The 56,407-nt window shown below is 57.1% G+C and carries 56 protein-coding genes and 3 tRNA genes (2 of these 59 only partly in view); 22 read left to right on the forward strand and 37 right to left on the reverse strand.

Translation table 11 applies throughout. The annotated features are described in order from the left end of the window. A protein-coding gene (gene leuA, locus ETG88_RS06885; RefSeq protein WP_129035025.1) for a 2-isopropylmalate synthase crosses the window boundary here: on the forward strand, nucleotides 1-817 show its end. The gene continues 833 nt to the left of window position 1, outside the view; the window shows 817 of its 1,650 coding nt (coding positions 834-1,650); the start codon falls outside the window, past its left edge; its stop codon occupies nucleotides 815-817. Here the strand turns inward: leuA and ETG88_RS06890 are convergent. From ETG88_RS06890 to mltB, 17 genes are all read right to left on the reverse strand, one after another. Beyond that, nucleotides 814-1,578, reverse strand: coding sequence for an AraC family transcriptional regulator (locus ETG88_RS06890; protein WP_129035026.1), 765 nt, complete (start codon nucleotides 1,576-1,578; stop codon nucleotides 814-816). The genes leuA and ETG88_RS06890 overlap by 4 nt on opposite strands. 100 nt (nucleotides 1,579-1,678) lie before the next feature. Further along, nucleotides 1,679-2,194: an S-ribosylhomocysteine lyase gene (gene luxS / locus ETG88_RS06895; RefSeq protein ID WP_100779183.1), complete on the reverse strand. Its 516-nt coding sequence runs from the start codon at nucleotides 2,192-2,194 to the stop codon at nucleotides 1,679-1,681. Nucleotides 2,195-2,346: 152 nt separating this feature from the next. Then, nucleotides 2,347-3,891 carry a glutamate--cysteine ligase gene (gene gshA, locus ETG88_RS06900; RefSeq protein WP_100780830.1) on the reverse strand — a complete coding sequence of 515 codons (1,545 nt, stop codon included), beginning with the start codon at nucleotides 3,889-3,891 and terminating at the stop codon, nucleotides 2,347-2,349. A gap of 85 nt (nucleotides 3,892-3,976) precedes the next feature. Next, nucleotides 3,977-4,405 (reverse strand): YqaA family protein, encoded by a 429-nt coding sequence (locus tag ETG88_RS06905; protein WP_095283032.1) that lies wholly within the window; start codon nucleotides 4,403-4,405, stop codon nucleotides 3,977-3,979. Continuing rightward, nucleotides 4,402-4,968, reverse strand: coding sequence for a fructose-1-phosphate/6-phosphogluconate phosphatase (gene yqaB / locus ETG88_RS06910; protein WP_100779182.1), 567 nt, complete (start codon nucleotides 4,966-4,968; stop codon nucleotides 4,402-4,404). The genes ETG88_RS06905 and yqaB overlap by 4 nt, the downstream gene beginning before the upstream one ends. Nucleotides 4,969-5,226: 258 nt before the next feature. Beyond that, nucleotides 5,227-5,303: transfer RNA gene (locus ETG88_RS06915), tRNA-Arg, on the reverse strand. 65 nt (nucleotides 5,304-5,368) lie between these two features. Beyond that, nucleotides 5,369-5,445: transfer RNA gene (locus ETG88_RS06920), tRNA-Arg, on the reverse strand. A gap of 4 nt (nucleotides 5,446-5,449) precedes the next feature. Then, nucleotides 5,450-5,542: transfer RNA gene (locus ETG88_RS06925), tRNA-Ser, on the reverse strand. A gap of 342 nt (nucleotides 5,543-5,884) precedes the next feature. After that, a complete protein-coding gene (gene csrA, locus ETG88_RS06930; protein WP_000906486.1) occupies nucleotides 5,885-6,070 on the reverse strand; it encodes a carbon storage regulator CsrA in 186 nt (61 codons plus the stop codon). Between the two features lie 241 nt (nucleotides 6,071-6,311). Then, complete coding sequence (gene alaS / locus ETG88_RS06935) at nucleotides 6,312-8,939, reverse strand: alanine--tRNA ligase (protein ID WP_129035027.1); 2,628 nt, start codon at nucleotides 8,937-8,939, stop codon at nucleotides 6,312-6,314. A 131-nt stretch (nucleotides 8,940-9,070) separates the two neighbouring features. Further along, nucleotides 9,071-9,571, reverse strand: a complete 501-nt coding sequence (gene recX, locus ETG88_RS06940) for a recombination regulator RecX (RefSeq protein WP_129035028.1) — start codon at nucleotides 9,569-9,571, stop codon at nucleotides 9,071-9,073. A gap of 67 nt (nucleotides 9,572-9,638) precedes the next feature. Beyond that, entirely contained in the window at nucleotides 9,639-10,697 is a 1,059-nt protein-coding gene (gene recA / locus ETG88_RS06945) for a recombinase RecA (RefSeq protein ID WP_100779179.1), read from the reverse strand. An 83-nt stretch (nucleotides 10,698-10,780) separates the two neighbouring features. Then, on the reverse strand, nucleotides 10,781-11,278 hold the full coding sequence (gene pncC, locus ETG88_RS06950; RefSeq protein WP_100780829.1) for a nicotinamide-nucleotide amidase: 498 nt from the start codon (nucleotides 11,276-11,278) through the stop codon (nucleotides 10,781-10,783). 132 nt (nucleotides 11,279-11,410) lie between these two features. Continuing rightward, a complete protein-coding gene (locus ETG88_RS06955) occupies nucleotides 11,411-12,289 on the reverse strand; it encodes a metal ABC transporter substrate-binding protein (RefSeq protein WP_129035187.1) in 879 nt (292 codons plus the stop codon). A gap of 14 nt (nucleotides 12,290-12,303) precedes the next feature. Continuing rightward, nucleotides 12,304-13,152: a metal ABC transporter permease gene (locus ETG88_RS06960; protein WP_129035029.1), complete on the reverse strand. Its 849-nt coding sequence runs from the start codon at nucleotides 13,150-13,152 to the stop codon at nucleotides 12,304-12,306. Continuing rightward, nucleotides 13,149-13,802: a metal ABC transporter ATP-binding protein gene (locus ETG88_RS06965; RefSeq protein WP_129035030.1), complete on the reverse strand. Its 654-nt coding sequence runs from the start codon at nucleotides 13,800-13,802 to the stop codon at nucleotides 13,149-13,151. Before ETG88_RS06965 ends, ETG88_RS06960 begins: the two co-directional genes overlap by 4 nt. A 295-nt stretch (nucleotides 13,803-14,097) precedes the next feature. Further along, a complete protein-coding gene (gene mltB, locus ETG88_RS06970; RefSeq protein ID WP_187469886.1) occupies nucleotides 14,098-15,198 on the reverse strand; it encodes a lytic murein transglycosylase B in 1,101 nt (366 codons plus the stop codon). Between the two features lie 274 nt (nucleotides 15,199-15,472). Here mltB and srlA point away from each other — a divergent pair, with 274 nt between their 5' ends. From srlA to gutQ, 7 genes are all read left to right on the forward strand, one after another. After that, nucleotides 15,473-16,036, forward strand: coding sequence for a PTS glucitol/sorbitol transporter subunit IIC (gene srlA / locus ETG88_RS06975; RefSeq protein WP_023333189.1), 564 nt, complete (start codon nucleotides 15,473-15,475; stop codon nucleotides 16,034-16,036). Then, nucleotides 16,033-16,992, forward strand: coding sequence for a PTS glucitol/sorbitol transporter subunit IIB (gene srlE, locus ETG88_RS06980; RefSeq protein WP_100779174.1), 960 nt, complete (start codon nucleotides 16,033-16,035; stop codon nucleotides 16,990-16,992). Before srlA ends, srlE begins: the two co-directional genes overlap by 4 nt. A 12-nt stretch (nucleotides 16,993-17,004) precedes the next feature. Beyond that, complete coding sequence (gene srlB / locus ETG88_RS06985) at nucleotides 17,005-17,367, forward strand: PTS glucitol/sorbitol transporter subunit IIA (protein WP_100779173.1); 363 nt, start codon at nucleotides 17,005-17,007, stop codon at nucleotides 17,365-17,367. Nucleotides 17,368-17,382: 15 nt separating this feature from the next. Then, complete coding sequence (gene srlD / locus ETG88_RS06990) at nucleotides 17,383-18,162, forward strand: sorbitol-6-phosphate dehydrogenase (protein ID WP_100779172.1); 780 nt, start codon at nucleotides 17,383-17,385, stop codon at nucleotides 18,160-18,162. A 60-nt stretch (nucleotides 18,163-18,222) separates the two neighbouring features. Further along, a complete protein-coding gene (gene gutM / locus ETG88_RS06995; RefSeq protein WP_129035031.1) occupies nucleotides 18,223-18,582 on the forward strand; it encodes a transcriptional regulator GutM in 360 nt (119 codons plus the stop codon). 63 nt (nucleotides 18,583-18,645) lie between these two features. Continuing rightward, complete coding sequence (srlR, locus tag ETG88_RS07000) at nucleotides 18,646-19,419, forward strand: glucitol operon DNA-binding transcriptional repressor SrlR (protein WP_100779170.1); 774 nt, start codon at nucleotides 18,646-18,648, stop codon at nucleotides 19,417-19,419. Then, complete coding sequence (gutQ, locus tag ETG88_RS07005) at nucleotides 19,412-20,377, forward strand: arabinose-5-phosphate isomerase GutQ (protein WP_129035032.1); 966 nt, start codon at nucleotides 19,412-19,414, stop codon at nucleotides 20,375-20,377. Before srlR ends, gutQ begins: the two co-directional genes overlap by 8 nt. Here gutQ and norR read toward each other — a convergent pair. Beyond that, nucleotides 20,374-21,888 carry a nitric oxide reductase transcriptional regulator NorR gene (norR, locus tag ETG88_RS07010; RefSeq protein WP_129035033.1) on the reverse strand — a complete coding sequence of 505 codons (1,515 nt, stop codon included), beginning with the start codon at nucleotides 21,886-21,888 and terminating at the stop codon, nucleotides 20,374-20,376. The two genes, gutQ and norR, sit on opposite strands and share 4 nt — an antisense overlap. Before the next feature lie 186 nt (nucleotides 21,889-22,074). Here norR and norV point away from each other — a divergent pair, with 186 nt between their 5' ends. Together norV and norW are read left to right on the forward strand one after the other, a co-directional pair. Then, nucleotides 22,075-23,523, forward strand: a complete 1,449-nt coding sequence (gene norV, locus ETG88_RS07015) for an anaerobic nitric oxide reductase flavorubredoxin (RefSeq protein WP_129035034.1) — start codon at nucleotides 22,075-22,077, stop codon at nucleotides 23,521-23,523. Then, entirely contained in the window at nucleotides 23,520-24,653 is a 1,134-nt protein-coding gene (gene norW / locus ETG88_RS07020; RefSeq protein WP_129035035.1) for an NADH:flavorubredoxin reductase NorW, read from the forward strand. Before norV ends, norW begins: the two co-directional genes overlap by 4 nt. Nucleotides 24,654-24,942: 289 nt before the next feature. Here the strand turns inward: norW and ETG88_RS07025 are convergent, their stop codons facing one another. From ETG88_RS07025 to ETG88_RS07040, 4 genes are all read right to left on the reverse strand, one after another. Continuing rightward, complete coding sequence (locus ETG88_RS07025) at nucleotides 24,943-25,977, reverse strand: HoxN/HupN/NixA family nickel/cobalt transporter (protein ID WP_129035036.1); 1,035 nt, start codon at nucleotides 25,975-25,977, stop codon at nucleotides 24,943-24,945. A 1-nt stretch (nucleotide 25,978) separates the two neighbouring features. Then, the gene (hypF, locus tag ETG88_RS07030) at nucleotides 25,979-28,201 is read right to left on the reverse strand and encodes a carbamoyltransferase HypF (protein WP_129035037.1); all 2,223 of its coding nucleotides are present in this window, start codon (nucleotides 28,199-28,201) and stop codon (nucleotides 25,979-25,981) included. 6 nt (nucleotides 28,202-28,207) lie between these two features. Then, a complete protein-coding gene (hydN, locus tag ETG88_RS07035; RefSeq protein ID WP_129035038.1) occupies nucleotides 28,208-28,753 on the reverse strand; it encodes an electron transport protein HydN in 546 nt (181 codons plus the stop codon). Nucleotides 28,754-28,884: 131 nt separating this feature from the next. After that, nucleotides 28,885-29,898 carry a LacI family DNA-binding transcriptional regulator gene (locus tag ETG88_RS07040; RefSeq protein ID WP_129035039.1) on the reverse strand — a complete coding sequence of 338 codons (1,014 nt, stop codon included), beginning with the start codon at nucleotides 29,896-29,898 and terminating at the stop codon, nucleotides 28,885-28,887. A gap of 215 nt (nucleotides 29,899-30,113) precedes the next feature. Here ETG88_RS07040 and ascF point away from each other — a divergent pair, with 215 nt between their 5' ends. Further along, the gene (ascF, locus tag ETG88_RS07045; protein WP_102105428.1) at nucleotides 30,114-31,565 is read left to right on the forward strand and encodes a PTS cellobiose/arbutin/salicin transporter subunit IIBC; all 1,452 of its coding nucleotides are present in this window, start codon (nucleotides 30,114-30,116) and stop codon (nucleotides 31,563-31,565) included. A gap of 18 nt (nucleotides 31,566-31,583) precedes the next feature. Further along, the gene (locus tag ETG88_RS07050; protein ID WP_129035040.1) at nucleotides 31,584-33,008 is read left to right on the forward strand and encodes a 6-phospho-beta-glucosidase; all 1,425 of its coding nucleotides are present in this window, start codon (nucleotides 31,584-31,586) and stop codon (nucleotides 33,006-33,008) included. Between the two features lie 44 nt (nucleotides 33,009-33,052). Here ETG88_RS07050 and hycI read toward each other — a convergent pair whose 3' ends face one another. The 9 genes from hycI to hycA form a co-directional block, all read right to left on the reverse strand. Then, nucleotides 33,053-33,508: a hydrogenase maturation peptidase HycI gene (hycI, locus tag ETG88_RS07055; RefSeq protein WP_129035041.1), complete on the reverse strand. Its 456-nt coding sequence runs from the start codon at nucleotides 33,506-33,508 to the stop codon at nucleotides 33,053-33,055. Further along, the gene (locus ETG88_RS07060; RefSeq protein ID WP_100779160.1) at nucleotides 33,501-33,911 is read right to left on the reverse strand and encodes a formate hydrogenlyase maturation HycH family protein; all 411 of its coding nucleotides are present in this window, start codon (nucleotides 33,909-33,911) and stop codon (nucleotides 33,501-33,503) included. The genes hycI and ETG88_RS07060 overlap by 8 nt, the downstream gene beginning before the upstream one ends. Next, nucleotides 33,908-34,675 (reverse strand): NADH-quinone oxidoreductase subunit B family protein, encoded by a 768-nt coding sequence (locus tag ETG88_RS07065; RefSeq protein ID WP_100779159.1) that lies wholly within the window; start codon nucleotides 34,673-34,675, stop codon nucleotides 33,908-33,910. Before ETG88_RS07065 ends, ETG88_RS07060 begins: the two co-directional genes overlap by 4 nt. Then, entirely contained in the window at nucleotides 34,675-35,217 is a 543-nt protein-coding gene (locus ETG88_RS07070; RefSeq protein ID WP_129035042.1) for a formate hydrogenlyase complex iron-sulfur subunit, read from the reverse strand. Before ETG88_RS07070 ends, ETG88_RS07065 begins: the two co-directional genes overlap by 1 nt. 9 nt (nucleotides 35,218-35,226) lie before the next feature. Beyond that, on the reverse strand, nucleotides 35,227-36,936 hold the full coding sequence (locus tag ETG88_RS07075) for a hydrogenase large subunit (RefSeq protein ID WP_102105431.1): 1,710 nt from the start codon (nucleotides 36,934-36,936) through the stop codon (nucleotides 35,227-35,229). A gap of 17 nt (nucleotides 36,937-36,953) precedes the next feature. Further along, nucleotides 36,954-37,877 carry a respiratory chain complex I subunit 1 family protein gene (locus ETG88_RS07080; RefSeq protein ID WP_100779156.1) on the reverse strand — a complete coding sequence of 308 codons (924 nt, stop codon included), beginning with the start codon at nucleotides 37,875-37,877 and terminating at the stop codon, nucleotides 36,954-36,956. Between the two features lies 1 nt (nucleotide 37,878). After that, nucleotides 37,879-39,705, reverse strand: coding sequence for a formate hydrogenlyase subunit 3 (gene hycC / locus ETG88_RS07085; protein ID WP_129035043.1), 1,827 nt, complete (start codon nucleotides 39,703-39,705; stop codon nucleotides 37,879-37,881). After that, entirely contained in the window at nucleotides 39,702-40,310 is a 609-nt protein-coding gene (locus ETG88_RS07090) for a 4Fe-4S dicluster domain-containing protein (protein WP_100779154.1), read from the reverse strand. The genes hycC and ETG88_RS07090 overlap by 4 nt, the downstream gene beginning before the upstream one ends. A gap of 71 nt (nucleotides 40,311-40,381) precedes the next feature. Further along, nucleotides 40,382-40,837 carry a formate hydrogenlyase regulator HycA gene (gene hycA / locus ETG88_RS07095; RefSeq protein WP_100779153.1) on the reverse strand — a complete coding sequence of 152 codons (456 nt, stop codon included), beginning with the start codon at nucleotides 40,835-40,837 and terminating at the stop codon, nucleotides 40,382-40,384. Between the two features lie 210 nt (nucleotides 40,838-41,047). Between hycA and hypA the strand changes: the two genes are divergently transcribed. From hypA to flhA, 6 genes are read left to right on the forward strand one after another with little or no spacing between them, the layout of a single operon-like run. Then, nucleotides 41,048-41,398, forward strand: a complete 351-nt coding sequence (gene hypA, locus ETG88_RS07100) for a hydrogenase maturation nickel metallochaperone HypA (protein ID WP_129035044.1) — start codon at nucleotides 41,048-41,050, stop codon at nucleotides 41,396-41,398. 3 nt (nucleotides 41,399-41,401) lie between these two features. Continuing rightward, on the forward strand, nucleotides 41,402-42,265 hold the full coding sequence (hypB, locus tag ETG88_RS07105; protein WP_129035045.1) for a hydrogenase nickel incorporation protein HypB: 864 nt from the start codon (nucleotides 41,402-41,404) through the stop codon (nucleotides 42,263-42,265). Continuing rightward, on the forward strand, nucleotides 42,256-42,528 hold the full coding sequence (locus tag ETG88_RS07110; protein ID WP_129035046.1) for a HypC/HybG/HupF family hydrogenase formation chaperone: 273 nt from the start codon (nucleotides 42,256-42,258) through the stop codon (nucleotides 42,526-42,528). Before hypB ends, ETG88_RS07110 begins: the two co-directional genes overlap by 10 nt. Nucleotides 42,529-42,531: 3 nt before the next feature. Further along, the gene (gene hypD, locus ETG88_RS07115; RefSeq protein WP_129035047.1) at nucleotides 42,532-43,653 is read left to right on the forward strand and encodes a hydrogenase formation protein HypD; all 1,122 of its coding nucleotides are present in this window, start codon (nucleotides 42,532-42,534) and stop codon (nucleotides 43,651-43,653) included. Then, entirely contained in the window at nucleotides 43,650-44,660 is a 1,011-nt protein-coding gene (gene hypE / locus ETG88_RS07120; RefSeq protein WP_129035048.1) for a hydrogenase expression/formation protein HypE, read from the forward strand. The genes hypD and hypE overlap by 4 nt, the downstream gene beginning before the upstream one ends. A 60-nt stretch (nucleotides 44,661-44,720) precedes the next feature. Next, the gene (gene flhA, locus ETG88_RS07125) at nucleotides 44,721-46,793 is read left to right on the forward strand and encodes a formate hydrogenlyase transcriptional activator FlhA (RefSeq protein ID WP_102105438.1); all 2,073 of its coding nucleotides are present in this window, start codon (nucleotides 44,721-44,723) and stop codon (nucleotides 46,791-46,793) included. Nucleotides 46,794-46,820: 27 nt separating this feature from the next. On the opposite strand, the gene ETG88_RS07130 is transcribed toward flhA, so the two are convergent. Beyond that, nucleotides 46,821-47,165 carry a nitrous oxide-stimulated promoter family protein gene (locus tag ETG88_RS07130; RefSeq protein WP_100779146.1) on the reverse strand — a complete coding sequence of 115 codons (345 nt, stop codon included), beginning with the start codon at nucleotides 47,163-47,165 and terminating at the stop codon, nucleotides 46,821-46,823. Between the two features lie 187 nt (nucleotides 47,166-47,352). On the opposite strand from ETG88_RS07130, the gene ETG88_RS07135 reads away from it, so the two are divergent. Both ETG88_RS07135 and mutS read left to right on the forward strand, forming a co-directional pair. Then, a complete protein-coding gene (locus ETG88_RS07135) occupies nucleotides 47,353-47,583 on the forward strand; it encodes a SymE family type I addiction module toxin (protein ID WP_102105440.1) in 231 nt (76 codons plus the stop codon). A 113-nt stretch (nucleotides 47,584-47,696) separates the two neighbouring features. After that, nucleotides 47,697-50,258: a DNA mismatch repair protein MutS gene (mutS, locus tag ETG88_RS07140; protein ID WP_129035049.1), complete on the forward strand. Its 2,562-nt coding sequence runs from the start codon at nucleotides 47,697-47,699 to the stop codon at nucleotides 50,256-50,258. Nucleotides 50,259-50,274: 16 nt separating this feature from the next. Here the strand turns inward: mutS and ETG88_RS07145 are convergent, their stop codons facing one another. Beyond that, nucleotides 50,275-51,162 carry a LysR family transcriptional regulator gene (locus tag ETG88_RS07145; protein ID WP_129035050.1) on the reverse strand — a complete coding sequence of 296 codons (888 nt, stop codon included), beginning with the start codon at nucleotides 51,160-51,162 and terminating at the stop codon, nucleotides 50,275-50,277. Between the two features lie 109 nt (nucleotides 51,163-51,271). On the opposite strand from ETG88_RS07145, the gene ETG88_RS07150 reads away from it, so the two are divergent. Together ETG88_RS07150 and ETG88_RS07155 are read left to right on the forward strand one after the other, a co-directional pair. Beyond that, nucleotides 51,272-52,480 carry an MFS transporter gene (locus tag ETG88_RS07150; RefSeq protein WP_129035051.1) on the forward strand — a complete coding sequence of 403 codons (1,209 nt, stop codon included), beginning with the start codon at nucleotides 51,272-51,274 and terminating at the stop codon, nucleotides 52,478-52,480. Continuing rightward, nucleotides 52,477-52,854, forward strand: a complete 378-nt coding sequence (locus tag ETG88_RS07155) for a DUF4440 domain-containing protein (protein WP_129035052.1) — start codon at nucleotides 52,477-52,479, stop codon at nucleotides 52,852-52,854. The genes ETG88_RS07150 and ETG88_RS07155 overlap by 4 nt, the downstream gene beginning before the upstream one ends. A 49-nt stretch (nucleotides 52,855-52,903) precedes the next feature. Here the strand turns inward: ETG88_RS07155 and rpoS are convergent, their stop codons facing one another. The 4 genes from rpoS to surE all read right to left on the reverse strand — a co-directional run. Continuing rightward, nucleotides 52,904-53,896: an RNA polymerase sigma factor RpoS gene (gene rpoS, locus ETG88_RS07160; RefSeq protein ID WP_095283101.1), complete on the reverse strand. Its 993-nt coding sequence runs from the start codon at nucleotides 53,894-53,896 to the stop codon at nucleotides 52,904-52,906. A gap of 60 nt (nucleotides 53,897-53,956) precedes the next feature. Next, the gene (gene nlpD, locus ETG88_RS07165; protein WP_100779140.1) at nucleotides 53,957-55,081 is read right to left on the reverse strand and encodes a murein hydrolase activator NlpD; all 1,125 of its coding nucleotides are present in this window, start codon (nucleotides 55,079-55,081) and stop codon (nucleotides 53,957-53,959) included. A 116-nt stretch (nucleotides 55,082-55,197) separates the two neighbouring features. Continuing rightward, nucleotides 55,198-55,824, reverse strand: a complete 627-nt coding sequence (locus ETG88_RS07170; protein WP_100779139.1) for a protein-L-isoaspartate(D-aspartate) O-methyltransferase — start codon at nucleotides 55,822-55,824, stop codon at nucleotides 55,198-55,200. Then, nucleotides 55,818-56,407 carry the 3' portion of a 5'/3'-nucleotidase SurE gene (gene surE / locus ETG88_RS07175; RefSeq protein ID WP_100779138.1) on the reverse strand. It continues 172 nt past the right edge of the window, so 590 of the gene's 762 nt are visible here — the last part of the coding sequence; the start codon falls outside the window, past its right edge; it ends in the stop codon at nucleotides 55,818-55,820. The genes ETG88_RS07170 and surE overlap by 7 nt, the downstream gene beginning before the upstream one ends.

Here is a 56,407-nt window from a genome sequence, read left to right on the forward strand (position 1 = left end):
GGGGAATGTCTGTCTGGTCACGCTGGCGATGAATTTATATAGCCAGGGTGTTAGCCCTCACCTCGATTTCAGCAACATGACCCAGGTCGTCGAGGTGGTGGAGAGCTGCAATCAGCTGCCCGTTCATCCGCGCCATCCATGGGCCGGGCGTCTGGCGTATACCGCCTTTTCCGGCTCCCATCAGGATGCGATCAAAAAAGGCTTCGATGCCCGTAAACCGGATGAACGCTGGGAGATGCCCTATCTGCCGGTCGATCCGCAAGATATCGGCTGTTCCTATGAGGCGGTTATTCGCGTCAACAGCCAGTCGGGGAAAAGCGGCAGCGCATGGCTGATTGAGCAAAATCACGGACTCAAACTGCCCCGCGCCCTGCAGCAAGATTTCAGCCAGCACGTACAGCAGGAAACAGACAGCCACGGCAAAGAGATGACACAAAACGCGCTGTGGCAGCTTTTTCGGGCGCGTTACGGCCTGGTGGCAACGCCCCATTTTGCCCTGCAAAGCTACCGCAGTGAGAGTCAGCAGGACGGGCAGCTGCGCTTAACCGCCACTGTCGCCGTCGATGGCGGTACGCGCCAGCTTGAGGGCCAGGGCAACGGTCTGTTATCGGCGGCGGCCAGCGGGATGCGTCTCTGGCTGAGTACGCCGTTTGTGATTAAGGATTATCACGAACACTCGCTGGGCGAGCGCAGCGACAGCCGCTCGGTGGCCTATATTCGCTGTCTGTTTCAGGATGGAACTAGCCGCTGGGGTGTGGGCATCGATAACGACGTGGCGCGCGCTTCGCTTCAGGCGCTGTTAAACGCGGTCGGTTAAGCGTCTTTGAAATAGTCGCTGGGTGAGATCCCCATCACCCGGCGGAACATCGCCGTGAAGGCGCTGTGGCTGCCGTAGCCCAGATCGAGCGCCACGCGCAGCACCGGCTGGCCCTGCGCCAGACGCACCAGCGCTTCCAGCAGGCGCGCCCGCCGCGTCCATTCCCCATAGCTCAACCCGGTCTGCTGCTGAAAATGGCGGTTCAGGGTACGTTCGCTCATATTGGTGAGGCTGGCGGCCTGCGCGCTGCTCCAGTTATTCTCTGGCGCGCGGCGGATTTGCTGACAAAGCTGGCGCAGCGTGTCCGTCTCCGGTTCAGGCAAACAGAATGGCAGCACCGGCATCAGGCGGATTTCATCGAGGATCAGCTCATAAATGCGCTCGTCGCGGCTGCCGGGAGAATAAGATTCAGGCAGATCGAATGCGCTGACGATCAGTTCGCGCAGTAACGGGGAGATCTGTACGATCTGGCACGAGGCGGGGAGATCGGCGCGGGCCAGGGGATCGATAAACAGCGTGCGTGCCGCCACCTTGCCGGTGATACGAATGGCGTGCTGTGTTCCGGCGGGCAGCCAGACGCCACGCCCCGGCGGGACCACCCAGCAGCCTGCCTTGGTATCGACCCGCACAACCCCACTTAGGCTGTGCAACAGCTGGGCACAGTCGTGCTGATGCCACGGCTCGCTGTCGCCGTGCTGATAGTCATGGGCGAAAGGAACCAACGGGCGATGGGTAAAGGAGAAGGTTGAGGTTGTCGTCATAGGGTTTTGCCGGATGGCGGCTACGCCGTATCCGGCCTACCTGTCGATATTTCGGTAGGCCCGGTAGACGCAGCGCCACCGGGCATCTGCGGGCATCATGCTAGATGTGCAGTTCCTGCAGGGTTTCTTTCGGCAGCGCCAGCTCTTCATTGCTGTTCACGCGAACGTCACGATCGATGATGTGACGCGCGATTTCCTGCGCTTCTTCCAGAGAGTGCATCTGATAAGTGCCGCACTGGTAGATGTTCAGCTCAGGGATCTGGTTCTGCTCTTTCACTTTCAGCACGTCGGCCATTGCCGCTTTCCAGGCATCCGCCACGCGCGTTTCATCTGGCTGGCCAATCAGGCTCATGTAGAAACCGGTACGACAGCCCATTGGAGAGATGTCGATGATTTCCACGCCGTTGCCGTTCAGGTGATCGCGCATGAAACCGGCGAACAGGTGCTCCAGAGTGTGAATGCCTTTTTCTGGCATCACTTCTTTGTTCGGCACACAGAAACGCAGGTCGAATACGGTGATTGTGTCGCCGTGCGGGGTATGCATGGTTTTCGCAACACGTACTGCAGGTGCTTCCATACGGGTATGGTCGACAGTGAAGCTATCTAATAACGGCATACGTCACCTCCGATAGTGATTATTTTTAAAATAAAATGAACTCTTTCTTCCACTGCGCGTCTGAGTATATGAAAGACGCGCATTTGTTATCATCATCCCTGATTTCAGAGATGTATATTTTGGCCACAGCGATGTGGCCTTTTTCTTTTCTGTCAGGCGTTCTTCGCCAGAAACTCTTCAAACGACTCGGTATCCGCAGCTTCGATTTCACGCTGACGCACCACCGATGCCTCGCGCTCTGCCACGAAATCCTCTTCGCTTAAGACTTCCAGCGGCTCCTGCTGCAGCATGTCGCGATACTGTGCGGCAAGCGAACGGCCGGTTCCACCGATACCTTGATCAATCATAGAACGCAGAATGCGCGCTGAGAACGTCAGTTCCGGGTTATCAAACGATTCGACCAGCTGATCGCACACCTTTTGATACTCCTCGCCGCCGTAAACGCTGTCCATCGTCTGCGCTACACGTTTGAGATCGCGGAACAGATCTTTGCCGACTTTCGCCAGCGGGAACTGCGCCGTTTCACAGCCGATACCCAGCGTCAGGCCAGGCTTGCGCCCTTCCAGGATCACACGATTCCAGTTGGTGCGCGTACAGAGCAGTTCATCAGAACTCATCTCTGGCGCATCCGCCAGTACGCACCAGACCATAAACAGATCCAGGAAACGCACCTGCTGCTCGTCGACGCCAATTGGCGAGAACGGGTTGATGTCCAGCGAGCGCACTTCAATGTACTCAATGCCGCCGCGCTCCAGCGCATCTGACGGCGCTTCGCCGCTACGCGTAACGCGTTTCGGGCGGATCGGCGCGTACAGCTCGTTTTCAATCTGCAGCACGTTGCTGTTGATCTGCAGGCGCTTACCGTCTTTCTCAAGGCCGATTTTCTCGTACTCTTCCGACGGTGTTTTGATCGCTCGCTTCAAGCCTGCCACATATTCGTGCAATTCGTTAAACGTAATTCCGAGATTGCTTTGCGACTTATTGGTATAACCAAGGTCACTCAGGCGCAGAGAGGTGGCGTACGGCAGGTAATACATGCCGCAATCGGTCTTCTCAAACGGCAGTGTGGTCGGTTTGCCCTGCAGGAACGAGGAGCAAATCGCCGGTGAGGCACCGAACAGGTACGGAATCACCCAGCCAAAGCGGTAGTAGTTGCGGATCAGACGGAAATACCCCGCCGAGATCGCCTCTTTATCCGTTTCGCCGCACTTCGCCTGCCAGAACGCCATCGGCAGCGAGAAGTTGTAATGCACACCGGAGATGGTCTGCATTAACGCGCCGTAGCGGTTTTTGAGGCCTTCGCGATAGAGCGTTTTCAGGCGGCCAATGTTCGAGGTGCCGTATTGCGCCAGCTCAATATCCTGCCCCTGCTCGATATAACACGGCATGCTCAGCGGCCACATGCGCTCATCGCCCAATTGACGGGCAGTAAAGCGGTGAACGTCACGCATCAGAGTCAGCATGTGGTCAATGTCGCCATCGACGGGCGTAATGAACTCAAGCAGCGCTTCGGCGAAGTCGGTGGTGATCCATTTATGTGTCAGCGCAGAGCCTAGCTCTTTCGGATGGCCGGTTGTTGCCAGACTGCCATCTTCATTCACGCGCAGTGTTTCGCGCTCAAGCCCACGCTGAATCCCCTTCAGGGCCTGAGGGTGTTTTTCCAGCCAGGCCAGCGCCTGTGATACGTCCGGGATCAAATTGACCTCCCGCCTGTCAAAATAAGAGTTATCCAGCATAAATTGTAATGGTTGACGATTGAAGGTCGCTTTTTCATTCCACCAATTAGTGCCACCACGTCATGCCCTGCAGGGTTGCCAGTGCCACGAGGACATAGCGCAACGCCTTGCCAAGGCATAAAAAAAAGAGCACTGGTCCCCAGGAGATGCGCATCCATCCCGCCAGCAGACACAGTAAATCGCCTATAACAGGCATCCAGCTTAGTAAAAGCGTGGCAGCACCATAGCGTTTAAGCCAGCCTGCTGCCTTTTCCTGCCAGCGTGATGTTTTACGCAGCGGAAAGAAACGCCCAAGAATAACGTTAGTCAGCCCTCCAAGGCTATTACCCATTGTTGCTATTACTACCAACAGCCAGGGCTGACTCACACCAGATAACAGCATCGCGACCAGCACAACTTCCGAATTACCCGGTAAGAGTGTGGCACTTAAAAAACTGCTGGCAAATAAAGAGGCGAGTGACAGCAGGTCACTCACAGCAGGCGAACATCCACAGCGTCCATTCCGGCGTCACGCGCGGCCTGAATGCCAAAGTCTGCATCCTCAAACACCACGCACTTATGCGCCGGAACGCCCATCAGTTCCGCGCAAAGCAGAAAGGTGTCCGGAGCGGGTTTGTGGTTTTGAACATGATCGGCGGCGACAACCGCAGAGAAATAGTGACGCAAGCCCAGATGATTGAGCAGCGCTTCCGCAACAGCACTTTCACTTCCCGTGCCAACGGACATCGGACGACGCCCGTGCCACTCTTTAACAACGTCAATCAGCGGAAGCGGACGAACGGTGTCTAAAAGCATGGCTTTGACGGCATCGGTTTTTTCACGGGCCAGCAGATGAGGGTCGAGATCGGCGTGGTTTAGCTCAATCACGGCCTGAGCGATTCGCCAGGTGGGTGAGCCATTCAGCGCAACCATCGCCTGTAAGTCGAACGTCATGCCATAACGACCCAGAACGTCATTCCAGGCTTTACGGTGTGTGGGTTCGGTATCCAGGATGGTGCCATCCATGTCGAAGATCAGACCGTCATACTGTGCGTACATCGTGCTCTCGCCAAACGATTAACAAGACATTACTTTATCGTAAACGAGGATTTTTGTCGCTGATTCTGGTTGTAATACAAAGGGGATGGTGAGTAATTGAACTGTGGGGGAGATACTGAGGAGAAATGGTGCATCCGGGAGGTTTACTCGGCTGCGCCTCACCCGACGGGCCGTTGCTAAAGCAACGTTATCCTCCCTGGTACTCGCGAGCATCTCGCAGACCTTGAAACAACAGCGTGGCTGCTATCTCGGAGAATATGGTGCATCCGGGAGGATTCGAACCTCCGACCGCTCGGTTCGTAGCCGAGTACTCTATCCAGCTGAGCTACGGATGCATCGGGATTTACTATTTTACTGCTTAATACGTCATATCACTTCTAAAGCAATATGAAGTAATAGATGGTGCATCCGGGAGGATTCGAACCTCCGACCGCTCGGTTCGTAGCCGAGTACTCTATCCAGCTGAGCTACGGATGCAAAATGGCGGTGAGGCGGGGATTCGAACCCCGGATGCAGCTTTTGACCGCATACTCCCTTAGCAGGGGAGCGCCTTCAGCCTCTCGGCCACCTCACCACACAACGCCTCTTTCGAGTGCTTCGAGTAACTCGTTAAGAGCTTCTCGTCGCTGCGTGGCGCATATATTACTTTCTGGGACTTATAAGTCAAACAATTTTCCACAAGCTTTTATCGTTTGCACAAATCACACTCAATTCGCATGTAAAAGCCGCAAAGAGGGTGTTTTATAAACGGATTTTGCGGGCATCAGCACAGAAATCCTCGGGCAAAATTGCGGTCTTTGAGCGAGATAAGGGTTTGAGAGAGACAAAAAACGGAAGGAATGAAATCGAACGGTAACTTTATGCAGGAAGAATATCGAGAGCGTTGCGTCTCGCCGGGCGGCGAGACGCGATAATATCAGTAACTGGACTGCTGGGATTTTTCAGCCTGGATACGCTGGTAGATCTCTTCACGATGGACAGAGACTTCTTTAGGGGCGTTCACACCAATACGTACCTGGTTACCCTTCACCCCTAAAACTGTCACGGTGACCTCATCCCCAATCATGAGGGTCTCACCAACTCGACGAGTCAGAATCAGCATTCTTTGCTCCTTGAAAGATTAAAAGAGTCGGGTCTCTTGTATCCCGGCATTATCCATCATATAACGCCAAAAAGTAAGCGATGACAAACACGTAATGTGTAAGCAGTCACGGCATCACATTCTGTTAAACGTAAGTTTAGCCGATATACACAAACTCAACCTGACTTTATCGTTAGCGATAGCGTAGTGATAAAAACGCCATAACGGTGAGGTTATGGCGTCTTTTTACGCTTTGTAATTATTACAGTTTAGCGCTTACCCAGCTTTCAACGCTGGCCAATGCTGCTGGAAGTGCTGCCACATCCGTACCACCGGCTTGTGCCATGTCGGGACGACCACCACCTTTGCCACCCACTTGCTGAGCGACCATACCAATCAGTTCCCCTGCTTTCACGCGGTCAGTCACATCCTTAGAAACGCCCGCAATCAGAGAAACCTTACCTTCAGCCGCTGTCGCCAGAACGATAACCGTTGAACCGAGCTGGTTCTTGAGATCATCAACCATGGTACGAAGCATCTTAGGTTCAACGCCTGCCAGTTCGCTGACTAGCAGTTTAACACCTTTAATTTCAACCGCTTTGCTGGAGAGATTTGCGCTCTCCTGCACCGCAGCCTGCTCTTTCAGCTGCTGCAGCTCTTTTTCCAGCTGACGAGTACGTTCCAGCGCGCTACGTACTTTCTCTCCCAGATTGTGGCTGTCGCCTTTAAGCAGCTGAGCAATGTCGTGGAGCTGTTCGCTTTCAGCGTGCAGGCTGGCGATCGCACCTTCACCGGTCACGGCTTCGATACGACGTACGCCAGCGGCAGTGCCTGATTCAGACAGGATACGGAACAGGCCGATGTCACCCGTACGTGAGGCGTGAGTACCGCCGCACAGTTCGGTGGAGAAATCACCCATGCTCAGGACGCGAACGCGCTCGTCGTATTTCTCGCCGAACAGCGCCATCGCCCCTTTCGCTTTCGCTGCTTCGAGATCCATGATGTGGGTCTCGATTGGCAGGTTACGGCGAATCTGGGCGTTGACCATATCTTCCACCGCGCGGATTTCAGACGGTTTCATCGCTTCGAAATGCGAGAAGTCAAAGCGCAGCACTTTGTCGTTCACCAGAGAACCTTTCTGAGCAACGTGCGTACCCAGCACATCGCGCAGGGCGGCATGCATCAGGTGCGTTGCAGAGTGGTTCAGACGAATGCGCGCGCGGCGAGCTTCATCCACTTCGGCTTTCACGCCTGCGCCGACTTTCAGAGAACCTGAAGCCAGTTTACCGACGTGACCAATTGCCTGGCCGTATTTCTGGGTGTCAGTGACGGTGAAGGCAAAATCGCTACCTTTTAGCTCGCCTTTATCACCCACCTGGCCGCCAGACTCCGCGTAGAACGGCGTTTTATCCAGAACGACAACCGCATCCTGGCCTGCGCTGATGCTGTCCACGGCTTTGCCGTCAACAAACAGTGCGGTCACTTTACCGGTCAGTTCCAGATGGTCGTAGCCCTGGAATTCAGAAGCGCTATCGACGCGAATCATCGCGTTGTAGTCTGCGCCGAAACCGCTGGATTCACGCGCACGGCGGCGCTGCTCTTCCATTGCGGCCTCAAAGCCCGCTTCGTCGACTTTAATATTGCGCTCACGGCAGACGTCAGCAGTCAAGTCGACCGGGAAGCCGTAGGTGTCGTACAGACGGAATGCGGTGTCGCCATCCAGCGTATCGCCGGACAGTTTAGAGAGTTCTTCGTCCAGCAGCGCCAGACCGCGCTCAAGGGTACGTGCAAACTGCTCTTCTTCGGTTTTCAGCACCTGCTCAACCTGCGCCTGCTGGCGTTTCAGTTCGTCGCCCGCCGCACCCATGACGCCAATCAGTGGCCCCACCAGTTTATAGAAGAAGGTGTCCTTCGCGCCCAGCATGTTGCCGTGACGGATCGCACGACGAATGATACGACGCAGCACATAGCCACGGTTTTCATTCGACGGGATAACGCCGTCAGCAATCAGGAAGGCACAGGAACGAATGTGGTCTGCAATGACGCGCAGAGATTTGTTGCTCAGATCGGTCGCACCGGTCACTTCAGCCACGGATTTAATCAGGGTGCTGAACAGATCGATATCGTAGTTGGAGTTCACGTGCTGCAGAACCGCGGCAATACGCTCCAGCCCCATACCGGTATCTACGGATGGCTTCGGCAGTGGCTCCATGGTGCCGTCAACCTGACGGTTGAACTGCATGAAGACGATGTTCCAGATCTCAATGTAGCGATCGCCGTCTTCTTCTGCGGTGCCCGGAGGTCCACCCCAGATGTGGTCGCCGTGATCGTAGAAGATCTCGGTGCAAGGGCCGCATGGACCGGTGTCACCCATCTGCCAGAAGTTGTCAGACGCGTATGGCGCGCCCTTGTTATCGCCGATGCGAATAATGCGCTCACGCGGGATACCGACTTCTTTTTCCCAGATTTCGTAAGCTTCATCATCGGTTTCGTAGACGGTCACCCACAGACGCTCTTTCGGCAGGTTGAACCAGTTTTCACCGGTCAGCAGTTCCCACGCGTATTGAATGGCGTCGTGTTTAAAGTAGTCGCCGAAGCTGAAGTTACCCAGCATCTCGAAGAAAGTATGGTGACGTGCGGTGTAACCGACGTTTTCCAGATCGTTGTGTTTACCGCCCGCACGCACGCAACGCTGTGACGTTGTGGCGCGGGAATAATTACGCTTGTCGAGACCAAGGAAAACATCCTTGAACTGGTTCATCCCGGCGTTGGTAAACAGAAGAGTCGGGTCATTGTTCGGTACCAGGGAGCTGCTGGCAACAACCTGGTGTCCCTTACTATGGAAAAAGTCGAGAAACGCCTGACGGATCTCAGCGGTGCTCTTGCTCATAATTATCCTGAAATCAAGCTAACGAAATGTCGCAGCCAGCCTGTCTCTGTTGATGCCTGGACGGACTGACTACTGGAAAAAGTGGGAATAAGATAAGTTTTCTTGCAAGGGAAGTAAAATCCCGCATGCGCTCAATCGGCAAAATTACGCCATATATCCTGAATATCTTCCATCAGGAAGCCGCGGTACAACAAAAATCGCTGGATTTTAACTTTTTCTGAAAATTCACGCGGCAGGGGTTCACCGTATTTACGAATCGCCTGCTCGCGGGCCAGCTCACACCAGTCAATGTCGCACTCACGCATGGCCTCATCGATGGCCGCACGCGCGATACCTTTTTGGTTTAGCTCCTGACGGATCCTGGCCGGGCCATAGCCCTTGCGGCTCCGGCTGGCGATAAAGCGCGTCACAAAACGACTGTCATCGAGATAACGGTACTCGTAGCACCAGGCAATGACGCGATCATAATCTTCTGCCGTAGCGTCGATTGCTTCCGGGCCGTTTTTTCCCATCACGGGCGCGGAGAGTTTACGGCGCAGCTCTTGCTCGCTGTGATCGCGTACGGCAAGAATGCGTACAGCTCTATCCAGTAAACGGGCGTAGGCAGGGCGGCGCGAGGTGTTTTCACTCATAACAAACCAGCTGTTTTATAAATGCAAAAAGGGCCGCAATCGCAGCCCTTGTTTTTAGACGAAGAGATTAGAAATCTTCTTTGGTTTCTTCAGCATCAGCGCTATCGACAACGAAGTCAGGCTTAGAGTCCTGGTTGTTAAGAAGCAGTTCGCGCACTTTCTTCTCAATTTCTTTCGCTGCCGCCGGGTTTTCTTTCAGCCAGGAGATTGCGTTTGCTTTGCCCTGACCAATTTTGTCGCCGTTGTAGCTGTACCAGGCGCCCGCTTTTTCAATCAGCTTCTCTTTCACGCCCAGATCCACCAGCTCGCCGAAGAAGTTGATGCCTTCGCCGTAAAGGATCTGGAACTCAGCCTGCTTGAACGGCGCAGCGATTTTGTTCTTCACGACCTTCACGCGGGTTTCGCTACCAACGACGTTATCGCCCTCTTTCACCGCACCGATACGGCGGATATCCAGACGGACAGAGGCGTAGAACTTCAGCGCGTTACCACCGGTAGTGGTTTCCGGGTTACCGAACATGACGCCAATCTTCATACGGATCTGGTTGATGAAAATCAGAAGCGTATTGGATTGCTTCAGGTTACCAGCCAGTTTACGCATCGCCTGGCTCATCATACGTGCCGCGAGGCCCATGTGAGAGTCGCCGATTTCGCCTTCGATTTCCGCTTTTGGCGTCAGCGCGGCAACGGAGTCGACAACCAGTACATCTACAGCACCTGAACGCGCCAGGGCGTCACAGATTTCCAGTGCCTGCTCACCCGTATCTGGCTGAGAGCAGAGCAGGTTGTCGATATCAACGCCCAGTTTACGTGCATAGACTGGGTCCAGCGCGTGTTCGGCGTCGATGAACGCACAGGTTTTACCTTCGCGCTGTGCGGCTGCAATGACCTGCAGCGTCAGGGTCGTTTTACCTGAAGATTCCGGGCCGTAGATTTCTACGATACGGCCCATTGGCAGGCCGCCCGCACCCAGTGCGATATCCAGAGAAAGCGAACCGGTGGAGATGGTTTCCACGTCCATGGAACGGTCTTCACCCAGGCGCATGATGGAGCCTTTACCAAATTGTTTTTCAATCTGGCCGAGTGCTGCCGCCAACGCTTTCTGTTTGTTTTCGTCGATAGCCATTATTACTCCTGTCATGCCGGGGATGTGCGCCGGATAGTGAATTCTGTTCTGTTGGTGCAATTATACTGTATGGTCATACAGTATCAAGTGTTTTGTAGAAATTGTTGCCAGAGCATTTTTAACGCATATTCCGTCGCCTGTCGGCGCACGCTTTCACGATCACCGCTGAAGCATTCGCGGAAGGTGAGGCCCTGCCCCTGGGAAGTGGCAAAACCAAACCAGACGGTGCCCACGGGTTTGACATCACTGCCACCGTCCGGCCCGGCAATACCGCTGATGGCGATCGCGTAGTCCGCACGCGCCGCTTTGAGCGCGCCAATCGCCATTTCCACCACCACCGGTTCGCTGACAGCGCCATGCTGTTCCAGCGTCGATTCGCGCACGCCAATCATCTGCGCTTTGGCTTCGTTACTGTAGGTCACAAAACTGCGTTCGAACCAGGCGGAGCTTCCCGCAATATCCGTAATCACTTTTGCCACCCAGCCGCCGGTGCAGGATTCAGCCGTCGTCAGCGTCGCGCCGCGCTGCTTCAACGCCAGGCCCACAACTTCGCTCAGCTGCATCAATTCATGGTCAGTCATCATCGCTTTAGGCTCCTGAAAAACATGCAGCACAAGATAGCACTTTCTCATGGGATATGGGGATGAGGTTCCGGTTTTACGAGGAGGCTTCAGAAAAAAGCCGATGCGGCCGCATCGGCGTGGAAAGGCTGATTATTTCATGCTGTCGGCGAGGGTATTGACGTTGTGGCGAAACGCATTCACGTAAGTATCCGCCACGCCGCCTTTAGCGGAAAGCGCTTCGGGATAAAGCTCTCCACCCGGCTGCGCGCCCGTCGCGCTGGCAATCTGCTTCACCAGACGCGGATCGAGCTGGTTCTCCATAAACCAGGTTTTGACGCCATCGGCTTTAATCTGGTTGATGATCTCCGCCACCTGCGCGGCGCTGGCTTCGCTCTCAGAGGAAAGGCCTTGCGGCGCCATAAATGTCACGCCGTAGGCGCGGCTGAAATAGCCGAAGGCATCATGGCTGGTGAGGACTTTGCGCTTCTCCTGCGGGATCTGGCTGAAGCGCGATTTCGCCCATCCGTCGAGCTGTGTCAGCTGCGTAATATAAGGTTTGCCCGTGGCCTCCAGCGCCGCTTTCTCATCCGGATCGGCACTGACCAGCCCTGCCAGAATATTTTGTGCATACAGCGCGCCATTCGCAGCGCTATTCCAGGCATGCGGATCGGTCACGGTTTTGCCGTCCTCCTCCAGCGTATGGGTTTTCACCCCTTTTGATGCCACGACCAGCGTGCCTTTAAAACCTGACGCTTTAACCAGGCGATCCAGCCACCCTTCCAGCCCAAGCCCATTCACAACCACCACGTCGGCTTTGCTGAGCGCCGCGCTCTCTTTTGGCGACGGCTCGAAGGTGTGCGGATCGCCGTCCGGCCCCACCAGCGTCGTCACTTTTACATGGTCGCCGCCCACTTCTTGCGTGATGTCACCCAAAATAGAAAAACTGGTTACCACGTTCAGCGTTTTTGCCAGCGCGCCTTGCGACAACAGCCCCAGCGCAAGCGCCATCATTACCCCTGTCTTCTTCATCATTTCCCCTTGCGTTAAAAATGCGCACGCAGCCTGCTGCGCGAGCCACATAAAACCGAAATAAAGAACCAGCCGCTGGCCGTCAGCACAATGGAAGGCCCGGCGGGGAGACTCACTGCCCACGAGAGGCTCAATCCGAGCCAGGCGCAGAACACGCCGCTGACGCCTGCCATCAGCAGAAGCCCCGGTAAGGTGCGCATCCAGCAGCGAGCGGCAACAGCAGGCAGCATCATCAGCCCTACCGCCATCAGCGTGCCGAGGACCTGGAATCCGGCGACCAGATTCAGCACCAGCAGCGCCAGGAATAAACCGTGCAGTAGCGCGGGCAGCCAGCGTTTGTTGGCCTGCAGCCACGCGGTGTCAAACGCCTCGGTCACCAGCCCGCGGTAAAACAGGGCCAGCAGCATTAAGGTCAGGACGCAGACACCGGCGACAAACAGGGCCGCGCTGTTATCCACCGCCAGAATCGAGCCAAAAAGCAGATGCAACAGATCGACATTCGAACCGCGCAGCGAAACCAGGGTCACACCCAGCGCCAGTGAGCCCAGGTACAGCCCGGCGAAACTGGCATCCTCTTTCAGGGGCGTGCGTCGGCTGACTAAACCTGCCACCAGCGCTACGACGATCCCGGCGAGAAACCCGCCGATACTCATCGCCAGCAGAGACATTCCACTGACCAGATACCCCACCGCCACGCCCGGTAAAATGGCGTGCGACAGCGCATCGCCCATCAGGCTCATACGCCGCAGCAACAGAAAAACACCGAGCATTGTGGTGCTGACGGACAACGCCAGGCACACCACCAATGCGCGGCGCATAAAGCCGTATTCGATAAACGGCTGGAAGAAAATATGCCAGATCATGCGACTCTCACCCGCTCCGCGCCGCAGTGGGGTATCGCCGTATCCAGCCGCAATGTCTGCGGGAAATGGCGCGATACACGCTCGCTGTCATGCAGCACTGCCAGCACCGTTTGCCCGCTCAGATACATTTCCAGCATCAATTCCATCAGCACATTACAGGTGGCTTCATCGACCCCCGTGAACGGCTCATCCAGCATCACCAGCGGTGCCTGCTGCACCAGCACTCTGGCGAACAACATGCGCTGAAACTGGCCGCCCGATAGCTCGTCGATGGTGGCGGCTGCAAGATCCTGCAGGCCGACGCGCTCCAGGGCATGGGCGATTTTCAGCCGGGTTTCGCGTCGAAAAGCCGCCAGCAGCGAAATCTGTGGCCAGCAACCCATACTCACTACGTCCTGAACCGTCAGGGGGAACTGCGCCTCCAGCATATGACGCTGCGCCAGCCAGCCGATCGTCGGGCGTTTCTCGCGCCAGCGAAATCCCCCGCTGACCGGCGGAATAAATCCCGCCAGGGTTTTGAGGAGTGTCGATTTGCCGCAGCCGTTCGCGCCGACAATCGCCGTCATACTGCCGCGTTCGATCACGCCATTCAGCGTCTGTGTGACGGGTTGGCGGTCATACCCTGCCACCAGATTTTGCAGTTCAATCATGGGAGAACCACCGCCCAGCGCACCGCCAGGCCAATCAGCGCAATCAGAATCGCCGCGAGTAACAGGCGATTGAACGCAGAAAGAGAGAAGAGAGACATCGTTGCACCACCATTAAATGTTATAACATAACAATAATAAAATGCGATGCAGATGTAAACGCGAATAAAAAAGTGGGAGTGTGGCGAAATGTTTCTGTTGAAAGCGAGTGTTGCCCGGTGACGAATCGCTTACCGGGCAATACTCGTGGAGGGTGCGGGCCGGGTAAGACGAAACCGCCACCCGGCAAAACGTAAGATTATTGACTAAACGGTGAAGCCGCCGGTACGCGCGCCAGGGAAACCGCCTGGCCCAGCTGCCACACCGCCATCGCGTAGTGCGTGCTGTGGTTGTAGCGGGTAATGGTGTAGAAGTTCGGCAAACCGTACCAGTATTGGTAGCCAGTGCCGATATCCAGGCGCAGCAGGCTGGCCGTCTGATGATCACCCAACGACTGCATCGGCGTTAAACCCGCCGCTGCCAGCTGCGACACGCTGTATTTCGTTTTGAAACCATTCTCAAGCCCAGGTGCCTGGCCGTTCGCCTGCACCGCCACCGGATCGCCCTTCACCCAGCCGTGCGCTTTGAAGTAGTTCGCCACGCTGCCAATGGCGTCCACCGGATCCCACAGGTTGATATGCCCGTCGCCGTTAAAGTCGACGGCGTACTCTTTATAGGAGGACGGCATAAACTGGCCGTAGCCCATCGCCCCCGCAAAGGAACCTTTCAGATCGAGCGGATCGTCCTGCTCGTCACGCGCCATCAGCAGGAAGGTTTCCAGTTCAGACTGGAAGTATTCCGCACGACGTGGATAGTTGAAGGAGAGCGTCGCCAGCGCATCGAGAATACGGGTTTTGCCCATCACGCGGCCCCAGCGGGTTTCCACGCCGATAATCCCGACGATAATTTCCGGCGGCACGCCGTACACCTGCCACGCGCGCGTCAGCGCATCTTCGTATTGATTCCAGAACGCCACGCCGTTTTGCACGTTATCCGGGGTAATAAACTGTTTGCGATAGCGCAGCCACGCGCCGTTTGGCCCGGTCGGCACTTGCGCCGTCGGTGCCTGGCGGTCCATCAGACGCAGCACATAGTCCAGACGCTTCGCCTGAGACAGGATCTCGTGGAGTTGCTGTTTATTGAAACCATGCTTGTTCACCATCTTATCGATGAACTGTTCGGCGGCCGCGTTGTTGGCGAAATCCCCGCCCATCTGCATCATGTTGTGCTGCGGCTCAAGGAGAAAACCACCCGATGGGGCGCCCGCCGTCTGTTGAACTTCCTCTGTTTTCGGCTTACTGCTACAGGCAGCAAGCATAATCAGCGCGGGTAAGAGCGCTGCGTAACGACGCTTGACCATGAGACATCCATTTAACGAATTCGATAAGTGGCAAGTATGGTAAAGCATCCGCAATGCCTCAAGGAAGCGGTACTCACCTCCCCCGCAAAATCTTTACGCTCCCCCATGCAAATCGGTGCTTTTTTCATCTAAAAAGTCGTCACCCCATCAATTAACTTTCAAAATAATCCATTTTTCTTTCATTGTGAGATCTAATTAACACTTTAAAACCTTTCAAAGTGATTATTATTAGCCGCAGTCAGACAAAAACAAAAAAGCCCCACAGGAGAGAAGAATGATAGAAACCATCACCCACGGCGCCGAGTGGTTCATCGGGCTGTTTCAGAAAGGCGGAGAGGTGTTCACCGGTATGGTGACCGGCATCCTGCCCCTGCTGATAAGCCTCTTAGTCATCATGAATGCGTTGATTAACTTTATCGGCCAGCAGCGTATCGAACGCTTCGCTCAGCGCTGCGCCGGAAACCCGCTGTCCCGCTATCTTGTTCTGCCCTTCATCGGAACCTTTGTTTTCTGCAACCCGATGACCTTAAGCCTCGGCCGCTTTATGCCAGAAAAGTACAAGCCGAGTTATTACGCCGCCGCATCCTATAGCTGCCACTCCATGAACGGCCTGTTCCCGCACATCAACCCCGGCGAACTGTTTGTTTACCTCGGCATTGCCAGCGGCCTGACCACACTTGGCCTGCCGCTCGGCCCGCTGGCGGTGAGCTATCTGCTGGTTGGCCTGGTCACCAACTTCTTCCGCGGCTGGGTGACGGATCTCACCACCGCCATTTTTGAGAAAAAAATGGGCATCCAGCTTGAACAGAAAGTCCATCTTTCAGGAGCCACAGCATGAGCCGTATTCGTATCGAAAAAGGTGAAGGCGGCTGGGGCGGCCCGCTGGAGTTCGATGCCGTTGCAGGCAAGAAAATCGTCTACATCACCGCAGGCACGCGTCCGGCAATTGTCGACAAGCTGCGCGACCTAACCGGCTGGGAAGCGGTCGATGGCTTCAAGGAGGGCGAGCCGCCTGAAGCGGAAATTGGGGTAGCGGTGATCGATTGCGGCGGCACGTTGCGCTGCGGCATCTATCCGAAGCGCCGTATTCCGACAGTGAATATTCACGCAACCGGTAAGTCAGGCCCGCTGGCGCAGTACATCCTCGAAGATATTTACGTGTCCGGCGTCAGAGAAGAAAACATTCGCCTGGTTGATGGCTCCCCTGCTCAGCCAAAAGCCGCGCCGCGTGATTACGACACCAGTAAAAAAATCACCGAGCAGAGCGACGGCCTGCTGGCGAAAGTGGGTATGGGAATGGGGTCGGCCGTCGCGGTGCTGTTCCAGTCAGGGCGTGACACCATCGATACCGTTCTGAAAACCATTCTGCCGTTTATGGCGTTCGTTTCGGCGCTTATTGGCATCATCATGGCGTCCGGTCTGGGCGACTGGATTGCCCATGGCCTCGCCCCGCTCGCCAGTCATCCGCTTGGGCTGGTGACGCTGGCGCTGATCTGCTCCTTCCCGCTTCTGTCGCCGTTTCTCGGGCCGGGTGCAGTGATTGCACAGGTTATCGGCGTACTGATCGGCGTGCAAATTGGGCTGGGCAATATCCCTCCACACCTTGCCCTTCCGGCTCTGTTTGCGATTAACGCTCAGGCGGCGTGCGATTTCATTCCCGTTGGGCTGTCCCTTGCGGAAGCGCGTCAGGACACCGTGCGCGTGGGCGTGCCGTCCGTGCTGGTCAGCCGTTTCCTGACGGGCGCTCCGACAGTGCTGATTGCCTGGTTTGTCTCCGGCTTTATTTATCAATAAGAGGTTCCTGCGATGACCGTGATTTACCAAACCACCATTACCCGCATCGGCCAGAGCGCAGCCGATGCGTTGAGCGACCAGATGCTGATTACCTTCCGTGAAGGGGCGCCTGCGGATATCGAAGAGTTTTGCTTTATCCACTGCCACGGCGAGCTACAGGGCGAGCTGAAGGTCGGCAGCCAGTTGGAGCTGGGTGACGCGCGCTATGCCGTCACCGCCGTCGGCGACGTAGCCGAACAAAACCTGCGCGAGCTAGGGCACATCACGTTGCGTTTCGACGGCCAGCCGCAGGCGGAATACCCCGGCACGGTTCACGTGGATGGTCCGGTTCCGCAGGCTGTTACCACCGGCTGCACATTAAAATTTGTTGCGTAATTTAAGGAGAATCACATGAGTCAGGTTGCCGTTGTCATTGGTGGGGGCCAAACCTTAGGCGAGTTCCTCTGCCGTGGGCTTGCTGCAGAAGGGTACCGCGTAGCGGTTGTGGACATTCAGAGTGAAAAAGCCGCCCGCGTGGCGGACACCATTAACACCGAGTTTGGTGAAGGGATGGCATATGGTTTTGGTGCCGATGCCACCAGCGAGCAGAGCGTGATGGCGCTCGCCCAGGGCGTGGACGAGATTTTTGGCCGCGCCGACCTGCTGGTTTACAGCGCGGGAATAGCGAAAGCGGCCTTCATCAGCGACTTCGCGCTGGGGGATTTTGACCGTTCACTGCAGGTAAACCTGGTCGGCTATTTCCTCTGCGCACGCGAGTTTTCCCGCCTGATGATCCGCGACGGCATTCAGGGGCGCATCATTCAGATCAACTCAAAATCCGGCAAAGTGGGCAGCAAGCATAACTCCGGCTACAGCGCGGCGAAATTTGGCGGCGTCGGGCTGACCCAGTCTCTGGCGCTGGATCTGGCTGAATATGGGATTACCGTGCATTCACTGATGCTTGGCAACCTGCTGAAATCGCCAATGTTCCAGTCTCTGCTGCCGCAATACGCTACCAAGCTTGGCATTAACGCTGACGAGGTGGAGCAGTATTACATCGATAAAGTGCCTTTGAAGCGCGGCTGCGACTATCAGGACGTATTAAATATGCTGCTGTTTTATGCCAGCCCGAAGGCCTCTTATTGCACCGGGCAGTCAATTAACGTTACCGGCGGGCAGGTGATGTTCTGATTAAACAGGCTAACGTCACCCCTCTCCTCGTAAGGGAGGGGGAATACCAAAGGAGTTAAAATGGTTACCGCACTCATCACCGTCGCCGCCATCGCCTGGATCTGCCAGATGGCGTTTGGCGGCTGGCAAATTCACCAGTTTAACCGGGCGTTCGATGCCCTGTGTCAGAAAGGCCGCGTGGGCGTTGGGCGCTCAGGCGGACGCTTCAAACCCCGCGTGGTGGTGGCGATTGCGCTGGACGAAGACAACACCGTCTGCGATTCACTGATCATGCGCGGGATGACCGTATTTGCCCGACCGGCGAAAATCCAGGCAATCAACGGCATTTCATTGCAGGAATTACAGCCTGATGTGATCTTTCCCCATGATTCACTCTGTCAGAATGCACTATCATTAGCGCTTAATCTGAAACATGGATAATTTCGTTTTGAAAGCTATAGGCTTGCGAAATTATCATTTCGCAACGTAAGGAACGAAGCGCCTATGAAACCACGTCAGCGGCAGGCGGCCATTCTGGAGCATCTGCAAAAGCAGGGAAAATGCTCGGTAGAGGATTTGGCCCACTACTTTGACACCACCGGCACGACAATACGCAAGGACCTGGTATTGCTCGAAAACTCTGGCGCAGTCATTCGAACCTATGGCGGAGTGGTACTCAACAAAGACGAAGCCGATCCACCGATTGACCATAAAACCCTGATCAATACCCACCAGAAAGCGCTGATTGCCGAAGCCGCCGTCCAGTTTATTCACGACGGCGACTCTATCATTCTCGATGCGGGCAGCACTGTCCTGCAGATGATCCCGATGCTCAGCCGCTTTAATAACATCACGGTGATGACCAACAGCCTGCACATCGTCAATGCCCTGTCCGAGTTTGACAGCGAGCAGACCATCCTGATGCCCGGCGGCACCTTCCGTAAAAAATCGGCGTCTTTTCACGGCCAGTTGGCGGAGAACGCCTTCGACCATTTCAGCTTTGATAAACTCTTTATGGGCACGGACGGTATTGATCTGAACGCGGGCGTGACCACCTTCAACGAGGTGTTCAGCGTCAGCAAGGCCATGTGCAACGCCGCACGGGAAGTGATCCTGATGGCGGACTCGTCCAAGTTTGGCCGCAAAAGCCCCAATATTGTCTGCAGCCTTGAAAGCGTCGATACGCTGATTACCGACGCAGGCATCGACCCGGTGTTCAAAAAAGCGCTGGAAGAGAAAGGAATCGACGTGATCGTAACCGGAGAGAGAAATGAGTGATTTTCTGCTAAACACAGGCCGTCAGACGCTAATGCTGGAGCTTCAGGAAGCCAGCCATCTGCCGGAAAGGCTGGGCGACGATTTTGTGCGCGCGGCCAATACCATCATCCACTGCGAAGGCAAAGTGATTGTCGCGGGCATCGGGAAATCCGGTCATATCGGGAAGAAAATAGCCGCCACCCTCGCCAGCACCGGCACGCCCGCGTTTTTTGTTCATCCCGCCGAAGCGCTGCATGGCGATCTGGGGATGATTGAAAGCCGTGACGTGATGCTGTTTATCTCCTACTCCGGCTCAGCGAAAGAGCTGGATCTGATCATTCCGCGTCTGCAGGAAAAATCGGTCGCCCTGCTGGCAATGACCGGAAAATCGCGCTCGCCGCTGGCGCTGGCCGCCAAAGCCACGCTGGATATCTCCGTGGAACGCGAAGCCTGCCCGATGCACCTCGCGCCAACGTCCAGCACCGTCAACACCCTGATGATGGGCGATGCGCTGGCGATGGCAGTCATGCAGGCGCGCGGTTTTAACGAAGAAGATTTTGCCCGCTCACACCCGGCCGGCGCGCTGGGCGCACGTTTGCTGAATAAAGTGCATCATCTGATGCGTACGGACGACGCTATCCCGCAGGTCAAACTCACCACCAGCGTGATGGACGCAATGCTCGAACTAAGCCGCACCGGGCTGGGGCTGGTTGCCGTGTGTGATGACAACGGGCTGGTCAAAGGGGTCTTTACCGACGGCGACCTGCGTCGCTGGCTGGTCGGCGGCGGCAAGCTGGAAGCGGTCGTCAGCGATGCCATGACCACCGGCGGCCTGACGCTCAACGCCGAGAGCCGCGCGATCGAAGCCAAAGAAGTGCTGATGAAGCGCAAAATCACCGCCGCCCCGGTGGTCGATGACAGCGGCAAACTGTGCGGCGCCATCAACCTGCAGGACTTTTATCAGGCCGGGATTATCTAACCCTTCAGCCCAAGACGTTTCGCCAGCCGATGCAGGTTGGCGACGTCCATCTCTAACGCCCGCGCGCAGGCCGCCCAGCTACGATTGTTTTGCTCCAGCGCGCGGGTAATCATCTGACGTTGAAACGCTTCCGTGGCCTCACGCAGGTTAGCATTGCTCATCGCTGGCACGTCCGGCTGCGAGACAGGCACCGCTTCGTCATGCAACGCAAAATGCGCCGCGTGGATCACCACCTCATCGCCGATGCGCGTCGCGCGCGCCAGCACCACCGCACGATGGATCGCATGCTCCAGCTCGCGCACATTGCCCGGCCAGCCATAATTCAGCAGATGCCTGCGCGCTCCGGGGCTTAACACCACGCGCGACAGCCCCATTTTCAAGCGGCACTGCTCGCAGAAATAGCCCGCCAGCAGAACCACATCCTCGCCACGCTCGCGCAGCGGCGGCACGAAGAGCGGGAACACGCTTAAGCGATGGAACAGATCGGCGCGGAAATTGCCCGCCAGCACCTCTTCGCGCAGATCGCGGTTGGTCGCCGCCAGCACGCGCACATCCACCCGCAGGCTGCGGTCGTCACCCACGCGCTGAATATCGCCGTACTGCAACACGCGCAGCAGTTTGGCCTGCAACGCCAGCGACAGCTCACCAATTTCATCGAGGAACAGCGTGCCGTTGTCGGCCATTTCAAACTTACCGCTGCGGTTGCTGATGGCCCCGGTAAACGCCCCTTTCACGTGACCGAACAGCTCGCTCTCCGCCACGCTTTCCGGCAGCGCGGCGCAGTTCAGATACACCAGCGGATTGACCGCGCGCGGCGAGCCTTCGTGGATCGCCTTCGCCACCAGCTCTTTCCCGGTGCCGGTCTCCCCGCTGATTAAGACGTTCAGATCCGACGCCGCGACAATCTCGATCTCTTTTTTCAGCTGCGCCATACCCGGCGACAGGCCAATCATTTCCGTGTGCGCGACCTGCTCAAACACCGCCGGACTGCCCGGCAATATGTTCTGGCTCTCCAGCTGCTCAATCAGCAGCGCGTTATTAAGCGCCCCGGCGGCCAGCGCGGCAATCAGCCGCAGCTCTTCGTCGCTGAAGGTATCGAACTGATCCGGCTGCAGGCCGTCGAGGGTCAGCGCGCCAATCAGATTCTGCCCGGCAAACAGCGGCAAACCGATACAGGCGTGGACCTTCAGGCTCTCCTGGCCGGGAATCAGGCCGTCATAGGGATCGGGCAGATCGCTGTCCGCCGGGAAACGCACCACGTCCCCCGCGCGGGCGATGGTCTCCAGACGCGGATGGCCCTCGAGGGTAAAGCGCCGCCCCAGCACGTCCTGCGCCAGCCCGTCGATCGCCAGAGGAATAAACTGTCGCCCTTCGTAGCGCAGCAGCGCCGAGGCATCACACTCCAGCACATGACGCAGGGTTGAAATTAACCGCTGGAAACGATCCTGATGGCCGATACCGGTCTGTAATTCAATGGCGATCTTCGCCAGCACATCTACGGAAAAGCTCATTTGCGCCTCGCTGTCATTTTGACAATGCATACTGTCATATTGACCATAAAACAGATAGTCATTCTGACTACCCCTTGCGAGTGATATTCTTAAAAAGCGTTAAATATCAACAATTTTAAAAACTGGCACGCAACTTGATATATGCACATCAACTTATCGAAACACACTGTATTTATTGAGGTTGCTATGTCTATTCTGGTTAAAAATAATATTCATTGGGTGGGTCAACGTGACTGGGAAGTGCGCGATTTTCACGGCACCGAATACAAAACCCTGCGCGGCAGCAGCTATAACAGCTATCTCATTCGCGAAGGCAAAAACGTCCTGATCGATACCGTTGATCATAAATTCAGCCGCGAGTTCGTGCAGAACCTGCGCAGCGAAATCGATCTGGCTGACATCGATTACATTATTATTAACCATGCGGAAGAAGACCACGCGGGCGCCCTGACCGAGCTGATGTCTTATATTCCCAACACGCCAATCTACTGCACCACCAACGCCATCGACTCCATTAACGGCCACCATCACCACCCTGAATGGAATTTTCATACGGTGAAAACCGGTGACTCGCTGGATATCGGCAACGGCAAACAGCTGATTTTCGTCGAAACCCCGATGCTGCACTGGCCCGACAGCATGATGACGTACATGACCGGCGATGCGGTGCTGTTCAGCAATGACGCCTTTGGTCAGCACTACTGTGATGAGCGTCTGTTTAACGACGAAGTGGATCAGACTGAGCTGTTCGAACAGTGCCAGCGCTACTACGCCAACATACTGACGCCGTTCAGCCGTCTGGTAACGCCAAAAATCACCGAAATCCTCGGTTTCAATCTGCCGGTCGATATGATTGCCACCTCGCACGGCGTGGTCTGGCGCGAAAATCCAACCCAAATCGTGGAGCTGTATCTGAAATGGGCGGCGGATTATCAGGAAGATCGCATCACGCTGTTCTACGACACCATGTCCAACAACACCCGTATGATGGCGGACGCCATTGCCCAGGGCATTAACGAAGTCGACCCGAACGTGGCGGTGAAAATCTTCAACGTGGCGCGCAGCGATAAAAACGAAATCCTGACCAACGTCTTCCGCTCCAAAGGCGTGCTGGTCGGCACATCCACCATGAATAACGTGATGATGCCGAAAATCGCCGGTCTGGTTGAAGAGATGACCGGTCTGCGTTTTCGTAACAAACGCGCCAGCGCGTTCGGCTCTCACGGCTGGAGCGGCGGTGCGGTAGATCGTCTCTCCACGCGTCTGCAGGATGCCGGTTTTGAAATGTCGATGAGCCTGAAAGCCAAATGGCGCCCGGATATCGACGCACTTGAAGTCTGCCGCCAGCATGGCCGTGATATCGCACGTCAGTGGGCGCTCGCTCCACTGCCGGAAGCAACAACGAAAACCCCAGAGCAACAAGAAGCCTGCGCCTGTGCCGCCGCACAAGCCGCCGATCTTGGCCCGAGCATGCAGTGCAGCGTCTGCCAGTGGATTTACGATCCTGCCCTCGGCGAACCTTTGCAGGATGTCGCCCCAGGCACCCCGTGGCGCGACGTGCCGGATAATTTCCTGTGTCCGGAATGTTCCCTCGGGAAAGACGTATTCGACGAACTGGCGACGGAGGCAAAATGAATCACGGCATTGTCATCATTGGCTCGGGCTTTGCCGCCCGGCAGCTGGTGAAAAATATACGCAAACAGGATGCGAACGTGCCGCTGACGCTTATCGCCGCCGACAGCATGGACGAGTACAACAAACCCGATTTGAGCCATGTTATCAGCCAGCATCAGCGTGCCGACGACCTCACCCGTCAGACGGCGGGGGAGTTCGCCGAACAGTTTAATTTGCGACTGTTTCCCCATACCTGGGTCACGGAGGTCGACGCCAGCGCCCATGTGGTGAAGGGCAAAGATAATCAGTGGTGTTACGACAAACTGGTGCTGGCGACGGGGGCATCCGCCTTTGTACCGCCCGTAGAGGGCCGCGAGCTGATGCTGACCCTCAACAGTCAGCAGGAGTACCGCGCCTGTGAAACCCGGCTTCGTGACGCAAAGCGAGTGATGATTGTCGGTGGCGGTCTGATTGGCACCGAACTGGCGATGGATTTTTGCCGCGCCGGGAAAGCCGTCACTCTGGTCGATCACGCAGCGAGCATTCTGTCTGCGCTGATGCCAGCGGAAGTGAGCAGTCGCTTACAGCATCGTCTGACGGAGATGGGCGTCCATCTGCTGCTGAAATCTCAGATCCAGAGCCTGACGACAACCGACAGCGGCATTTGCGCGACTCTCGATCGTAAGCGCAGCGTTGAGGTCGATGCCGTGATCGCCGCGACGGGCCTGCGTCCGGAAACGGCGCTGGCCCAGCACGCCGGGGCAGAAACGGGGCGCGGAGTGAAGGTGGACAGCTATTTGCAAACCAGCCAGCCCGATATTTTCGCCCTGGGTGACTGTGCGGAAATCAACGGCCAGGTCCTGCCGTTCCTGCAGCCGATTCAGATCAGCGCAATGTATCTGGCAAAAAACCTGCTGGGGAGTAGCGCACCACTGAAACTGCCGGCGATGCTGGTGAAGGTCAAAACGCCTGAACTGCCGCTGCACCTCGCGGGCGAAACGCAGCGACAGGATTTACACTGGCACATGGCCATTGAACCACAGGGAATGGTCGCAAAAGGCGTTGATGGCGACGGTGAGCTGCGCGCCTTTGTGGTCAGCGAAGATCGGATGAAGGAGGCTTTCTCCCTGCTGAAGTCGTTACCCGTTTAACCCTAACACCTCTGCCACACTGACTTAACCTTAGGATTTTATTATCCGCAGCCCCGATGTCCCGGGGCTTTTTTTTGCGCATTCTATTCACAAGGTAAATACATAATAGATAAATCATCGCCATCAATCCCTATTTCATTATTTATATGAATATATAAATCAGAGTAAATAGATATATTTGCGATAAATATCCATTCACCCTGAGATATATAATTATTTTATTATTGATAAATAAATCATCAGGCGTAATTTAATTTAAACAGAGATGAAAAAGCAATTTTTGCTTAGATTATTTTTTTAAATAATGCTCGGAACCGTCAGAGACCCCCAGCGCGTCATAGCAGCGCCAGCGGTAGTTCAGCATTGACAGACACCAACAGAAAATAAACAAACCAATAACAATAAAACCGGCGTTACCGAGATTATTATTAACACTACCCACCAGGCTCCAGACGCCCCCACTTAATTCAAATTTATCTTTTATTAGCCCGAGCGCTTCCAACCCGCCAATAAAGAGCGCGACGACAACCGAGGTGCCGGTAATGGTCATATTGTAATAAAGTTTGCGCTGCGGTTTATTGAATGCCCAGCCGTACGCGCCGATCATCAATAAATTATCCAGCGTATCCACTAACGCCATACCGCTGGCAAACAGCGCCGGGAAAATCATGATCGACCACACCGACATTCCGTTCGAGGCGCTGGCGGCAGAAATGCCCAGCACGCCAATTTCAGTGGCGGTATCAAATCCCAGGCCAAACAGAAAACCGACCAGGTACATCTGCCAGCTTTTGCTCACCAGACGGAACGTGGCGCCAAACAGCCAGCTCATGATCCCGCCCGACACCGGCGCGTCCCCCTCGCTGCTCGTCGTATGACCGTTTTTCAGCGCCTGAAAGCTGCGCCAGACGCCGAGCAAAATCACCGTGTTGATCAGCGCCATCGCCAGTAAAAAGGTCGCGGAAACGGCGGTGCCAATGAGACTACCGGTCTCATGAAACCACGCCATGTTCTTTTGAAACGCCGTCGCCGTGGCGGCAATGGCGACGGAGGCCAGCACCACAATGGTCGAGTGGCCCAGCGAAAACCACGCCCCCACGCCAGACGAGCGTTTGCCCTGCTGCATCAGCTTGCGGGTGACCGTATCGATCGCGGCGATATGATCCGCATCGACCGCATGCCGCAGGCCGTAGCACCACGCCAGCAGGCTGGCCGCCATCAGCGTGGTACTGCCGCTAAACGTGTGCCAGGCCCAACCCCAGGCCAGACCATTCGCGGCCAGCAGGATCATCAGAAGCGGTTCATTGCCAATCCGTCGTTGCATGTCAGTTCCTGTGTGAAAGGGTGCGGGCGGCAGCGACGACCGCCTGTCCGAATGAAATCGCCCCGTCGCCTGCAGGCAATTTTTCAGGGAACAGAAGCGTGAATTCAGAATGATAAAACTGCAGGCGCGCCCTGAGCAGGCGATTGTGCAGCACGCCGCCGCTGAAGCAGAGCGTCGATATCGCCAGACGTCGGGCGTGATGAGCCATCAGTGCCGCCAGCCCTTTCGCTAGCGCATCATGGAATGCCCACGCACGTTCGGCGGGCGTCGCCTGCCAGTCGAGCCACTGCTGCCAGAAGGTGGACAGATCTCCCACATCCAGCGTGACCGGATGCTGCACACCTGAACAGGTCGCGGCCAGTGCTTCAAGCTGACAGGCCGCTTCGCCTTCGTAATGCTGCCTGTCGGACACGATATCCAGCGCACAGGCCACGGCGTCAAACAGTCGCCCACAGGATGAGGCCAGCGGCGCGTTGATTCCACGCGCCACCGCCGTCGCCAGCAGTGTCCAGTTGTGCGCCAGAACGGCGCGCATTTCCGCTCGCTTTTGCCAGTCAGGAATAAACGCCAGCCCCTGTGCAAGCAAGTTCCGCCACGGTTCGACCGCGGCCAGATCGCCGCCGGGCAGCGCCACGGCGGGCAACCCACCGAGATGCTCGCACGCCAGATAGTTCACCCGCAGGCACTCGCCGCCCCACAGCGCGCCGTTTTCGCCCATCCCGATGCCATCAAGCGTCAGCGCAATCACATCGCCTGCGTTCAGCGGCCAGCCATTTTCCGCCATACACGCCGCCGCATGGGCGTGGTGGTGGAGCACAGTCTGTTTCGGCAGCGCCAGCTCTTCGGCCCACCGGGCAGAGCGGTAGCCCGGATGGGCATCGTATACCACAAGTTCCGGACGGAAATCATACATTTGTTGAATGATCGCCAGCGCGCCACGCCACTGATGCTCCACGCCGTCGTCACACAGATCGCCAAAATGCTGGCTGATAACCGCCTGCCCGCCGCGCACCAGACAGAAGGTATTTTTCATCTCCGCTCCGAGGCACAGCATCGGCGGGATATCCTTAAATCCTTCAGGCAGCGGAATGGCGTCCGGCACGTAACCCCGCGCGCGGCGAAGCATTGCGCCCTGCTCGTCCAGAACCGAATCATCCATGCGTTGCAGAATGTCGCGGTTATGCAGCAGAAAACCGTCGGCGATATCGCGCAGGTCATCCAGCGCCTGATCATTGCTCAGCGCGGGGGGTTTACCGCTGAGATTCCCGGAAGTCATCACCAGCGGGCGCGCGCAGTCGTCCATCAGCAGATGTTGCAGCGGGCTGGAGGCCAGCATCACGCCGATGCAATCCAGGCCCGGCGCAATGTTCTGCGGCAGTTCCGGTAGCAGGCGCTTTGCGGTCAACACGATGGGTGCTGCGGGCGATTGCAGGCGCTCCCGCAGGGACGCAGGCAACTCGTCAATACAGGGCAGCATCACCGCTAATGGTTTGGTCGGGCGACGTTTTCGCTCGCGCAGCCGCGCCACCGCCTGCGGGTTTTGCGCGTCGCAGGCCAGATGAAAACCGCCCAGCCCTTTGATTGCCACGATCCCACCGTTTTTCAGCATCTCAACGGCTGCGGATAACGCGGCATCTCGTGTCAGATGGACGCCCGCTGCACGCCATTCCAGCTGCGGCCCACAGTCCGGACATGCCACCGGCTGGGCGTGAAAGCGCCGATCCGCCGGATTGCGGTATTCACTCTCACAGGGGGCGCATAACGGGAAAGCGGCCATCGCCGTGTCTGGCCGGTCATAGGGCATGGCGCGAATAATGGTGAAACGCGGGCCGCAGTGGGTGCAGTTGATAAACGGATAGCGGTAACGGCGCTCGCGCGGATCGCGCATCTCGGCCAGACAGGCCGGGCAGGTCGCCGCATCCGGCACGATTTGCGTCGCCATCGCCCCGCCTGCGCTGTGGCGGATGGTGAATTCCGTCGGCATTTTCGGCCAGCTGAACGGCTGAGTTTCAATGGTATCAATGCGCGCCAGCGGCGGGCATTGCGCTAACAAACGTGTCTGAAATGCCGTCGGATCATCAGCCAGACGCACCAGCACGCCTTCGCCGTCGTTACAAACGTCACCGCAAAGGCCAAGCTGATTCGCCAGTTGCCAGACAAAGGGGCGGAAACCCACCCCCTGCACTTTTCCGCGCACCCGCAGCTGCGCGCCGTTACAGCTCATCGCGGCTTAAAACAGCATTGATGACGATGTATCGAACGCCGCGCGACGGCGCTTCTCGGCACTCATCTGTTCAAGCTTGTTACGATCGACGCAGACCAGAGCGTGCGTCGGGCAGGCTTCGATACACGCCGGGCCGCTTTCGCGATGGTTGCATAGGTCGCATTTGTTCGCTTCGGCTTTTTCGGCACGCACACTCAGACCCGCGCCGCTGTTGCGTACCACCGGGCGCACAACCACTTCCATCGCACCATACGGACAGGCCACCACGCAGGTTTTACAGCCGATGCAACGCTGCTGCATAACCTGCACAAAGCCGTTTTCGCGGTTGATGGCACCGTTAGGGCAGACATTGGCGCAGGGGGCGTCTTCACACTGGCGGCAGATGGCCGCCGTTGAGATATTCACGCCCTTAATGACATGAATACGTGGCAGGAAAGATTCTGGGGTCAGGGAGGCGCAATCCTGCTCCGCCTGATGGGACACAACACACGCCACCTCACAGGTGCGACAGCCAATACATTTACTGGCATCGGCCATAATAAAACGGTTCATCTGCTTCTCCAGCATTAAGTTATGCGGCGAAACATACATAAAACGTGCCACATTTTAATTAACTGATTTCACTGAATTTAATCAGTACCCCTCGGTGTCATCGACACGAATGACGATGACACCTGTCGACGTCAGGCGCGAACGTTGGCGATGACGGAATCACGCAGGATCAGCTCACCGGGGAAGGCTTGCTGATAGCTGAACTCGCCGCCATCGAGCATAAAAATCAGGCGACTGATGGTCTCTTTGATCATCTCCGTCACCGGAATCCGCACGCTGGAGAGCGACGGCACGATGTAGGGCGCGATCGCGACATCATCAAATCCCACCACCGACACTTCGCCCGGCGTGGCGATCCCGCTGTCGTGCAGCTGCTTCAGCGCACCAATGGCCATATCGTCATTGCTGGCGACCAGCGCGGTGAATTGCGCTTTGCGCGCCAGCAGCGTGGTCACTCCCGCCGCCCCGCTTTCCGGAGTCCATTTCCCCTCCACCAGCAATTCGTCGCGCAGCGGGATCTGATGCTGCGCCAGCGCCGCTCTGTACCCAGAAAGACGTTCGATACCGGTGGGAGAGTCGAGCGAGCCGGTGATAAAGGCGATATCCCGATGGCCCATTTCAATCAGCTGCGAGACCGCATCCTGGCAGGAGGCTTTATGATCCGACCAGACGCACTGGCTGCTGTTTTTACGCAGACGACGGTTTAACACCATGATCGGCTGCTCCTGTTTTTCGATGATCTCATCCATCTCATCGACGCTTAAAAAGCGCGGATAGATGATGATCGCGTCGCAGCGCATATCCAGCAGATACTGGATCGCCTCGCGCTCTTCATCGGCGCTGTGCTTACCGTCTGCGAGGATCAGCTGACGCCCTTTTTCTTCCGTCATGCGTGCCGCGTGGAACAACAGCTCGCTGAAATACACGCCATGGTAAAGGGTGTTCGTCACCACCAGCCCCAGGGTTTGGGTGCGTTTGGTCGCCAGGTTTCGCGCCAGCAGATTGGGGCGGTAACCGCTCTCTTCAATCGCCTGAAAAACCCGGTCTTTTGTCTCCTGGCTCACGTAGCCATTGCCCGAAAGCACCCGAGAAACCGTTGCCTTCGACACCCCTGCCCGCTTCGCCACTTCAAGCATCGTGGTCATCTGATTATTCCCTTTAAACCTGATGCGCCGAAGTGTACTGCACTGCACGAAAATTGTCGCAGCGCGAATCTCACGCTTTTAAACACTCAAAGTGATCGTTATCACGAATGTAAAAAATGCACGAATCACCATCTTGTTTCATACAAAGAAACTCATCATGATTTTGTGGAACCGGTTTCCTACATGTTCTCACAACTACAACAGGATCACTTCCGATGGCCAAAAATTATGCCGCGCTGGCGAAAGACATTGTCAGCGCGCTCGGCGGGAAAGATAACATCGTCGCCGTCACCCACTGTATGACGCGCCTGCGCTTTGTGCTGCAGGACGAAAGCGCCATCGACAGCGCCACGCTCAAAAGCCTCTCCGGCGTGCTCGGCGTGGTGCGTAACGATAACCAGTGTCAGGTGATCATTGGCAACACCGTTTCTCAGGCCTACCGCGAGGTGGTGAACCTGCTGCCTGCCGGGATGCGCCCTGCCGAGCCGCAAGGCCCTCAAAAACTGACGCTTCGCCGCATCGGCGCTGGTGTGCTCGACGCGCTGATCGGCACCATGTCCCCGCTGATCCCGGCGATCATCGGCGGCTCGATGGTGAAACTGCTGGCGATGATCCTGGAGATGACCGGCGCGCTGCCGAAAGGCGCCCCGACGCTCACGATTCTGACGGTGATCGGTGACGGAGCCTTCTTCTTCCTGCCGCTGATGGTGGCCGCGTCTGCCGCCGTGAAATTCAAAACCAACATGTCGCTGGCGATTGCCATCGCAGGCGTGCTGGTGCATCCAAGCTTTATTGAGTTGATGGCGAAAGCCGCCCAGGGCGAGCACGTCGAGTTCGCGTTTATCCCGGTGACGGCGGTGAAATACACCTACACGGTGATCCCGGCGCTGGTCATGACCTGGTGCCTGTCGTACATCGAACGCTGGGTGGACAAGATCACGCCAGCGGTCACCAAAAACTTCCTGAAACCGATGCTGATCGTGCTGATTGCCGCCCCGCTGGCGATTGTGCTGATTGGGCCGCTGGGTATCTGGATTGGTAGCGCGATTTCGTCGCTGGTCTACACCATTCACGGCTATCTGGGCTGGCTGTCCGTGGCCATTATGGGCGCGCTCTGGCCGCTGCTGGTAATGACCGGTATGCACCGCGTCTTTACGCCAACGATTATTCAGACCATCGCCGAAACCGGCAAAGAAGGGATGGTGATGCCGTCGGAAATCGGCGCGAACCTCTCTCTTGGCGGTTCTTCCCTGGCGGTAGCCTGGAAAACCAAAAACCCGGAACTGCGCCAGACGGCGCTCGCCGCGGCGGCGTCCGCCATCATGGCGGGAATTTCTGAACCGGCACTTTACGGCGTGGCGATTCGCCTGAAACGCCCGTTAATTGCGAGCCTGATCAGCGGCTTTATCTGCGGCGCGATCGCCGGTATGGCGGGGCTTGCCAGCCACTCAATGGCGGCACCGGGCCTGTTCACCAGCGTACAGTTCTTCGATCCAGCCAATCCGATGACCATCGTCTGGGTGTTTGGCGTGATGGCCTTGGCCGTGGTGCTTTCGTTTGTTCTGACGCTGATCCTCGGCTTTGAGGATATTCCGGTGGAAGACGAGGCCGAGAAAGCACGCGCCCTGCAAACCGCACCGGTTCCGGCACAAGAAGCACGAGCATAAATGAATAACGAGGTAAAAATGTCTGTTTTTCCAGAAGGATTTTTATGGGGCGGCGCACTGGCCGCCAACCAGAGTGAAGGCGCTTACCGTGAAGGCGGTAAAGGGCTGACCACCGTCGATATGATCCCCCACGGCGCAAACCGCATGGCGGTGAAAGTCGGTAAGGAAAAACGTTTCTCGCTGCGCGACGACGAGTTTTACCCGAGCCACGAGGCGATTGATTTTTACCATCGCTACAAAGAAGACATCGCTCTGATGGCGGAGATGGGCTTTACGGTGTTCCGCACCTCGATTGCCTGGAGCCGCCTCTACCCGAACGGTGACGAACCGCTGCCGAATCAGGCCGGTATCGCCTTTTACCGCGCGGTGTTTGAAGAGTGCAAAAAGTACAATATCGAGCCGCTGGTGACCCTGTGCCACTTCGATGTGCCGATGCATCTGGTCACCGAATACGGCTCCTGGCGCAACCGCAAAATGGTCGATTTCTTCGCCCGCTACGCGCGCACCTGCTTTGAAGAGTTCAATGGTCTGGTGAAATACTGGCTGACCTTCAACGAGATCAACATCATGCTGCACAGCCCGTTCTCGGGCGCGGGGCTGGTCTTTGAAGAGGGTGAAAACGAAGATCAGGTGAAATACCAGGCCGCACACCACGAGCTGGTGGCGAGCGCACTGGCGACCAAAATCGCCCATGAAGTGAACCCGGAAAACCAGGTCGGCTGTATGCTGGCAGGCGGCAGTTTCTACCCGTACTCCTGCAAGCCAGAAGACGTGTGGACCGCGCTGGAAAAAGATCGCGAAAACCTGTTCTTTATTGACGTTCAGGCGCGCGGCACCTATCCCGCCTACTCGGCGCGCGTGTTCCGCGACAAAGGGGTGACGATTGTCAAAGACCCGGCCGACGACCAGATCCTGAAACATACCGTCGATTTTGTCTCGTTCAGTTATTACGCGTCACGTTGCGCCTCTGCGGAGATGAACGCCAATAACACCAGCGCGGCTAACATCGTTAAATCCCTGCGCAACCCGCACATTGAGGTGAGCGAATGGGGCTGGGGCATTGACCCGTTGGGCCTGCGCATCACCATGAACATGATGTATGACCGCTACCAGAAACCGCTGTTCCTGGTGGAAAACGGCCTCGGGGCGAAAGACGAGATCGACGCCAGCGGTGAGATTAACGATGACTACCGCATCAGCTATCTGCGTGAGCATATCCTCGCGATGGGCGATGCGATTGAAGACGGCGTGCCGCTAATGGGTTACACCACCTGGGGCTGTATCGATCTGGTGGCAGCCTCCACGGGCGAGATGAGCAAGCGCTACGGGTTTGTATATGTCGATCGTGACGACGCAGGCAACGGCACGCTGGATCGTAAACGCAAGAAATCGTTCTGGTGGTATAAGAAAGTGATTGCGAGCAACGGGGCGGATTTAGCGTAACGGGGTTCTGCCCGGTGGCACGTCGCTCACCGGGCATTCACCTCTCAGAGTCGTGCAAAACCCCCGTCCCCTGCCCATCCTGCAAGCCGGGAATAGACCGTTTCCACCGCCGCTTTTATCGCGGGAGTCATCGGATAATAAAAGCCGACAATATCCGGCTGAATGCCCAAAAACAGCACCTCGCCCACGTCGTCTTTAATCTGATCGACCAGATAGTTGAGCGGCATATTGTGAGTGGTCATCATGAACATCTCAGCAATGTCGTCCGGGTCGATGAGGCGGATTTCGCCGGGGTTTAGCCCCATGTCGGTGGCATCGACAATCAGCAGCCGGTCCGGGCGCAGCTCCCGAAGGGCAACCACGTCATTTTCCGGCGCGCTGCCGCCGTCGATCACCTGCCAGTTACCCTGCGGATGTGCGAAGCACATTTCCGCCAGCAGCGGGCCTGCGCCGTCGTCGCCCATCATGCTGTTACCCACACACAGTAAAACGTCAGTCACGTAATCTCCTCACCATCAGGTAGATGGCGCTCTCCTGATGAATATCGTGCAGCATACTGAGCACCGTCTTGCTCCACGCCTGCTGCTCAGGGGTTTGCACTGCGAGCGCCGCATCGAAGGCATTCGCCAGCATGGCGATGTGATTGCTGTCGATGACGATCTCGCCATACTTCGGCACACCTTCCATTTTGCGTCGTGCCGTGCTGCCCGCCTCCAGCGTGCCGATCCACGCCAGATAGTCCTGCCACGGACAGCTCAGCGCCGCCTCTAAACAGTCGATCACCCCGAGATGGTGGCCAATCGCCAGGCTGTAATAGACCACCTGCTGGGCTGCATCCGGCGTCGCGTCGTTCTCATCGATAAATTTACGGCTCAGCTGACTGAACACTACCTTTTCACTCATCGGATACGCGCCTCATCCACCACCTGGTCCAGGTTTGCCACGATCTCGTTCAGACGCGGATCTTTCTCCGCCTCCAGCCAGCGCGCCACCTGATGCTCGCCCTGGCTCAACAGACGCAGATAGTCATCGGCAATCTGGCGGCCATAGCGATACCCGGCGAGGCGTCGCGCCGTGCGATCGACCTTCACGCGCAGAGGCTGCACCATATCCGGGTGCAAAATCTGCGCGGGCTGATTGTCCAGCTCACCCGGGGCGCGAGCGTGAATTTTCTGCTCCAGCAGACCCAGCGCCATAGCAAAACCGTACAGCGTCGCCGCGGGCGTCGGTGGGCAGCCAGGGATATACACATCCACCGGCACGATTTTGTCGGTGCCGCCCCACACGCAGTAGAGATCGTGGAAGATCCCGCCGCTGTTGCCGCAGGCGCCGTAGGAGATACAAATTTTTGGATCCGGCGCCGATTGCCAGGCGCGCAGCGCCGGAGATCGCATCGCGCGCGTCACCGCGCCGGTAAACAGCAGAATGTCCGCGTGGCGCGGGGATGGCACCACTTTGATACCAAAACGTTCGGCATCAAACAGCGGCGACAGGGTGGCGAAGATTTCGATTTCGCAGCCGTTGCAGCCGCCGCAGTCCACGCGGTAGACGTAGGCGGAACGTTTGATGTTTTTCAGCAGGGAGGCTTTCATGCTCGCGATGGATTCGTCCACCGTCATCGGCACCGGAATGCCGTTATCGTCGCGCGGGCCGAGTAAATTATTCATCAGCTGGCTTCTCTCATGTGGCGGGTGATATCAATGCGGTCGGACGGCAGCAGGCATTTCTGACGCTTGCATTCCGGGCAGGTTTCAAACCCTTCCCGGTGCATTTCGGCGCGCGCATCACCGTTGTGTTTCAGCAACGCAATGGCGTAATCGATCTCTTTTTGTACGGCGAACGCATGCTGGCAAACGCGGCAGTGGCACAGGTCAAAACGCGACTGCTGGAGGAAATCCTCTTTTTTCCACACCGCCAGCTCGTACTCCTGCGACAGCTTAATCGCCGCCGTCGGGCAGACCTCTTCACAGCGGCCACAAAAAATGCAGCGCCCGAGGTTGAACTGCCAGGCCAGCTGATTCGTCGCCAGATCCGTCTCCACCGTCAGGGCATTCGACGGGCAGGCGTTAACGCACGCCGCACAGCCGATGCACTGCTGCGGGTTGTGCTCTGGTTTGCCGCGAAAGTTTTTATCGACCGGCATCGGCTCAAGCGGATAACGGCTGGTGACCGTACCGGTTTTGATCACTTTTTTGATAAAGGTAAACATGACGATTCCTTATTTCAGCGGCGAGTTCTTGCGCTCGATGCTGTAGCGTTCAAGCTCTTTGTACGGCACCACCTGGCTTTTCTTCTTGCGCACATCCACCACCGTCATGCGGTCGGTACAGGAGTAGCAAGGATCGAGGCTGCCGATGATCAGCGGCGCATCAGAGACCGTATTGCCGCGCAGCATGTAGCGCAGGGTCGGCCAGTTGGCGTAGGTCGCCGCACGGCAGCGCCAGCGGTAGAGCTTCTGGTTATCGCCAGTCATGCTCCAGTGGATATCATCCCCGCGTGGCGCCTCGGCGAACCCGAGCGCAAAACGGTTCGGGATATAGGTAAAGCCTTCCACCGCCAGCGGACCGCCGGGCAGATTATCCAGACCAAAATCGATCATATTCAGGGCAGTAAAGACTTCGTTAATACGCACTTTCAGACGCGAGATAACGTCGCAGCCCTGCTCGCTGTGTACGGTCATCGGCAACAGACCGTAACCGACAAACGGGTGATCGGCGCGGGTATCGCGGGCGTGACCGCTGGCGCGCACCATTGGGCCGACGTTGCTGAAGTCGCGGGCGATCTGCGGATCGAGACGGCCCACACCGACGGTACGCTGCTCGATATTTGGCGTGCTCAGAAGCATATCCACCAGATCCTGCACATCGCGGCGCATCTGCTGTGCCAGCAGGCGGGTCTGGATCATGTCATCTTTCAGCAGATCGCGGCGAATCCCGCCGATCAGGTTCAGACCATACGTTTTACGCGCCCCGGTGAGGATTTCCGCCATCTTCATCGACGCTTCACGCACGCGGAAGAACTGCATAAACCCGGAATCAAAGCCGACGAAGTGACAGGCGAGGCCGAGGTTCAGCAGGTGTGAGTGCAGGCGCTCGACCTCCAGCAGAATGGCGCGGATCATCTGCGCACGCTCAGGCACCACAATGCCCATGCCGTTTTCCACCGAGGTGGTGTAGGCGGTGCTGTGGGCAAAGCCGCAGATGCCACACACGCGATCCGACAGGAAGGTGACTTCGTTGTAACCCATACGGGTTTCCGCCAGTTTTTCCATGCCGCGATGGACGTAGAACAGGCGGTAATCGGCGTCGATAATGTTCTCGCCGTCGACAAACAGGCGGAAGTGGCCCGGTTCATCAGAGGTGACGTGCAGCGGGCCAATCGGCACCACGTTGTTCTTTTTGCTGCCGAGTTCGTTGATGAACTCGTAAGTTTCGCTGTCGGTCGTCGGCGCCGGACGCTGGCGATAATCCATGCTGTCTTTGCGCAGCGGATAGAGTTCATCCGGCCAGTCGTCGGGCAGCACCAGACGGCGTTCATCCGGCAGGCCAACCGCCACCAGGCCGTACATGTCGCGCACTTCGCGCTCGCCCCAGACGGCGGCAGGCACGCGCGGCGTGACGGACGGGTATTCCGGTTTATTCGGATCGACTTCAACGCGCACCGTGAGCCAGCACTTCACGCCCTGCTCCATCGACAGCACGTAGTAAACCGCGTAGTTGCCGCACAGCTGACGCTCATCGTTGCCGAACAGTACCGATAGCCAGCCGCCCTGCTGGTAATAGAGAAACTCCACCACTTCCGGCAGGTAGTTCACCTTGATGGTGACGGTGATCTGGTCTTTGGTCTGCCAGCTCTCCTCCAGCACCACGCCGGGAAACGCCTGATGTAGTGCGGCAAGATACTGTTGACCTACTTTTTCTTCAGACATGCTAAGACTCTCTGTAATCACGCCACCAGCAAGGAGACGAAGGCTAAAAATGCGAACCCAAAACCGGCCCAGGTGACGCGCGACGTGGCGTTGAAACGCAGTCGCGCCATGCTGTTTTCAAACAGCGCGATAATCAGCACCCCCGCCACCAGCTTGAGCACGGCGATAACCACTGCCAGCAGCAAACCCGCCGCCGAGAAGTGTGTCATCTGCCCCCACGGGAAGAAGACGCCGACAAACATTTGCAGGACCACCAGCTGTTTGAGGCTGATGCCCCACTTCAGCACCGCAAAGCCGTAGCCGCTGTACTCCGTGAGCGGCCCTTCCTGCAGCTCCTGCTCCGCTTCCGCGAGGTCAAAGGGCAGTTTTCCCATCTCAATAAAGGTGGCGAAGGCACAGGCGCAGAGCGCCAGCAGCAGCGGAACGGTGCGCGTAACCGGCCAGTGATAAACCGTGTCAGTGATAAAGCTGATATGGGTGGAACCCGCGACCTGCGCGGCCACCCACAGGCCCAGCAGCAGGATCGGTTCCACCAGCACGCCGAGCATCGCTTCGCGGCTGGCGCCGATACCGGTAAACGGACTGCCCGTATCCAGCCCTGCAATTGCAAAGAAAAAGCGCGCGATAGCGAAGAGGTAGATCAGGGTGATCAGATCGCCGAGCACCGGCAGAGGCGACGCGACGGTCACCACCGGCAGCGCGGTGGCGATGGTCAGCATCACGCCGACCATCACGAACGGCGTCAGGCGGAACACCCAGCCGGACGCATCCGGGGCGATGCTCTGACGACCCATCAGTTTGATGAGGTCACGGTACTCCTGAAGCACGCCTGGACCGCGACGATTGTGCATCCGGGCGCGGGCCACGCGGGTAATGCCCGAAAGCAGTGGCGCAACGGCGAATAACACCAGCGCCTGAAGTAATGCCAGTAACAGACTCATGTCAGGCTCCTCGTGAAATCACAATCACCACCAGCACCGCCAGCTCGATCACGGCGAGACGACGGAACAGCGTCGGTGCAGCCGCGCTTTGCCAGCCGGGAATCACCTTCACCGGGTTCAGCGCGTGGCGCAGTTTCAGGACAAAGGCGAAGTTCTCTTTCACCGGCATCGCAAAACCGTGGGCGGTGATGACCATCGATTGTTCGTGCTCGTACCCGCACGCCCATGCCGTTCCGCGTGAACGCGCAGGCAGACGGTCGCGTTTGAAGAACATCATCAGCACCAGCGGCAACAGCGGCGCGGCGATCAGCAGCAGGGCAATCATCGGCTGGGAAACGGCGGTGTGCGCGGTCGTGAGCGGTAGCGGAACCGCACTCCCCAGCAGCGGCAGCAGCCACGGCACGGCAACGCCACCCGCGATGCAGCACAGGGCCAGCAGAACCACGCTTGCGGTCATCAGTGCCGGTGCACATCGGGCATTTTCTGCCTCCGGAGTGCGCGGTGCGCCAAGGAAGGTGACGCCGTAAACTTTCGCCATACACATCACCGCCAGCGCCCCGGTGATCGCGAGGCCGACCGCCAGCATTGGCCCGAGCAGACGGGCAATAAAGAGGTCGCTCTGACCCAGCGCAAAGAAGGACTGATAGATCACCCACTCACCGGCAAAACCGTTGAGCGGCGGCAGTGCGGCCATCGCCATCAACCCCACCAGCATCGCGAGCGAAATCAGCGGCATTTTTTTACCGATACCGCCCAGCTTTTCGATATCGCGATGCCCGGTGCGGAACCAGACGCTGCCCGCCCCCAGGAACAGAGTGCTTTTAAACAGGCTATGGTTAACCAGATGGTACAGCCCGCCGATAAACCCGGCGGCGACCAGCGCCGGATGGTTCAGTGCCAGCCCCGTTACACCCGCGCCTAAGCCAAGCAGGATGATGCCGATGTTTTCAAGGGTGTGATACGCCAGCAGACGCTGGATGTTGTGCTCCATCAGGGCGTACAGCCCGCCGACAAAGGCGGTGATCATCCCGGCAATCAACAGCACTACGCCCCACCACAGCGGCGGTTGGCCACCGATAAGCGAAAGCGTGAGGATGCCAAACAGACCGACTTTCATCACCACCGTCGAGAACAGCGTCGCGGCGGGCGCTGACGCAGTGGCGTGTGCCTGCGGCACCCAGCCGTGCAGCGGAATAATCCCCGCCAGCAGACCAAAGCCGACCACGCCAGAAAGCCAGATATCGGCCCCAAACGGCAGCAACTGCGCGCGAGCGCTCAGCAGATCCAGGTCAAGCGTGCCGTAGCGCTGCCACACCAGCCAGCAGGTGAGCGCCAGTAAAAGGGTGCCGAGACGTCCCAGGAAAAACCACAGTTTGCCGGACGGGCTGCATCCCGTGAGGAACACTCCGCACAGCGCCATGATCTCCGCCATTACGACCAGCGCGGCCAGGTTGCTGGCCACCACGGTACAGACGGCGGCTGCGAGCAGCAGATTGACGAGCAGACCGTTCGGTTTGGTCTGCGGGTGACGGTGCCAGTCAATATTAAACAGACTGACAAACAGCCCGCACAGGCCAAAGGTCACCAGCCAGATCGCATTCAGCGGCGTGAGCTGAAGAGTGTGGCGAATCAGCGGCATGACGCCTTCTGCATGGACACCCTGCGTCAACACCATGAATCCGGCTATCGCCGTGATGACACTCCCCGCCGCGCCGCCGATTCCGGCAATCCATCCGCTGAGGGTTTTGTGAAAAGAGAAGACCAGCGCCAGCACCGCCGTCGCAGCAAAGCAGGCTACGGCGCTGTTAATCAGATAGACAGCGTTCATTTCGCCCCCTCGTTTTGCGCCTGAAACAGCGACAGATCGCCAAAGTCGGTATTAATGGTCAGTTCGCGTTTGCGCTTACTGGTGCGAGCGATATCGTGGATATTGACCAGAATCAGCGCTTTAGTTGGGCAGGTGCGTACGCAGGCGGGGCCTTGTTCGTCAAAGCTGCACAGATCGCACTTCACCGCCACGGCGCGCACGCCCGGCACCCAGTCCAGCAGGGTACTGACGCGAGCCGGTGCGGGAGGCGCAGGTGGCGCTTTTGGCGAATTGGCATTGGCCGGAATATGCAGCGGGCGGCTGCCAGAAAATTCAATCGCGCCAAACGGACAGGCGATGCCGCACAGTTTGCAGCTTACGCACAGGCTTTCGTTCAGCTGAACAGCACCATCGATACGGTTGATGGCATTCACAGGACAGACGCCCGCACAGGGGGCATCCTCACATTGATGGCAGAGCTGCGGGGCAGACTCTTTTTCATTACGCATAACGCGCAGGCGCGGCATGGACTGCAGCCCGTGCAGGCGGTGTGTTTCGGAACACGCCGCTTCACAGGTGTGGCAGCCAATACAGACCGTCGAGTCAGCAATTACAAAACGGTTCACCGGGTAGTCCTCAGGACAGTGTCATTTTTGACGACGGACGTGCCATATCGACACATCTCGACACGCAAGCATCAGGCCGTGTGCGGTTCGCTGGTAAGCGACTGCAGATTCACCGGCAAATTGTGCTCGACCGCGGAATAGAGGCCGTTGTAAACCGGCGCGATTTTTTCCAGATAGTGTTCAAGCACCTGGTGGCGATCGCGGGTGCTGACGTGGCCGTCAACCATGCCGTCGATCATCAGCTGCGCCTGGGCAATCCGCTGTCTGTCGCCATCTTTGGTCTCGACGTGATACTCAATGACGTGGCTGTTAAAGGCATCGGCCAGGGTGACGTAAATCGTAAAGTGGCCAAACAGGATGAAGCACAAATCCTCTTGCGCCGCACAGCTCATCGCGTGGTGCAGATGGGCTTTTGACAGGGTGATGCCCTGAACCAATGAGTTGCAGTAGAGGTGCCACTGCTCCTGTAATTGTTGATGGCGTTGCGCAATGTAATCCGCTTTTTCGCTAAGTTCCCAAATAGTCATCTCAGGTATCCGGTTAATGGAGATAGCGGCTGTTAAGCAGATTTTGTGCCAGTTTTTATCTTATTGATAATTAACAATTTAAAAATAAAACAGACTGTCAAAATGCGTGTGTCGACGTGTCATTTCGTCAGCGCCGTCATCGACACTCCCTTTCCTAAATCAGGCTGGCATCGTTATTGCATCACCGCCCCAAATCACCGAGGAGGCGTCATGCACGAAATCACCCTCTGCCAGCGAGCGCTGGAACTTATCGAACAGCAGGCGAAGCAGCACCACGCAAAACGCGTCACCGGCGTATGGCTCAAAGTCGGGGCATTTTCCTGCGTAGAGCCAGGTGCCCTCACCTTTTGCTTTGAGCTGGTGTGTCGCGACACGCTGGCAGAAGGCTGCGAGCTGCATCTCGAAGAGCAGCAGGCCGAATGCTGGTGCGAGACCTGCCAGCAGTACGTCACGTTGCTGTCATCGAAAGTGCGAAGCTGCCCGCAGTGTCAGAACACCGAGCTTCGCATCGTCGCGGACGACGGTTTGCAGATCCAGCGCCTCGAAATAGACCAGGAGTAAATCATGTGTAGTACCTGCGGTTGCGCCGAAGGCAACCTGTATATCGAAGGGGACGAGCATCGCCCCCACTCCGCGTTTCGCTCCGCGCCCTTCTCTCCCGCCCCGCGCAAAGTGGCGGCGCTGACCGGCATCACTTTTGCCCCGAAACAGTCTGACGCGGGCGATCTGCACTACGGCCACGGTGAAGCGGGCACGCATGCGCCAGGTATGAGCCAGCGCAAAATGCTGGAGGTCGAAATTAACGTGCTGGATAAGAACAACCAGCTCGCCGCCCGCAACCGCGCGCGTTTCGCCGCTCGTCAGCAATTAGTGCTGAACCTGGTGTCCAGCCCCGGTTCCGGTAAAACCACGCTGCTGACGGAAACCCTTAAACGTCTCAATCACCGCGTCTCCTGCGCGGTAATCGAAGGCGATCAGCAGACCGTTAATGACGCGGCGCGCATTCGTGAAACCGGCACCCCGGCCATTCAGGTGAATACGGGCAAAGGCTGTCATCTGGATGCGCAGATGATTGCCGACGCCGCGCCGCGTCTGCCTCTTGCCGATAACGGCATTCTGTTTATCGAAAACGTCGGCAACCTGGTCTGCCCGGCCAGTTTTGATCTCGGCGAACGGCATAAAGTGGCGGTGCTGTCGGTGACCGAGGGCGAGGACAAGCCGCTGAAATATCCGCATATGTTTGCCGCCGCCTCGCTGATGTTGCTTAACAAAGTCGACCTGCTGCCCTATCTCAATTTTGACGTTGAGAAGTGCCTGGCCTTTGCCCGGGAAGTGAACCCGGAGATTAAAATTTTGCTGGTTTCCGCCACCAAGGGCGACGGCATGGAGAGCTGGCTGGCCTGGCTGGAGAACGAACGATGTGCATAGGCGTTCCGGGACACATCCGCGATATCGACGGTAATCAGGCCAAAGTGGACGTCTGCGGCATACTGCGCGATGTCGATTTAACGCTGGTGGGCGCGGTTGACGAAAACGGTGCCTCGCGCCTCGGCCAGTGGGTTCTGGTGCACGTAGGATTCGCCATGAGCGTGATTAACGAAGCCGAGGCCCGTGACACCCTGGCGGCGCTGCAAAATATGTTTGAAGTGGAGCCAGACGTCGGCGCCCTGCTGTTTGGCGAGGAGCGATAAATCATGCGCTACGTTGATGAATATCGCGCGCCGGAACAGGTGATGCAGCTTATCGCACACCTGAAAACGCGCGCTGCCCGGCTGGATTACACCGCAGAGCGCCCGCTGCGCATCATGGAAGTGTGCGGCGGCCACACCCATGCGATCTTTAAATTCGGTCTCGATCAGCTCCTGCCCGATAACATCGAATTTATCCACGGCCCTGGCTGTCCGGTGTGCGTGCTGCCGATGGGCCGCATCGACAGCTGCATTGAGATTGCCCGCCAGCCGGACGTTATTTTTTGCACCTTTGGCGACGCGATGCGCGTGCCGGGGAAAAACGGTTCGCTGATGCAGGCCCGCGCACGCGGCGCGGATGTGCGAATCGTCTACTCGCCGATGGATGCCCTCAAGCTGGCGGCAGAGAATCCGGCGCGCAAAGTGGTCTTTTTCGGCCTGGGGTTTGAAACCACCATGCCCGCCACGGCCATCACCCTACAGCAGGCAAAAAAGCAGAATCTGACCAATTTTTTCTTTTTCTGTCAGCACATTACGCTTATCCCGACCCTGCGCAGCCTTCTGGACGAACCCGACAACGGGATCGATGCGTTTCTGGCACCGGGCCACGTCAGCATGGTGATAGGCACCGAGGCCTATGGGTTTATCGCCGCAGAGTATCATCGCCCATTAGTGGTGGCTGGATTCGAACCACTTGATCTACTACAAGGCGTGAACATGCTGGTTGAGCAGAAAATAGCAGCCCTGAGTTCGGTAGAAAATCAGTACCGCCGCGTGGTCCCCGATGCGGGCAACCGGCTGGCGCAGCAGGCCATCGCCGAAGTGTTTAGCGTCGAAGGCGACAGCGAATGGCGCGGGCTAGGTTTGATCGCGCAGTCCGGCGTGCATCTGACCGCCGCGTATCAGGCATTCGACGCCGAAGCGCATTTTCGCCCGCAGCCGCAGCAGGTGTGCGACGATCCCCGAGCCCGCTGTGGGGCGGTGTTAACCGGCAAATGCAAACCGCATCAATGCCCGTTATTTGGCAACACCTGTAATCCGCAAACGGCGTTTGGCGCGCTGATGGTCTCGTCCGAAGGGGCCTGCGCCGCGTGGTATCAGTACCGCAATCAGGAGTGTGAAGCATGAATACGGTGGAAATGGCCCACGGCAGCGGCGGCCAGGCGATGCAGCAGCTTATTGGCCGGCTGTTTATGGCGGCCTTTGATAACCCCTGGCTGGCAGAGCAGGAAGATCAGGCGCGTATCGCGCTCTCTTCCCTCACCGCGCAGGGTGACCGGCTGGCGTTTTCCACCGACAGCTACGTCATCGACCCGCTGTTTTTCCCCGGCGGTGATATCGGCAAGCTGGCGGTGTGCGGCACGGCGAATGATGTGGCGGTAAGCGGTGCAATCCCCCGCTATCTCTCCTGCGGCTTTATCCTCGAAGAGGGCCTGCCGATGGAAACGTTAACCACCGTCGTCAACAGCATGGCGCAGACCGCGCGCGACGCGGGTATTTCGATTGTGACTGGCGATACCAAAGTGGTGCAGCGCGGCGCAGCAGACAAACTGTTTATCAATACCGCAGGCATGGGCGCGATCCCGGCGGAGATCCACTGGGGGGCGCAGCAGCTTACCGTCGGTGATGTGCTGCTGGTGAGCGGAATGCTGGGCTGTCACGGCGCGACGATCCTGAATCTGCGCGAAGGGCTGGGGCTGGACGGCGAACTGCGCAGCGACTGCGCGGTGCTGACACCGCTTATCCAGACTTTGCGCAACTGCGCAGGCGTTAAAGCCCTGCGCGATGCCACGCGCGGCGGCGTAAATGCGGTGGCCCATGAGTTCGCCGCCGCCAGCGGCTGCGGCATTGAGCTGGTAGAAAGCCAACTGCCCGTCAAACCGGCGGTGCGCGGGCTGTGCGAACTGCTTGGTCTGGATCCGCTAAACTTTGCCAACGAAGGCAAACTGCTGATTGGCGTTGAACGCAGCGCAGCCGAAAACATACTGGCACAGCTGCGCAGCCATCCGCTGGGGCAGAACGCCGCGATCGTTGGGGAGGTGGTGGAGCGCAAAGGGGTGCGACTGACCGGCCTGTATGGCATCAAGCGCACACTGGATTTACCACACTCAGAACCGTTACCCCGAATTTGCTAGAACCGCGCGAAAAGCGGTCAGCACTGTTTCTCTTTTTTTGCCAGTTTCTTTGGAAGCGATATGTCGTATACACCGATGAGCGATCTTGGACAGCAAGGGCTGTTTGATATTACGCGTACACTTTTACAGCAGCCCGACCTGGGTTCACTGAGCGATGCCCTCACACGGCTGGTCAGGCAGTCTGCCCTCGCAGACAGCGCCGCGATTGTGCTCTGGAACAGCACCAGTCATCGCGCCAGCTACTATGCTACGCGCGATAACGGCAAGCCTGTCGAATATGAAGATGAAACGGTGCTGGCGCACGGCCCGGTGCGTCGTATTCTGTCGCGCCCGGACGCCCTGCACTGCAATTTCGACGAGTTTCGCCAGGCCTGGCCACGGCTTGCCGAAAGCCCGCTATATGCGCCCTTCGGTCATTACTGCCTGCTGCCACTGGCGGTGGATGGGCGTATCTTCGGCGGCTGTGAGTTTATCCGTAACGCCGATCAGCCCTGGAGCGAGGCGGAGTACGAGCGCCTGCATACCTTTACGCAAATTGTCAGCGTGGTGGCGGAGCAGATCCACAGCCGGGTCACGGATAATGTCGACTACGATCTGCTGAGCCGCGAGCGTGATAACTTCCGCATTCTGGTCGCGATTACCAACGCGGTGCTCTCCCGGCTGGACATGGACGAGCTGGTGAGCGAAGTCGCCAAAGAGATCCATCACTACTTCAAAATAGACGCCATCAGCATCGTGCTGCGGGGTCATCGCAAGGGCAAACTGACCATTCATTCCACGCACTATCTGGATGAAACGAATCCCGCCCATGAGCAGAGCGAAGTCGACGAGGCCGGAACCTTGTCCGAACAGGTGTTTAAAAACAAAGAGATGCTGCTGCTCAATCTGAGCGAGCGCGACGAGCTGGCCCCCTACGAGCGAATGCTGTTTAACTCCTGGGGCAACCAGATCCAGACCCTGTGCCTGCTGCCGCTGATGTCCGGCAACACCATGCTCGGCGTACTGAAACTGGCTCAGTGTGAAGAGCACATCTTTACCACTACCAACTTAAAGCTGCTGCGCCAGATTGCCGAGCGCATCGCCATCGCCCTCGATAATGCGCTGGCGTATCAGGAGATTCACCGTCTGAAAGAGCGGCTGGTGGATGAGAACCTGGCTCTGACGGAACAGCTGAACAATGTCGACAGCGAATTCGGCGAGATCATTGGCCGCAGCGACGCGATGTTCAGCGTGCTCAAGCAGGTGGAGATGGTGGCCCAGAGCGACAGCACGGTGCTGATCCTCGGCGAAACCGGCACCGGTAAAGAGCTGATCGCCCGCGCGATCCACAATCTGAGCAACCGCAATAGCCGCCGAATGGTGAAAATGAACTGCGCGGCGATGCCGGCAGGACTGCTAGAGAGCGATCTGTTTGGTCACGAACGCGGGGCGTTTACGGGCGCAAGTACCCAGCGCATCGGTCGTTTTGAGCTGGCCGATAAAAGCTCGCTGTTCCTCGATGAAGTGGGCGATATGCCGCTGGAGCTGCAGCCAAAACTGCTGCGCGTGCTGCAGGAACAGGAGTTCGAACGCCTCGGCAGTAACAAACTGATCCAGACCGACGTGCGCCTGATCGCCGCCACTAACCGCGATCTGAAAAAGATGGTTGCCGATCGCGAGTTCCGTAACGATCTCTACTATCGCCTGAACGTGTTCCCGATTTGCCTGCCTCCCCTGCGCGAGCGCCCGGACGACATTCCGCTGCTGGTGAAAGCCTTTACCGCCAAAATCGCCCGCCGGATGGGGCGCAATATCGACAGTATTCCGGCGGAAACCCTGCGCACGCTCTCCGCGATGGAGTGGCCGGGCAACGTCCGTGAGCTGGAAAACGTTATTGAGCGTGCGGTGCTGTTAACGCGCGGCAACGTGCTTCAGCTCTCTCTGCCGGAGCTGATGGTTGCAGAAAATCCGCTGCCTGCGGCAGAACTTCCGCAGGAGGGTGAGGACGAATACCAGCTGATTGTCCGCATTCTTAAAGAGACCAACGGCGTGGTCGCCGGGCCGAAAGGTGCCGCGCAGCGCCTGGGGCTGAAGCGCACCACGCTGCTTTCACGCATGAAACGGCTGGGTATTGAAAAGGATATGCTGGTCTAGACGCGGTATGCCGTGCCCGGCACGGCATCACGTCTTCGGACGATATTTTTCCGGCAGCTCTGGCACCGGGCGGCGATCGTCAATCAGATGACGAATCGTCAAAATCGGGTGACGCCACAGCATTCGCGGCCCTGCCCAGCGCATAATCTGCTTCATCTCTTCGCGTTTTGCGGGCTGGTAACAGTGCACCGGGCACTGCTTGCAGGCGGGCTTCTCTTCACCAAACACGCATTTATCCAGACGTTTTTCCGCATAGGCTTTCAGCGCCTGATAATGCCCTGCCTCATGTGTGGCCGCCGGGCATTGCTGTTCATACAGCGCAATCATTTTCCCGATAGTCTCTTTTTCGCGGGAGAGGCGTTTTCCTGACATGTCACGTTACCGGTTAATAAAGTGCATTTATAATACATTTTTATATCCCTTGTTTCAGCCCGATTTCATCATTTGCATTTCATTTTCTGAAGGCCGCTTCCAGTTTTAAACCGACTCCCGGCGCATTTTACTGGTATTTTATACAGGCAAATCTAAAGCCATCCTGACCGCTTTTAAGGGAGTTTTTATGTCTGACATGATCATTGCTCAACCCCATCGCCATCTTAAAGTGGGCTATTTCAGAAAGCGTCACGAAGATCGGAAGACCAAAATTCCGAAGCGCTACAGCGTACACCCCGCCCTCAGCCTGAAAGGCGACTGGCTGGAACAGGCAGGATTTAAAACAAATTCGCAGGTGCGGGTGAGGGTCGAACACGGGAAATTGCTCATTGAGCTGATGGATGAAGCGGCGGCGTAAACTCGCGACTTTTTACTGCGCCACGCCATTTTTTCATGCGACAATAGAGGGAATAAACGAGCTGTGGGTCGCTCAAAACGCAACAATTTCAAAGAAATGGATATCATAACTCCATGAGCACAATCGACAATTTAACCGCGCATACCCCGATGATGCAGCAGTACCTGAAGCTGAAAGCTCAGCATCCGGAAATTCTGCTGTTTTATCGTATGGGCGACTTTTACGAGCTTTTCTATGACGATGCCAAACGGGCGTCGCAACTGCTCGACATCTCTCTGACCAAACGTGGCGCGTCAGCAGGTGAACCGATCCCGATGGCCGGGATCCCGCATCATGCAGTGGAAAACTATCTGGCGAAGCTGGTGAATCAGGGTGAGTCCGTTGCCATCTGCGAACAGATAGGCGATCCGGCGACCTCCAAAGGCCCCGTTGAGCGCAAGGTTGTGCGCATCGTTACGCCGGGTACCATCAGCGACGAAGCGCTGTTGCAGGAGCGTCAGGATAACCTGCTCGCCGCCATCTGGCAGGACAGCAAAGGCTACGGCTACGCCACGCTGGATATTAGCTCCGGGCGTTTTCGCCTGAGCGAACCCGCCGACCGTGAAACCATGGCTGCAGAGCTGCAGCGCACCAATCCGGCGGAACTGCTTTACGCCGAAGATTTCGCCGAGATGGCCCTGATTGAAGGGCGTCGTGGTCTGCGCCGTCGCCCGCTGTGGGAGTTCGAAATTGACACGGCTCGCCAGCAGTTAAACCTGCAGTTTGGCACCCGCGACCTGATTGGCTTTGGTGTAGAGAACGCCCCGCGCGGTCTCTGCGCTGCAGGCTGCCTGCTGCAGTATGTGAAAGACACGCAGCGCACCACCCTGCCGCACATTCGCTCAATTACCATGGAGCGTCAACAGGACAGCATCATCATGGATGCCGCCACGCGCCGTAATCTGGAGATCACTCAGAATCTGGCCGGTGGGGTTGAAAACACGCTCGCGGCGGTGCTCGACAGTACCGTCACGCCGATGGGCAGCCGTATGCTTAAACGCTGGCTGCATATGCCGGTGCGCGATACGGCTGTGCTGAAAAGCCGCCAGCAGACCATTGGCGCGCTGCAGGATCGCTTTACAGAATTACAGCCCGTGCTGCGCCAGGTGGGCGATCTGGAACGTATTCTGGCCCGTCTCGCGCTGCGTACTGCGCGTCCGCGCGATCTGGCCCGTATGCGCCACGCTTTTCAGCAGTTGCCTGAACTGCGCGCGCAGCTGGCGGAAGTCGACAGCGCGCCTGTGCAAAAGCTGCGCGAAAGCATGGGTGAATTTACCGAGCTGCGCGAGCTGCTGGAGCGCGCGGTTGTGGAAGCGCCGCCGGTGCTGGTTCGCGACGGCGGTGTGATTGCCCCGGGTTACAACGAAGAGCTGGACGAATGGCGCGCCCTGGCAGACGGGGCCACTGATTATCTGGATAAGCTTGAGATCCGCGAGCGCGAACGTCTGGGCCTGGATACCCTGAAAGTCGGCTACAATGCGATTCACGGCTATTACATCCAAATCAGTCGTGGACAGAGTCACATGGCGCCGATTCACTACGTTCGTCGCCAGACGCTGAAGAACGCCGAACGCTACATCATTCCAGAGCTGAAAGAGTACGAAGACAAAGTTCTTACCTCCAAAGGCAAAGCCCTGGCATTGGAAAAGCAGCTTTATGAAGAGCTGTTCGACACGCTCCTGCCGCACCTGGCTGATATGCAGTTGAGCGCAAGCGCGCTTGCCGAGCTGGATGTGCTGGTAAACCTGGCAGAACGCGCTGATACGCTCAATTACACCTGTCCGACGTTCAGCGACAAACCAGGTATTCGCATTGCCGAAGGGCGTCATCCGGTGGTTGAGCAGGTGCTCAGCGAGCCGTTTATCGCCAACCCGCTGAATCTCTCTGCCCAGCGTCGCATGCTGATCATCACCGGCCCGAACATGGGCGGTAAAAGTACCTATATGCGTCAGACTGCGCTGATCGCCCTGCTGGCTTATATCGGCAGCTATGTTCCGGCGCAGAGTGTGGAGATCGGTCCTATTGATCGCATTTTCACCCGCGTGGGGGCGGCGGACGATCTGGCCAGTGGCCGCTCGACCTTCATGGTCGAGATGACCGAAACCGCCAACATTCTGCACAACGCGACGGAAAACAGCCTGGTGCTGATGGATGAGATCGGTCGTGGTACCTCTACCTACGATGGTCTTTCCCTCGCATGGGCGTGCGCTGAAAGTCTGGCGAATAAGATTAAAGCCCTGACCCTGTTTGCGACGCACTATTTTGAACTGACGCAACTGCCAGAGAAAATGGAGGGTGTCGCCAACGTTCATCTGGATGCGCTTGAGCACGGCGATACCATCGCTTTCATGCATACGGTGCAGGACGGAGCGGCCAGCAAGAGCTACGGCCTGGCCGTTGCCGCGCTGGCGGGCGTGCCAAAAGAGGTGATTAAACGCGCGCGCCAGAAACTCCGCGAGCTGGAAAGCCTGTCGCCGAACGCTGCTGCAACGCAGATTGACGGCTCACAGATGTCTTTGCTGACGCTGGCGGAAGAGACCTCACCGGCGCTCGAAGCGCTGGAGAATCTCGATCCAGATTCTCTGACACCGCGTCAGGCGCTGGAGTGGATCTATCGCCTGAAGAATCTGGCGTAAATTATCTCAGGCAGCATTAACCGGCTCGGGTGCGCAGATAGTCGATAAACACGCGCACCTTAGCCGAGACATGCTGCGCATCGGGATAGACCGCATAAATGCCCTGCTGCGCAAAGGTGTAGTCGGGTAAGACGTGTATCAGCCGCCCCTTTTCCAGTGCATTTTTTACCAGCCATTCTGGCAGCAATGCCACGCCCGCTCCCGCGAGCGCAAACGCCATCAGCGCCTGGGCGCTGTCGGCAAACAATCGCGCAGGACGCGTGATCTCTAACAGCACTTTTTTTCCAAAGGCATCCGTCACCTGCCAGCGTAATGGCGCAGGAAGGCGGTCATGAATCAACCACTCGGCCTGCGCCAGGGCGTCCAGCGAATCAACCGGGTGTGTAGAGAGCCATTCAGGGGCGGCCACGGGCAAAATCGTGAAACGCGAAATCTGCGCGGCGTGATAGCGAGAGTCGGCCAGCGTCCCCAGTCGAATGGCGACGTCAAAACGCTCTGCAATCAAATCGGCATGATGCGACGACGCAACGTGGCGTATCCGTAAATCCGGATGAAGCCGACTGAACTCCGCCAGAACCGGGATAATCACCTGCGCACCGTACTCCGGCGTGGAGGTGATTCGAAGCTCACCGCTCAGCCCAACGTGGCTGGCCCTGACTTCATCCTGCAAATTCTCCGCCGCTTTTAACAGCTCGACGCCACGCTGATAAAAGAGCGCGCCCGCTTCCGTGAGGGTGATTCTACGCGTAGAGCGCAGAAGTAACGTTACGCCCAACTCATTCTCCAGCTGGCGAATATTAAAACTGACAACGGCTTTGGTTTGCCCAAGCGTAGTGGCCGCCGCGGTAAAACTGCCGGTATCCACCACCGCCACGAAAATCGTCATTCGTTGAAGATTGAGCATTGCTGAATGCCATTACTGTCAAAATTATTTTGACAGTATATCGCCAGCGATGCCGTTTATCCCACGCTTTCTGACAGATACATTACCGCTCCTTAACAGAGGGTAAATCATGACGTATCGCCATAAAGTCGCCATTGTGTTTCTGCTGGGCTTTTTTCTCGACCTCATCAATATGTTTATCGCCAGCGTCGCCTTCCCGGCGATGGCGGTGGATCTAAACTCATCCGCCCCTGCGCTGGCATGGGTCAGTAATGGCTACATTGCTGGCATGACGCTGGTCATCCCTTTTAGCGCCCTTATCACCCGCAGGATTGGCGCAAAGCGCCTTTTCATTCTCTCTCTGACCTTGTTTTTTGCTGCGGCGTCCGCCGCCGGGCTGGCGGAGTCACTGAGCCATCTTATCTTCTGGCGGGTGCTTCAGGGAGCGGGCGGTGGTCTGCTGATCCCGGTTGGGCAGGCCCTGGCGTGGCAACAGTTTAAACCCCACGAGCGGGCCGGATTATCGACAGCGGTGATGCTGGTCGCTCTGCTCGCTCCCGCGAGTGCGCCGGCGCTGGGTGGAGTGCTTATTCAGTTCTTTAGCTGGCGATGGATCTTTTTTGCACCGCTGCCACTTGCGGTCGTCACGCTGCTGCTGGCCTGTCTGTGGCTCAAAAACGACACCACGCCATCAGGGCCTGCTCGTTTACTGCATTTGCCGCTACTGTCCGACCCGCTGCTGCGCTTCGCAATGCTGATCTATTTATGCGTACCGGGGATTTTCATTGGCGTGAACGTGGTCGGCCTGTTTTATCTGCAGAGTGTGGTAAAGATGACCCCGGCGGCAACGGGTGCGCTGATGCTCCCCTGGTCGCTCGCCTCGTTTATCGCCATTTCCGCTACCGGCAAATATTTCAACCGTCTTGGCCCACGCCCGTTGATAATCACCGGCTGTCTGCTGCAGGCGGCGGGAATCGCGGGTTTATCAGTGGTCTCGGCGACAACCCCTGAATACATCATCATCGCCCTCTTCGTACTGATGGGGGCTGGGGGCAGTCTGTGCAGCAGCACCGCTCAAAGCACCGCTTTTCTTAACGTGGCCTTTGACGAAATGCCGGATGCCAGCGCGCTGTGGAATATCAATCGCCAGCTGAGTTTCCTTCTGGGGGCTACGCTGCTGGCCGTGATGTTGAGCACTCTGCAACAGATTTTCACCCCTCTTCAGGCATGGCACGGGACATTCATTCTTGCAGGCCTCATCACGCTTGTACCGCTGTTTAGCGCGATCCGCCTGAACAACCAGCAGGTACTTATCCACCTTCATAAGGAACCATCATGAATCTGTTTAAAGATGAAATCATCAATGCGCACATTGCCATCGAAAACTGGCTCGGCAAAGGCGAAGGCGATCACGACGCGCTAATGGCGCATTTCTGCGAAGGATTTACCATGGTGACCCCGACCGGGGCATGTCTGGATTATCCTGCCCTGAGCGCGTTCTTTCTGGCACAGCGCGGCAGCCGTCCGGGGCTTTCCATTTTAGTCGACAATGTGGACGTGCTGGAGGCGTGGCCGAATGGCGCAGTGCTACGTTATCGCGAAGTGCAACATCAGCCTTCAACGCCAACGACCCCGAGATGGTCAACCGTGGTATTACGTCAACAAGGGGATAGCGTGCTCTGGCGCCATCTTCACGAAACAGTCGAACGTTAGAAAAGAAAAAGGCCCGTCTCTCGACGGGCCTTTTTTGATGAAAAGGTGCTTATTCGCGGAACAGCGCTTCGATATTCAGCCCTTGTCCCTGCAGGATTTCACGCAGGCGACGCAAACCTTCTACCTGAATCTGACGAACACGTTCACGAGTCAGGCCAATCTCACGGCCAACATCTTCCAGTGTCGCAGCTTCATACCCCAGCAGACCGAAACGACGTGCCAGCACTTCACGCTGTTTGGCGTTCAGTTCGAACAGCCATTTGACGATGCTCTGTTTCATATCATCGTCTTGCGTGGTGTCTTCCGGGCCGTTGTCTTTTTCATCGGCCAGGATGTCCAGCAGCGCTTTTTCGGAATCGCCACCCAGCGGGGTGTCGACGGAGGTAATACGCTCGTTAAGACGCAGCATACGGCTTACGTCATCAACCGGTTTATCGAGCTGCTCGGCAATCTCTTCCGCACTTGGCTCGTGATCCAGTTTATGGGACAACTCACGTGCAGTACGCAGATAGACGTTCAACTCTTTGACGATGTGAATCGGCAGGCGGATCGTACGGGTTTGGTTCATAATCGCCCGTTCGATAGTCTGACGAATCCACCAGGTCGCGTACGTAGAGAAACGGAACCCACGTTCTGGGTCAAACTTCTCAACGGCGCGGATCAGGCCCAGGTTGCCCTCTTCAATCAGATCCAGCAGTGCCAGACCACGATTGCTGTAACGACGAGCAATTTTCACCACCAGACGCAGGTTACTTTCGATCATGCGGCGGCGTGAGGCTACATCTCCACGCAATGCGCGACGCGCGAAATAGACTTCTTCTTCGGCCGTTAACAGTGGGGAATAACCAATCTCCCCAAGGTAAAGCTGAGTCGCGTCAAGCACACGCTGTGTGGCGCCCTGCGATAACAGCTCTTCTTCAGCTAAATCGTTATCACTGGGTTCCTCTTCAACCAAGGCTTTCTCATCAAAAGACTCGGCTCCGTTCTCATCAAATTCCGCATCTTCATTTAAATCATGAACTTTCAGCGTATTCTGACTCATAAGGTGGCTCCTACCCGTGATCCCTGAACGAGACACCCTGAAGTGGTATGTCCCGTCAAATTATCGCTGCGGTAAATATTGCAGCGGGTTTACGGATTTCCCCTTGTAACGAATTTCAAAATGCAAGCGTGTAGAACTGGTGCCGGTGCTACCCATGGTAGCGATTTTTTGCCCCGCCTTGATTTCTTGTTGTTCCCGGACCAGCATTGTATCGTTATGGGCGTAGGCACTCAGGTAATCATCGTTATGTTTGATGATAATAAGATTACCGTAACCGCGCAGAGCGTTACCGGCATATACAACGCGTCCATCTGCGGTCGCGATGATTGCCTGTCCCTTACTTCCTGCGATATCGATCCCTTTGTTTCCCCCCTCGGAGGAAGAGAAGTTCTCGATAACCTTGCCATCAGTCGGCCAGCGCCAGGTTGAAATTGGCGCACTGGCGGTTTGACTGCTGGCAGTCGGTACGGAAGAGCTAACCACAGGTGCCGTAACCGGTGCTGTGACGACAGTCGCAGACGGCTTATTATTCGGCAACATTTTGTTAGCACTCTGTTCACCTGAGTCTTCAGAATACGTAATTGTTGGTTGTGAAGCAACCACCGCGCTGGTATTTTGCGCAGGTTTCACACTATTGTTTTGCGCAGTGACATCCGCGGCTGAAACAGAGTTGCCTGGGGTCAGCGGTGTACCGGTCGCATTACCGACCTGCAGCGTCTGGCCGACTTCCAGGCCATACGGGGCTTGTACGTTGTTTCGCTGGGCGAGGTCACGGAAATCGTTCCCAGTGATCCACGCGATATAGAACAGCGTGTCGCCACGTTTTACGGTGTAGGTGCTGCCGCCCGTATAACTTCCTTTCGGAATGTTCCCATACTTGCGGTTATAGACTATGCGGCCATTCTCGGTCTGCACAGGTTGTTGCACTGGCTGAATCTGAGTTGGCTGCGTGATCGGCGTTTGAACAGGCTGTATCTGCGGAGTTTGCTGCGGTGCCGCAGTGCCCATTTTAGGCGGAGGCGTAATCAGCATTCCACCGGAAGTATTCCCCGAATTGCTGCTCCCGCCAACTGAGCTCACTGGCGCAGGGGGGTTATTAGAACTCGTGCAACCTGCCAGCCAAAGCGAAACCAATGACAATGCCGCGACACGGCTGATGGTGAATTTCGGGCTTCCCGCGCTCATTTATCCCCCAGGAATGTGTTAACTACCAGTGACTTAAAATTAACCGTGATGGCTCGAACCTTTTGCGCCACACCATACGCTGAATTTTTCCGAATAACCCTGGAAAATTCCGAGTATCAGGCAAGCTCTCCCTTAACAAGAGGCACAAAACGCACGGCTTCGACGGTATCGATAATGAACTCGCCGCCCCGTCGACAAACACGCTTCAGAAGCTGTTGTTCATCGCCCACCGGCAAAACGAGAATACCGCCATCGTCCAGCTGCGCCAGAAGCGCGGCCGGGATCTCAAGCGGTGCTGCCGTCACGATAATGGCATCAAATGGCGCACGGGCCTGCCAGCCCTGCCAGCCATCGCCGTGACGAGTTGAAACGTTATGTAAATCGAGCTGTTTAAGGCGACGACGGGCGTGCCACTGCAAGCCTTTAATTCGCTCGACGGAGCAGACGTGATGGACGAGATGAGCCAGAATCGCCGTCTGATACCCTGAACCGGTGCCGATTTCCAGCACCCGGGATTCCGGCGTCAGCTCCAGCAGCTCCGTCATACGCGCAACCATATACGGCTGTGAAATCGTCTGCCCTTGCCCAATCGGCAAAGCGACGTTTTCCCACGCTTTGTGTTCAAACGCCTCATCCACAAATTTCTCACGCGGAACCTGTGAGATTGCCTCAAGCACACGCTCGTCGGTGATGCCCTGAGTGCGTAATTGAGTCAGAAGAGCTTGTACACGTTTACTTACCATTGTGTGTTCACCCCGGCACGTTCCAGCCAGCCTGAGACCACATCTTGCGCGTTATAGGCGGTTAAATCTACGTGCAGCGGCGTAACGGACACATAGCCTGCATCCACCGCCGCAAAGTCCGTATCTGGCCCGGCGTCGCACTGCTCGCCAGGAGGACCAATCCAGTAAAGCGTATTTCCGCGCGGATCTTGCTGAGGAATCACCTGATCGGCTGGATGGCGACTGCCACAGCGCGTCACGCGAATACCTTTGATCTCGGCGAGAGGCAGATCCGGCACGTTGATATTCAGAATGCGACCGGTGCGCAGCGGCTCACGGCTGAGGGCGCGCAGGATCGAACAGGTGACGGCAGCGGCCGTATCGTAATGGGTATAACCATTGAGCGAGACCGCCAGCGCAGGGAACCCAAGATGACGCCCCTCCATCGCTGCCGCAACCGTTCCGGAGTAGATCACGTCATCGCCCAAGTTTGGGCCAGCGTTGATGCCTGAAACCACCACGTCCGGGCGCGGGCGCATCAGTGCGTTCACGCCGAGGAAAACGCAGTCCGTTGGCGTCCCCATCTGCACCGCGATATCGCCGT

Source organism: Lelliottia nimipressuralis, from assembly GCF_004115925.1.
GTDB classification, from domain to species: Bacteria; Pseudomonadota; Gammaproteobacteria; order Enterobacterales; family Enterobacteriaceae; genus Enterobacter; species Enterobacter nimipressuralis.

Coding starts and splice junctions, on each gene's coding strand:
- ETG88_RS06890 (WP_129035026.1), bottom strand. CDS start 1,578: ATGACGACAACCTCAACCTTCTCCTTTACCCATCGCCCGTTGGTTCCT.
- luxS (WP_100779183.1), bottom strand. CDS start 2,194: ATGCCGTTATTAGATAGCTTCACTGTCGACCATACCCGTATGGAAGCA.
- yqaB (WP_100779182.1), bottom strand. CDS start 4,968: ATGTACGCACAGTATGACGGTCTGATCTTCGACATGGATGGCACCATC.
- csrA (WP_000906486.1), bottom strand. CDS start 6,070: ATGCTGATTCTGACTCGTCGAGTTGGTGAGACCCTCATGATTGGGGAT.
- alaS (WP_129035027.1), bottom strand. CDS start 8,939: ATGAGCAAGAGCACCGCTGAGATCCGTCAGGCGTTTCTCGACTTTTTC.
- recX (WP_129035028.1), bottom strand. CDS start 9,571: ATGAGTGAAAACACCTCGCGCCGCCCTGCCTACGCCCGTTTACTGGAT.
- recA (WP_100779179.1), bottom strand. CDS start 10,697: ATGGCTATCGACGAAAACAAACAGAAAGCGTTGGCGGCAGCACTCGGC.
- pncC (WP_100780829.1), bottom strand. CDS start 11,278: ATGACTGACCATGAATTGATGCAGCTGAGCGAAGTTGTGGGCCTGGCG.
- ETG88_RS06955 (WP_129035187.1), bottom strand. CDS start 12,289: ATGAAGAAGACAGGGGTAATGATGGCGCTTGCGCTGGGGCTGTTGTCG.
- ETG88_RS06960 (WP_129035029.1), bottom strand. CDS start 13,152: ATGATCTGGCATATTTTCTTCCAGCCGTTTATCGAATACGGCTTTATG.
- ETG88_RS06965 (WP_129035030.1), bottom strand. CDS start 13,802: ATGATTGAACTGCAAAATCTGGTGGCAGGGTATGACCGCCAACCCGTC.
- mltB (WP_187469886.1), bottom strand. CDS start 15,198: ATGGTCAAGCGTCGTTACGCAGCGCTCTTACCCGCGCTGATTATGCTT.
- srlA (WP_023333189.1), top strand. CDS start 15,473: ATGATAGAAACCATCACCCACGGCGCCGAGTGGTTCATCGGGCTGTTT.
- srlE (WP_100779174.1), top strand. CDS start 16,033: ATGAGCCGTATTCGTATCGAAAAAGGTGAAGGCGGCTGGGGCGGCCCG.
- srlB (WP_100779173.1), top strand. CDS start 17,005: ATGACCGTGATTTACCAAACCACCATTACCCGCATCGGCCAGAGCGCA.
- srlD (WP_100779172.1), top strand. CDS start 17,383: ATGAGTCAGGTTGCCGTTGTCATTGGTGGGGGCCAAACCTTAGGCGAG.
- gutM (WP_129035031.1), top strand. CDS start 18,223: ATGGTTACCGCACTCATCACCGTCGCCGCCATCGCCTGGATCTGCCAG.
- srlR (WP_100779170.1), top strand. CDS start 18,646: ATGAAACCACGTCAGCGGCAGGCGGCCATTCTGGAGCATCTGCAAAAG.
- gutQ (WP_129035032.1), top strand. CDS start 19,412: ATGAGTGATTTTCTGCTAAACACAGGCCGTCAGACGCTAATGCTGGAG.
- norR (WP_129035033.1), bottom strand. CDS start 21,888: ATGAGCTTTTCCGTAGATGTGCTGGCGAAGATCGCCATTGAATTACAG.
- norV (WP_129035034.1), top strand. CDS start 22,075: ATGTCTATTCTGGTTAAAAATAATATTCATTGGGTGGGTCAACGTGAC.
- norW (WP_129035035.1), top strand. CDS start 23,520: ATGAATCACGGCATTGTCATCATTGGCTCGGGCTTTGCCGCCCGGCAG.
- ETG88_RS07025 (WP_129035036.1), bottom strand. CDS start 25,977: ATGCAACGACGGATTGGCAATGAACCGCTTCTGATGATCCTGCTGGCC.
- hypF (WP_129035037.1), bottom strand. CDS start 28,201: ATGAGCTGTAACGGCGCGCAGCTGCGGGTGCGCGGAAAAGTGCAGGGG.
- hydN (WP_129035038.1), bottom strand. CDS start 28,753: ATGAACCGTTTTATTATGGCCGATGCCAGTAAATGTATTGGCTGTCGC.
- ETG88_RS07040 (WP_129035039.1), bottom strand. CDS start 29,898: ATGACCACGATGCTTGAAGTGGCGAAGCGGGCAGGGGTGTCGAAGGCA.
- ascF (WP_102105428.1), top strand. CDS start 30,114: ATGGCCAAAAATTATGCCGCGCTGGCGAAAGACATTGTCAGCGCGCTC.
- ETG88_RS07050 (WP_129035040.1), top strand. CDS start 31,584: ATGTCTGTTTTTCCAGAAGGATTTTTATGGGGCGGCGCACTGGCCGCC.
- ETG88_RS07060 (WP_100779160.1), bottom strand. CDS start 33,911: ATGAGTGAAAAGGTAGTGTTCAGTCAGCTGAGCCGTAAATTTATCGAT.
- ETG88_RS07065 (WP_100779159.1), bottom strand. CDS start 34,675: ATGAATAATTTACTCGGCCCGCGCGACGATAACGGCATTCCGGTGCCG.
- ETG88_RS07070 (WP_129035042.1), bottom strand. CDS start 35,217: ATGTTTACCTTTATCAAAAAAGTGATCAAAACCGGTACGGTCACCAGC.
- ETG88_RS07075 (WP_102105431.1), bottom strand. CDS start 36,936: ATGTCTGAAGAAAAAGTAGGTCAACAGTATCTTGCCGCACTACATCAG.
- ETG88_RS07080 (WP_100779156.1), bottom strand. CDS start 37,877: ATGAGTCTGTTACTGGCATTACTTCAGGCGCTGGTGTTATTCGCCGTT.
- hycC (WP_129035043.1), bottom strand. CDS start 39,705: ATGAACGCTGTCTATCTGATTAACAGCGCCGTAGCCTGCTTTGCTGCG.
- hycA (WP_100779153.1), bottom strand. CDS start 40,837: ATGACTATTTGGGAACTTAGCGAAAAAGCGGATTACATTGCGCAACGC.
- hypA (WP_129035044.1), top strand. CDS start 41,048: ATGCACGAAATCACCCTCTGCCAGCGAGCGCTGGAACTTATCGAACAG.
- hypB (WP_129035045.1), top strand. CDS start 41,402: ATGTGTAGTACCTGCGGTTGCGCCGAAGGCAACCTGTATATCGAAGGG.
- ETG88_RS07110 (WP_129035046.1), top strand. CDS start 42,256: ATGTGCATAGGCGTTCCGGGACACATCCGCGATATCGACGGTAATCAG.
- hypD (WP_129035047.1), top strand. CDS start 42,532: ATGCGCTACGTTGATGAATATCGCGCGCCGGAACAGGTGATGCAGCTT.
- hypE (WP_129035048.1), top strand. CDS start 43,650: ATGAATACGGTGGAAATGGCCCACGGCAGCGGCGGCCAGGCGATGCAG.
- flhA (WP_102105438.1), top strand. CDS start 44,721: ATGTCGTATACACCGATGAGCGATCTTGGACAGCAAGGGCTGTTTGAT.
- ETG88_RS07130 (WP_100779146.1), bottom strand. CDS start 47,165: ATGTCAGGAAAACGCCTCTCCCGCGAAAAAGAGACTATCGGGAAAATG.
- ETG88_RS07135 (WP_102105440.1), top strand. CDS start 47,353: ATGTCTGACATGATCATTGCTCAACCCCATCGCCATCTTAAAGTGGGC.
- mutS (WP_129035049.1), top strand. CDS start 47,697: ATGAGCACAATCGACAATTTAACCGCGCATACCCCGATGATGCAGCAG.
- ETG88_RS07145 (WP_129035050.1), bottom strand. CDS start 51,162: ATGCTCAATCTTCAACGAATGACGATTTTCGTGGCGGTGGTGGATACC.
- ETG88_RS07150 (WP_129035051.1), top strand. CDS start 51,272: ATGACGTATCGCCATAAAGTCGCCATTGTGTTTCTGCTGGGCTTTTTT.
- ETG88_RS07155 (WP_129035052.1), top strand. CDS start 52,477: ATGAATCTGTTTAAAGATGAAATCATCAATGCGCACATTGCCATCGAA.
- rpoS (WP_095283101.1), bottom strand. CDS start 53,896: ATGAGTCAGAATACGCTGAAAGTTCATGATTTAAATGAAGATGCGGAA.
- nlpD (WP_100779140.1), bottom strand. CDS start 55,081: ATGAGCGCGGGAAGCCCGAAATTCACCATCAGCCGTGTCGCGGCATTG.
- ETG88_RS07170 (WP_100779139.1), bottom strand. CDS start 55,824: ATGGTAAGTAAACGTGTACAAGCTCTTCTGACTCAATTACGCACTCAG.